52 protein-coding genes, 3 tRNA genes and 2 pseudogenes (1 of these 57 running past the window's edge) are annotated in these 57671 nt (G+C 39.0%); 17 read left to right on the top strand and 40 right to left on the bottom strand.

Features of this window, described 5'->3' with window-relative positions:
• The first annotated feature begins 101 nt into the window (after nucleotides 1-101).
• Nucleotides 102-1533: pseudogene (locus SVZ03_10655) on the top strand (IS5 family transposase).
• A 9-nt stretch (nucleotides 1534-1542) separates the two neighbouring features.
• On the opposite strand, the gene SVZ03_10660 reads toward SVZ03_10655, so the two are convergent.
• The gene (locus SVZ03_10660) at nucleotides 1543-2019 is read right to left on the bottom strand and encodes a sigma-70 family RNA polymerase sigma factor (protein MDY6934665.1); all 477 of its coding nucleotides are present in this window, start codon (nucleotides 2017-2019) and stop codon (nucleotides 1543-1545) included.
• A gap of 679 nt (nucleotides 2020-2698) precedes the next feature.
• Between SVZ03_10660 and trpE the strand changes: the two genes are divergently transcribed.
• Nucleotides 2699-4180 carry an anthranilate synthase component I gene (gene trpE, locus SVZ03_10665; protein MDY6934666.1) on the top strand — a complete coding sequence of 494 codons (1482 nt, stop codon included), beginning with the start codon at nucleotides 2699-2701 and terminating at the stop codon, nucleotides 4178-4180.
• A gap of 1 nt (nucleotide 4181) precedes the next feature.
• On the top strand, nucleotides 4182-5789 hold the full coding sequence (locus tag SVZ03_10670; protein ID MDY6934667.1) for a bifunctional anthranilate synthase component II/anthranilate phosphoribosyltransferase: 1608 nt from the start codon (nucleotides 4182-4184) through the stop codon (nucleotides 5787-5789).
• Nucleotides 5790-5844: 55 nt separating this feature from the next.
• On the opposite strand, the gene SVZ03_10675 is transcribed toward SVZ03_10670, so the two are convergent.
• Both SVZ03_10675 and SVZ03_10680 read right to left on the bottom strand, forming a co-directional pair.
• Entirely contained in the window at nucleotides 5845-7008 is a 1164-nt protein-coding gene (locus tag SVZ03_10675; protein MDY6934668.1) for a CaiB/BaiF CoA-transferase family protein, read from the bottom strand.
• A gap of 339 nt (nucleotides 7009-7347) precedes the next feature.
• Entirely contained in the window at nucleotides 7348-8169 is an 822-nt protein-coding gene (locus SVZ03_10680) for a hypothetical protein (protein MDY6934669.1), read from the bottom strand.
• Nucleotides 8170-8541: 372 nt separating this feature from the next.
• On the opposite strand from SVZ03_10680, the gene purM reads away from it, so the two are divergent.
• A complete protein-coding gene (gene purM, locus SVZ03_10685) occupies nucleotides 8542-9576 on the top strand; it encodes a phosphoribosylformylglycinamidine cyclo-ligase (protein MDY6934670.1) in 1035 nt (344 codons plus the stop codon).
• 3 nt (nucleotides 9577-9579) lie between these two features.
• On the opposite strand, the gene SVZ03_10690 is transcribed toward purM, so the two are convergent.
• The 7 genes from SVZ03_10690 to SVZ03_10720 all read right to left on the bottom strand — a co-directional run bounded on the left by SVZ03_10690 (nucleotide 9580) and on the right by SVZ03_10720 (nucleotide 12392).
• The gene (locus tag SVZ03_10690) at nucleotides 9580-10077 is read right to left on the bottom strand and encodes a TlpA disulfide reductase family protein (protein MDY6934671.1); all 498 of its coding nucleotides are present in this window, start codon (nucleotides 10075-10077) and stop codon (nucleotides 9580-9582) included.
• Nucleotides 10074-10538 (bottom strand): tRNA adenosine(34) deaminase TadA, encoded by a 465-nt coding sequence (gene tadA, locus SVZ03_10695; GenBank protein ID MDY6934672.1) that lies wholly within the window; start codon nucleotides 10536-10538, stop codon nucleotides 10074-10076. The genes SVZ03_10690 and tadA overlap by 4 nt, the downstream gene beginning before the upstream one ends.
• Nucleotides 10539-10577: 39 nt before the next feature.
• Nucleotides 10578-10651 (bottom strand) — tRNA-Arg (locus tag SVZ03_10700).
• Between the two features lie 136 nt (nucleotides 10652-10787).
• A complete protein-coding gene (locus SVZ03_10705; protein MDY6934673.1) occupies nucleotides 10788-11171 on the bottom strand; it encodes a hypothetical protein in 384 nt (127 codons plus the stop codon).
• Between the two features lie 15 nt (nucleotides 11172-11186).
• Nucleotides 11187-11271: transfer RNA gene (locus tag SVZ03_10710), tRNA-Ser, on the bottom strand.
• 30 nt (nucleotides 11272-11301) lie between these two features.
• Nucleotides 11302-11384, bottom strand: a tRNA-Ser gene (locus tag SVZ03_10715).
• Nucleotides 11385-11540: 156 nt separating this feature from the next.
• Nucleotides 11541-12392 carry a MaoC/PaaZ C-terminal domain-containing protein gene (locus SVZ03_10720; GenBank protein MDY6934674.1) on the bottom strand — a complete coding sequence of 284 codons (852 nt, stop codon included), beginning with the start codon at nucleotides 12390-12392 and terminating at the stop codon, nucleotides 11541-11543.
• A gap of 412 nt (nucleotides 12393-12804) precedes the next feature.
• Here SVZ03_10720 and SVZ03_10725 point away from each other — a divergent pair, with 412 nt between their 5' ends.
• Nucleotides 12805-14184 carry a hypothetical protein gene (locus SVZ03_10725; protein MDY6934675.1) on the top strand — a complete coding sequence of 460 codons (1380 nt, stop codon included), beginning with the start codon at nucleotides 12805-12807 and terminating at the stop codon, nucleotides 14182-14184.
• A 158-nt stretch (nucleotides 14185-14342) separates the two neighbouring features.
• Here SVZ03_10725 and SVZ03_10730 read toward each other — a convergent pair whose 3' ends face one another.
• The gene (locus SVZ03_10730) at nucleotides 14343-15647 is read right to left on the bottom strand and encodes a serpin family protein (protein ID MDY6934676.1); all 1305 of its coding nucleotides are present in this window, start codon (nucleotides 15645-15647) and stop codon (nucleotides 14343-14345) included.
• 510 nt (nucleotides 15648-16157) lie between these two features.
• Here SVZ03_10730 and purN point away from each other — a divergent pair.
• On the top strand, nucleotides 16158-16772 hold the full coding sequence (gene purN / locus SVZ03_10735) for a phosphoribosylglycinamide formyltransferase (GenBank protein MDY6934677.1): 615 nt from the start codon (nucleotides 16158-16160) through the stop codon (nucleotides 16770-16772).
• 93 nt (nucleotides 16773-16865) lie between these two features.
• Here purN and typA read toward each other — a convergent pair whose 3' ends face one another.
• The 13 genes and pseudogenes from typA to SVZ03_10800 form a co-directional block, all read right to left on the bottom strand.
• Complete coding sequence (gene typA, locus SVZ03_10740) at nucleotides 16866-18680, bottom strand: translational GTPase TypA (protein MDY6934678.1); 1815 nt, start codon at nucleotides 18678-18680, stop codon at nucleotides 16866-16868.
• A 359-nt stretch (nucleotides 18681-19039) separates the two neighbouring features.
• Complete coding sequence (locus SVZ03_10745; GenBank protein MDY6934679.1) at nucleotides 19040-19192, bottom strand: hypothetical protein; 153 nt, start codon at nucleotides 19190-19192, stop codon at nucleotides 19040-19042.
• 525 nt (nucleotides 19193-19717) lie between these two features.
• The gene (locus SVZ03_10750) at nucleotides 19718-20047 is read right to left on the bottom strand and encodes a nucleotidyltransferase domain-containing protein (protein MDY6934680.1); all 330 of its coding nucleotides are present in this window, start codon (nucleotides 20045-20047) and stop codon (nucleotides 19718-19720) included.
• Nucleotides 20048-20060: 13 nt separating this feature from the next.
• Nucleotides 20061-20258, bottom strand: a pseudogene (locus SVZ03_10755) (HEPN domain-containing protein).
• 94 nt (nucleotides 20259-20352) lie between these two features.
• Nucleotides 20353-20520, bottom strand: a complete 168-nt coding sequence (locus SVZ03_10760; protein MDY6934681.1) for a hypothetical protein — start codon at nucleotides 20518-20520, stop codon at nucleotides 20353-20355.
• Nucleotides 20510-20968: a PIN domain protein gene (locus SVZ03_10765; GenBank protein ID MDY6934682.1), complete on the bottom strand. Its 459-nt coding sequence runs from the start codon at nucleotides 20966-20968 to the stop codon at nucleotides 20510-20512. The genes SVZ03_10760 and SVZ03_10765 overlap by 11 nt, the downstream gene beginning before the upstream one ends.
• Before the next feature lie 537 nt (nucleotides 20969-21505).
• Nucleotides 21506-21709 (bottom strand): DUF2283 domain-containing protein, encoded by a 204-nt coding sequence (locus tag SVZ03_10770; protein ID MDY6934683.1) that lies wholly within the window; start codon nucleotides 21707-21709, stop codon nucleotides 21506-21508.
• An 83-nt stretch (nucleotides 21710-21792) separates the two neighbouring features.
• The gene (locus SVZ03_10775; GenBank protein MDY6934684.1) at nucleotides 21793-22077 is read right to left on the bottom strand and encodes a HEPN domain-containing protein; all 285 of its coding nucleotides are present in this window, start codon (nucleotides 22075-22077) and stop codon (nucleotides 21793-21795) included.
• Nucleotides 22078-22288: 211 nt separating this feature from the next.
• Entirely contained in the window at nucleotides 22289-22588 is a 300-nt protein-coding gene (locus SVZ03_10780; GenBank protein MDY6934685.1) for a type II toxin-antitoxin system RelE/ParE family toxin, read from the bottom strand.
• Entirely contained in the window at nucleotides 22585-22803 is a 219-nt protein-coding gene (locus tag SVZ03_10785; protein ID MDY6934686.1) for an addiction module protein, read from the bottom strand. Before SVZ03_10785 ends, SVZ03_10780 begins: the two co-directional genes overlap by 4 nt.
• 321 nt (nucleotides 22804-23124) lie before the next feature.
• On the bottom strand, nucleotides 23125-24450 hold the full coding sequence (locus tag SVZ03_10790) for a LamG-like jellyroll fold domain-containing protein (GenBank protein ID MDY6934687.1): 1326 nt from the start codon (nucleotides 24448-24450) through the stop codon (nucleotides 23125-23127).
• A 20-nt stretch (nucleotides 24451-24470) separates the two neighbouring features.
• On the bottom strand, nucleotides 24471-25460 hold the full coding sequence (locus SVZ03_10795) for a CsgG/HfaB family protein (GenBank protein ID MDY6934688.1): 990 nt from the start codon (nucleotides 25458-25460) through the stop codon (nucleotides 24471-24473).
• An 821-nt stretch (nucleotides 25461-26281) separates the two neighbouring features.
• A complete protein-coding gene (locus SVZ03_10800; GenBank protein ID MDY6934689.1) occupies nucleotides 26282-26686 on the bottom strand; it encodes a hypothetical protein in 405 nt (134 codons plus the stop codon).
• Nucleotides 26687-26896: 210 nt separating this feature from the next.
• Here SVZ03_10800 and ilvD point away from each other — a divergent pair, with 210 nt between their 5' ends.
• The 4 genes from ilvD to mtnP all read left to right on the top strand — a co-directional run bounded on the left by ilvD (nucleotide 26897) and on the right by mtnP (nucleotide 31749).
• A complete protein-coding gene (gene ilvD / locus SVZ03_10805; protein MDY6934690.1) occupies nucleotides 26897-28558 on the top strand; it encodes a dihydroxy-acid dehydratase in 1662 nt (553 codons plus the stop codon).
• A gap of 85 nt (nucleotides 28559-28643) precedes the next feature.
• Complete coding sequence (gene yihA, locus SVZ03_10810; protein ID MDY6934691.1) at nucleotides 28644-29240, top strand: ribosome biogenesis GTP-binding protein YihA/YsxC; 597 nt, start codon at nucleotides 28644-28646, stop codon at nucleotides 29238-29240.
• Nucleotides 29241-29311: 71 nt separating this feature from the next.
• On the top strand, nucleotides 29312-30706 hold the full coding sequence (locus SVZ03_10815) for an FAD-binding oxidoreductase (protein MDY6934692.1): 1395 nt from the start codon (nucleotides 29312-29314) through the stop codon (nucleotides 30704-30706).
• A 182-nt stretch (nucleotides 30707-30888) separates the two neighbouring features.
• The gene (mtnP, locus tag SVZ03_10820; GenBank protein MDY6934693.1) at nucleotides 30889-31749 is read left to right on the top strand and encodes an S-methyl-5'-thioadenosine phosphorylase; all 861 of its coding nucleotides are present in this window, start codon (nucleotides 30889-30891) and stop codon (nucleotides 31747-31749) included.
• 78 nt (nucleotides 31750-31827) lie between these two features.
• On the opposite strand, the gene rpmE is transcribed toward mtnP, so the two are convergent.
• The 15 genes from rpmE to SVZ03_10895 form a co-directional block, all read right to left on the bottom strand.
• Nucleotides 31828-32028 carry a 50S ribosomal protein L31 gene (gene rpmE / locus SVZ03_10825; GenBank protein MDY6934694.1) on the bottom strand — a complete coding sequence of 67 codons (201 nt, stop codon included), beginning with the start codon at nucleotides 32026-32028 and terminating at the stop codon, nucleotides 31828-31830.
• Between the two features lie 17 nt (nucleotides 32029-32045).
• Entirely contained in the window at nucleotides 32046-33449 is a 1404-nt protein-coding gene (rho, locus tag SVZ03_10830) for a transcription termination factor Rho (GenBank protein ID MDY6934695.1), read from the bottom strand.
• Between the two features lie 1181 nt (nucleotides 33450-34630).
• Nucleotides 34631-35596: a hypothetical protein gene (locus SVZ03_10835; GenBank protein MDY6934696.1), complete on the bottom strand. Its 966-nt coding sequence runs from the start codon at nucleotides 35594-35596 to the stop codon at nucleotides 34631-34633.
• Nucleotides 35597-36394, bottom strand: a complete 798-nt coding sequence (gene dapB / locus SVZ03_10840; GenBank protein MDY6934697.1) for a 4-hydroxy-tetrahydrodipicolinate reductase — start codon at nucleotides 36392-36394, stop codon at nucleotides 35597-35599.
• Nucleotides 36382-37269 (bottom strand): 4-hydroxy-tetrahydrodipicolinate synthase, encoded by an 888-nt coding sequence (gene dapA / locus SVZ03_10845; GenBank protein ID MDY6934698.1) that lies wholly within the window; start codon nucleotides 37267-37269, stop codon nucleotides 36382-36384. The genes dapB and dapA overlap by 13 nt, the downstream gene beginning before the upstream one ends.
• Before the next feature lie 106 nt (nucleotides 37270-37375).
• Nucleotides 37376-37837, bottom strand: coding sequence for a hypothetical protein (locus SVZ03_10850; GenBank protein MDY6934699.1), 462 nt, complete (start codon nucleotides 37835-37837; stop codon nucleotides 37376-37378).
• A gap of 79 nt (nucleotides 37838-37916) precedes the next feature.
• Nucleotides 37917-38414 (bottom strand): molybdopterin adenylyltransferase, encoded by a 498-nt coding sequence (mog, locus tag SVZ03_10855; protein MDY6934700.1) that lies wholly within the window; start codon nucleotides 38412-38414, stop codon nucleotides 37917-37919.
• A gap of 19 nt (nucleotides 38415-38433) precedes the next feature.
• Nucleotides 38434-38781, bottom strand: a complete 348-nt coding sequence (gene hypA, locus SVZ03_10860; protein MDY6934701.1) for a hydrogenase maturation nickel metallochaperone HypA — start codon at nucleotides 38779-38781, stop codon at nucleotides 38434-38436.
• Nucleotides 38782-38829: 48 nt separating this feature from the next.
• Entirely contained in the window at nucleotides 38830-39390 is a 561-nt protein-coding gene (locus SVZ03_10865) for a hypothetical protein (protein MDY6934702.1), read from the bottom strand.
• Nucleotides 39368-40096 (bottom strand): 16S rRNA (guanine(527)-N(7))-methyltransferase RsmG, encoded by a 729-nt coding sequence (rsmG, locus tag SVZ03_10870; protein ID MDY6934703.1) that lies wholly within the window; start codon nucleotides 40094-40096, stop codon nucleotides 39368-39370. The genes SVZ03_10865 and rsmG overlap by 23 nt, the downstream gene beginning before the upstream one ends.
• A complete protein-coding gene (mnmG, locus tag SVZ03_10875; GenBank protein MDY6934704.1) occupies nucleotides 40077-41966 on the bottom strand; it encodes a tRNA uridine-5-carboxymethylaminomethyl(34) synthesis enzyme MnmG in 1890 nt (629 codons plus the stop codon). The genes rsmG and mnmG overlap by 20 nt, the downstream gene beginning before the upstream one ends.
• A gap of 169 nt (nucleotides 41967-42135) precedes the next feature.
• Complete coding sequence (locus SVZ03_10880) at nucleotides 42136-42948, bottom strand: VWA domain-containing protein (GenBank protein MDY6934705.1); 813 nt, start codon at nucleotides 42946-42948, stop codon at nucleotides 42136-42138.
• Between the two features lie 44 nt (nucleotides 42949-42992).
• The gene (locus tag SVZ03_10885; protein ID MDY6934706.1) at nucleotides 42993-44093 is read right to left on the bottom strand and encodes an ATP-binding protein; all 1101 of its coding nucleotides are present in this window, start codon (nucleotides 44091-44093) and stop codon (nucleotides 42993-42995) included.
• 270 nt (nucleotides 44094-44363) lie between these two features.
• Complete coding sequence (locus tag SVZ03_10890) at nucleotides 44364-45095, bottom strand: SDR family oxidoreductase (GenBank protein ID MDY6934707.1); 732 nt, start codon at nucleotides 45093-45095, stop codon at nucleotides 44364-44366.
• Between the two features lie 2 nt (nucleotides 45096-45097).
• Nucleotides 45098-46426, bottom strand: a complete 1329-nt coding sequence (locus SVZ03_10895) for an FAD-binding oxidoreductase (protein MDY6934708.1) — start codon at nucleotides 46424-46426, stop codon at nucleotides 45098-45100.
• 417 nt (nucleotides 46427-46843) lie between these two features.
• Here SVZ03_10895 and SVZ03_10900 point away from each other — a divergent pair, with 417 nt between their 5' ends.
• The 7 genes from SVZ03_10900 (at nucleotide 46844) to SVZ03_10930 (ending at nucleotide 57501) form a co-directional block, all read left to right on the top strand.
• Nucleotides 46844-47743: an ADP-ribosylglycohydrolase family protein gene (locus SVZ03_10900; protein MDY6934709.1), complete on the top strand. Its 900-nt coding sequence runs from the start codon at nucleotides 46844-46846 to the stop codon at nucleotides 47741-47743.
• 32 nt (nucleotides 47744-47775) lie between these two features.
• Nucleotides 47776-49017, top strand: a complete 1242-nt coding sequence (locus SVZ03_10905; GenBank protein MDY6934710.1) for a diaminopimelate decarboxylase — start codon at nucleotides 47776-47778, stop codon at nucleotides 49015-49017.
• Nucleotides 49018-49186: 169 nt separating this feature from the next.
• Nucleotides 49187-50011, top strand: a complete 825-nt coding sequence (locus SVZ03_10910; GenBank protein ID MDY6934711.1) for a protein-glutamate O-methyltransferase CheR — start codon at nucleotides 49187-49189, stop codon at nucleotides 50009-50011.
• Between the two features lie 265 nt (nucleotides 50012-50276).
• The gene (locus SVZ03_10915) at nucleotides 50277-50687 is read left to right on the top strand and encodes a hypothetical protein (GenBank protein MDY6934712.1); all 411 of its coding nucleotides are present in this window, start codon (nucleotides 50277-50279) and stop codon (nucleotides 50685-50687) included.
• 156 nt (nucleotides 50688-50843) lie between these two features.
• The gene (locus tag SVZ03_10920; protein ID MDY6934713.1) at nucleotides 50844-51863 is read left to right on the top strand and encodes a response regulator; all 1020 of its coding nucleotides are present in this window, start codon (nucleotides 50844-50846) and stop codon (nucleotides 51861-51863) included.
• Nucleotides 51864-52072: 209 nt separating this feature from the next.
• Nucleotides 52073-56518, top strand: a complete 4446-nt coding sequence (locus SVZ03_10925) for a response regulator (GenBank protein MDY6934714.1) — start codon at nucleotides 52073-52075, stop codon at nucleotides 56516-56518.
• Nucleotides 56519-56535: 17 nt separating this feature from the next.
• Nucleotides 56536-57501: a diguanylate cyclase gene (locus SVZ03_10930; GenBank protein MDY6934715.1), complete on the top strand. Its 966-nt coding sequence runs from the start codon at nucleotides 56536-56538 to the stop codon at nucleotides 57499-57501.
• Nucleotides 57502-57540: 39 nt separating this feature from the next.
• Here the strand turns inward: SVZ03_10930 and SVZ03_10935 are convergent, their stop codons facing one another.
• Nucleotides 57541-57671, bottom strand: partial view of a sigma 54-interacting transcriptional regulator gene (locus SVZ03_10935; GenBank protein ID MDY6934716.1) — the 3' portion only. It continues 1195 nt past the right edge of the window; only the last 131 of its 1326 coding nucleotides appear in the window; its start codon lies beyond the right edge, outside the window; it ends in the stop codon at nucleotides 57541-57543.

Genomic DNA, 57671 nt, shown 5'->3' on the forward strand with positions numbered 1-57671 from the left:
CGAAAGTACTGAAAATTTGAGTGTTTTGGTGACATAATGCTTGCATTAAGTGCAAGGAAAATGTAAGGATAAGCTAAAAACCCTTGCACATGGAGTAAAATATGTACCGAAAGAAATCATTGGACCAGCTTGAATTCGCAGACTTTTATCTTCCCTTTGGAGGCAAACTGAGAAGTGACAATAGATGGATAAAGCTTTAAAAACTGATTCCATGGGATGAGATAGAAAAGTTATATTCATATAGATTTTCAAAACAGATGGGAGCGCCAGCCAAACCATTAAGAATGGCCCTCGGAGCATTGATAATAAAAGAGCGTTGTGGATTTACAGACGAGGAGACAGTAGAGCAAATACGGGAGAATCCATATTTACAATATTTCATTGGATTAAGTGAGTATAGAGATGCCACACCTTTCGATCCGTCGATGATGGTACACTTCAGAAAGCGTTTAAGCAGTGATATACTGAATGGTATAAACGAATTAACAATAGGCAATGATAGAAGGATGGTGATCTACAAGATACTACTTTAGGTGTTGATAATGATAAGAGTGAGGATTTTGAAGATAAGAATGAAGGTAAATTGATACTTGATGCCACATGTGCGCCATCAGATATAAGGTATCCTACGGATTTATCCCTATTGAACGAGTCCAGAGATGAACTTGAGATAATAATAGATGCATTACATAATCCGCTTAAGGGTAAGGAGAAGAAACCTCGGACATATAGGGAGAATGCAAGGAAAGATTACTTAAAGATAGCGAAGAAGTGCCGGAAGACATATATAGAGATAAAGAAATCGAAGGGGAAACAGTTACGCTATATATCTCGTGATTTAAGGCATATAGACGAGCTTTCATCAAAGAGTTCCTTATCATTAAACAATACAGGGATTTGCTCGTAATAAATGAATTATACAGGCAGCAGAAAGAGATGTATGATAAAAGAGTAAATAGTATCCAGGGTAGACTAGTAAGCATATCACAGCCGCATGTTCGTCCGATAATAAGGGGCAAGACCTCATCGCCGACAGAGTTTGGAGCGAAGATATCACTATCGTTGGTTGAAGGTTATACGAGGCTTGAAGAATTGAGTTGGGATAACTATAATGAATCATTAACATTGATAGATCATCTAGAAAGATACAGAGAACGTTACGGTTGTTATCCTGAAACAGTACAGGTGGATAGTATATTTCGGACCAGGGAAAACAGAGCATTTTGTAAAGAACATGGGATACGGATTTCTGGACCTCCTCTTGGTCGTCCCCCTAAAGTTGCCAAGTCGAATGATAATCTAAAACAGGAAAAACAGGATCTAAGAGAACGTGTAGCCATTGAGGGTAAGATTGGAGAAGCTAAGAGACGTTATGGATTATCCAGAATAATGGCAAAGTTGCCTGAGACAAATGAATCTGTTATAGGCATTATCCTTCTGGTGATGAATCTTGAAAGGAAGCTAAGGCTTCTTTTTGCCCAAATTTTACTGCGTCACACGAGAAGCTGTGAATGTGGAGTGTTCCCTGTATAGTCTAAATATCTACTTTTTCAGGAAGCCTTGCTTATATCCCACCTGTCGTTTCGAGAGTCCCATAATGCGACCAGTAGTGCTATAGCTGTAATTATAGAATGCAATGTATTCGAGAATAATTCTCTCTTCTTCAGATATATCAATGTTCTCAATGGCATCATTTATAATAATTCTGGTATCACGAAAACCGTTTGTAAAAGTGTGGTTTACATCCGCAAACATCTTATCAATATTATCAATATCGATATCAGAGTGAGCTTTTTTCTCATAAAATCGATAAATTACATTTCTCATAGTGCCCAGCAACCATTTCCTTGCATTATCGATCTCCTCAAATTTATCATAGAAGATGAGAAATACATCCTGGCATATATCACTTGTATCATCTCTATTCCCAACCTTTGTATACACGGCATTAAATACTAAAGGGTAATATTCGATGTATATTCTCGAAAAATTTTCTCGCTTTGAACTTTTCTTTCTCACCTATTTTCCCTCAAGAAAAAACTCTACAATCATATATATAGTCAATAAATGAGATGATTCGGTACATACTTTTTTTATATAAATTACAAAATTTTATAATTTCTCAGCTCAAATATATTGTATTTATCAGGATTCAACGAATAGCATTCCCCTAATCTACTAACCGCCATCTTTTTAATCTAAGATATCTTTTTGATCTGCTCTTATAAAATAAATATTTAAAGCGATTTTCTGAATAGGAATCGATCCAAACAGATGTGAAGTGTGTGGTACTAATTGAGGGAGGGGAATAAAGAAGTAGGTTTTCCAAAAGTTGAGACTCTTGAGAGCCCAAGTATTTAAAGATCATCAATAATTAATCTTTATATACTTGATAGCATCAATCTATACTATCAGTTTCAGTCACTTCTTAGAATTTCTATTACATACTATTCAATACCTTGGATACATCTTTGTAATAATAAAAAACATATAGGTGTATGTTTTTCATGTTAAGTATAAGATACAGAGAGAATAGGAAGATTTATACAATAGCTATTTTTTTAAAAATTATTGTTGAAAATTGCTTTTAATTTCCAATGATATTGTTTCAAATCCTAAGTGCATTTTTTCTCGAGGATGGTCTGAGACATAAAACGATGTAACCCTATACGATTGCAAACAACAAGGAGATATCAAAGTGCTAAAGATATATCCCGATAAATCTAAATTTATTCAATTAGCATCTGAATATAATCTCATTCCCGTTTATACAGAACTACACGGAGATATGTATACAACGATCTCATTATTCATGAGGCTCAAGAAGGAGAGATATCAGTTCCTACTTGAAAGCGCTGTGAGTGGGGAATTCTTTGGCAGATATTCCTTTATGGGCACTTCCCAAAAGGCTATAGTTTGTAGGGATGGAAATGTTTCACTGATTGAAGACACCAATACTATTGACGGCGGAGTCTATAAGAATCCTCTTGATTTCGTTAGAGAATACACAAAGAATATTATTCCCTATACAAATCCAAAGCTTCCCCCCTTTGTTAATGGTCTTGTCGGTTATCTTGGTTATGACATGATAAAGTATTTTGAAAATATACCCCTTCCTGAGAAGGATGAGTTGAATGTTCCAGACTTTGAGCTTATACTGGCAGACAGGATGTTGATCTACGATCATCTTGTTCACAAATTATATCTTGTACGTTCCCCTTTTATCTCCAGTGAAGATGATGCGGCAACGGTTTTCATGAATGCGGTTAATGAGATTGAAAGAATTGCTGAGGAGATCGAGAGACCAAATATAGAGAGAGTCCCATTTAGGGTTAAGACCCAGAATGGAAAATTGACCTTTAAGTCAAACTTTTCAAAGGTTAGTTTTGAAAACTCAGTTGAGTCTGTAAAAAAGCACATTTATGATGGGGATATCTTTCAATTGGTGCTGTCTCAACGACTTAAGATACCTGTGGAGGGTGATGCCTTTAATCTTTACCGGAGTCTCAGGGTTGTGAATCCCTCTCCATATATGTTCTATTTGAAATGCGATGATATTGAAATAATTGGTTCCTCTCCTGAAGTATTTGTTCAGCTTAAGGATGGTTGGGCAGCGGTAAGGCCTATTGCCGGCACACGGCCGCGGGGCAAGAATCCTGAAGAGGATATGCTTCTAAAAAATGAACTTCTATCAGATGAGAAGGAGTTGGCTGAGCACATAATGCTGGTTGACCTTGGAAGAAATGATATTGGCAGGGTATGTCATGGCGGAACCGTAAAGGTTGATCAATTGATGATCGTTGAATACTATTCTCATGTGATGCATATCGTATCCAATGTGATTGGAAAGATGTCAAGGGATAATGATGTCTTTAGCTTGATAAAGGCGACCTTTCCAGCAGGTACTCTCTCCGGAGCCCCAAAGATTAGAGCAATGGAGATAATAAGCGATTTTGAGCCAACAAAGCGTGGGATCTACGGGGGAATGGTAGCTCACATGACTTTCGACCAGCGCCTTGATAGCTGCATTACTATCAGGACAGCAATAGTGAAGGATAACATTGCTTATCTGCAAGCTGGAGGCGGTATTGTGGCTGATTCAAATCCGGAGCGGGAATATTACGAGACTGTGCATAAAATGAAGGCTCTATCAAAGGCCATAGAACTCGTGGAGAATTAATATGATCCTGTTAATAGACAATTATGACTCCTTTACCTATAATTTAAAGCAATATCTTATGGAACTCAATCAAAAGATTGAGGTTTTCAGAAATGACGCAATAAGTCTTGATGAGATAGAAAGATTCAGTCCATCCCATATTGTAATATCCCCGGGTCCGGGCAGACCTGAGAATGCTGGAATTAGCGTTGATGTTGTAAAGAGATTTTCCGGAAAGATACCAATACTTGGTGTTTGCTTGGGGCATCAATCAATAGCTTATGCCTTTGGCGCACAGATAGTATATGCCAAAAAGCTGATGCATGGAAAAGTAAGTAAGATCGGTCACGATAATAAAGGAATATTTGAGGATATTCCAAATAACTTTGAAGCAACTCGCTATCACTCTTTGGCAGTTGACAGAGAAACACTGCCCGATGTATTAGAGATCTCCGCAGAGAGTGAAGATGAAGACATTATGGGAGTGAGGCACAGATATGATTTAACAGAGGGGATTCAGGTTCATCCTGAGTCTATTCTCACTCAGGAAGGGAAAAAGATTCTAAAAAACTTTCTGGAGTTTAAATATATGAAACAAGCGGAAGGGTCTCTAATTAAAGAGGCCATTAAAACTGTTATTGCCAAGGGTGATTTGAGTGAGGATGTGGCTGTTCCTGTTATAAACGAGATAATGGAAGGGAATGCAACAGAGGCTCAGATAGCCTCCTTTATCACTGCATTAAGATTGAAGGGAGAGACAATAGAAGAGATCACAGCTTTTGCGAAGGTTATGAGGGAAAAATCTATTAAAATAGAGTCAGCATCACAGGATTTTGTTGACACCTGCGGTACAGGCGGCGATGAATCCGGAAGTTTTAATATATCTACAGCCGCCGCTTTTGTCGCAGCAGGATCAGGGGTGAGGGTTGCAAAGCATGGCAATAGAAGCGTATCCAGCAAGGCTGGAAGCGCTGATCTACTTGAGGAGGGCTTTAACATAAAAATCGACTTGTCTCCTCATGATATAGCAAAATGCATAGACGAGGTGGGTATTGGTTTTCTCTTTGCCCCAAAGCTTCATCCAGCGATGAAGTATGCCATAGGGCCAAGAAGAGAGATAGGGATTAGGACTGTTTTTAACATTCTAGGACCATTAACAAACCCAGCCAGGGCATCCTATCAGATGATGGGTGTTTATAGCCAGGATCTCGTGGAGAAGCTTGCCAGTGTATTAAAGAATCTTGGACTAAAAAGGGGTTTTGTTGTATCATCCGATGATGGACTGGATGAGGTTTCAATCTCCTCTCCTACATTGGTTGCTCACATAGATGAGAATGGAGTTGATATGAATAGATTTTCACCTGAGGATGTTGGATATACTTTTGACGACATAGGTTCCATTAAGGGTGGAAATGCCCTTGATAATGCAAATATTATACGAAAAATCCTAAAGGGAGAAAGGGATTCCCGTCGTAATATTGTATGCCTCAACGCTGGTTTTGCAATTGCTGCATGCAAGAACATCCCAATTCCGGAAGGAGTTAAGATGGCTGAGGAGGCAATAGATTCAGGCAGTGCCTTGAAAAAATTAGAGGAGCTTGTTGAGTTTACAAATAGCCTGAACCTGTAGCGGCATTCACAATATTAATTTGTACTAGCCTTATGTATCCATCAAAAAACTCACATCAAAGGATAATCTTTTTATCTCTCAACTGCTTAACTGCATCTTCTGTATAACCGAGTTCAGTAAGGATTTCTTCAGTGTGCTCTCCAATACGGGGAGATGGACGCGCCACCCTTCCGGGTGTTTCAGAAAGTCGAACTGCCATCCCTGGAACCTTAATCCTTCCCTTCTCTGTATCCATATCTATTAAGTTTTCTCGCGACTTTATATGAGGATCTTCTGCGACTTCACTAATGGTGTTAACCGGAGCATAAGGCACTCCATAGGGATCAAGCTTCTGTATCATCTCCTCCCTTGTGAATTGCTTCACCCTTTCCTGAACAATCTGTGTTAACTCATCCCTGTTCACTAATCTGCTAAAAATATTATTGAATTTTGGGTCCTCCAGTATTTCATCCAATCCCACTTCTTTGCAAAATTCAATAAATGCTTTATCACTGGCAACGCCTATGAAAAGAGGTTTGTCTTTTGTTTGAAAGACCTGATATGGCGTTGCAAACTCATGACCAGAACCAAGCCTGGGTGGATTCTTCCCAGTCAAGGCATAGTGTGCAAACCAATAATTCATCCAGGTTACACCAGTATCGAAGAGTGATACATCAATCTGCTGACCCTTACCCGTCTCATCACGCACCCTTAGGGCAAGCAGCATTCCTATGAGTGCAAACATGCCAGTGCCATAATCTATGGCTGATGTGCCTATTCTCACAAAACCACCCTCTGGCTCTCCTGTAGCAGCCATAATACCGCACTCCGCCTGGCTGCAAACATCATAACCAGCTCTGGAACTATAGGGACCACTCTGTCCATAACCGGACAGAGAACAGTAGATTATCCTCTTATTGATGGCGCTCACAACGTCATAGCCTAAACCTAATTTGGCAATCGTTCCAGGTGTAAAGGCCTCCAGAAATATATCTGCTTCCTTTGCAAGTTTTAGGGCTATCTCCTTCCCTTCATCTGTCTTCAGGTTTAGAGCCAGACTCCGCTTATTTCGATTGAGTATCATTGACCATGCCCCGCCCAGAATAGGTCGAAAGGCATCACCTATTAACGGCTCAACCTTTATCACCTCAGCTCCCATATCACCAAGGATCATAGTACAGAAGGGCCCAGCAGCAGATTGTGATAAATCGAGAACCTTTATGTTTTCCAAAGGTAACATCTTCTCCCCTCCTAAGGTATAATTATTTATAAAGAATAGTTTTATTCAATAACCCTTGAAGTCAATAAGATTATTAAATTGACCCTAACTACTGATCAAATGTTTGAATTACTCCAATTTCAGGATTACTTAAGTGCGGGATGGCATATACATCGCTATAGATTTACAGCTATACGGTCCTGTCTACATCTTGATCATATTTCAAACCAAAGGTATGAAAGAGTATTGTAGGTTTATAATTAATGATTGGGTTGTTGATGTTCAGGCGCTCACACCTACAACATTGGGGGGATTCTTTTAATATGATGTGTTTAAGATATCACAATAAGAATTAACACCTTATCTCATTCTATTATAGGCACTTGATCCCTTCTTTTTGAATGCGCCTAATCGAAAATCATTGATAATCTGTAGGGCTATATCCTTCATCATTAGCATAGCGCCGTATCCTGTTAGGCCCGAAAAATTATTGATAATGATTCTTTTATTATCTCCCTCAATAAATAACTTCTCAAAGGTTAAGGGATTCTCCCATTCTGAATCTCGGTTCGCTAGAAGTTGTTCCAATAATTGAACTACCTGATGAAGAAGAAAAGCGGATTCTTTTAGATATTCATTCCTATCCTTTTCAACCTCTATCTCAGGCACATTTTTCCTTATTAACACAAGTATGTGATCATCTATTCTCTTAGATGGTTTTGACCCCCTGGGAACAGCCAAATAACGAAAGGTTTCCTCAAGCTGATGTAACCTTTCTCTCAAATCACCCTTAACCAGCAACCATAACACTGGGAAATAACAGACAGCGAATTGAGATATCGCCCCATAAAAACGAGATATTTCATATCCGGCAAGCGGATGGAATCTGATCTCTGGATATTTATTGATCCTTTCAACATTTTCCTCAATTTTTTTATCCACCAATTGAGTAAATGAATTCTCCTCCTTTTGGCTTCCAAATTTTTCTTTAATCTTTTCCAAATTAGCAATTTCAGCAAGGATAAATCCTTCAAGATTCATCTTGTTCCTTTTAGCCAGTTCAAGTCTCTCCTCAAAATCTTTAATATTGAACCACTTAGAGCTATACTCCTTTGCATAATCATTGAACTTATTCCGTAGCTTAAGTAGGAGAAGCTCTGTTTCCTTTTTCGATATTCCCATTGTGAAAGTCCGAATAATAATGGATTTATAAATATCTGCCAGCGCTACTTCTCAAGCAACTGATATCATTGCTATAAGTTTTAAATCTCTCTAAGCATATTCTTCTGTAGTCTTTACTGAAAACCTGGAAAAGGAGTCACTTGGTAGTTTGTTTACAATCCTTTATAGTATTATATTTATACAAAATCAAGAAAATTATATAAAATTTGTTTACAATTACGCTCACATCATATTATTTATTTCCAATCAATAACTATACTAGTTTAGGGCATTAAACTCGTTTTCAAACGTCTGGTATGCGCCTAAGGGAATCTGCAAAAGAATAATCCTTAGTATTTGGCTATAAAGACTATTTCAATACAGGCAAGAAGCATGGGACTAACGTATAAAGATTCAGGTGTTGATATTAACAGGGGTAAATCCTTTGTTGATAAGATCAAACCCCTCCTAAGGTCGACCTTCAGCAACAGGGTAATAACCGATATTGGCGGATTTAGCTCCCTCTTTTCTGCCTCTTTTGACCAGATGAAGGAGCCAGTCCTTGTATCCGGAACCGACGGCGTTGGCACAAAGCTGAAGATTGCTCAAATGATGAACATCCATAACACAATCGGAATTGATGCAGTCGCTATGTGTGTTAATGACATTATAACCTCTGGGGCAAGACCCCTCTTCTTTTTGGATTATATATCCTGCGGAAGGTTGAACGAGTCACTGCTTGTGGAGGTTGTTAATGGAATTGCAGAGGGCTGCAAAATAGCTGACTGCAGCCTTATAGGCGGGGAGACTGCTGAGCACCCAGATGTAATGGATCCCAATGAATATGATATTGCTGGATTTTCCGTTGGAGTTGTTGACAGAGTAAATATAATAAACGGGGCTGAGATAAAAAAGGGAGACATTATTGTTGGATTAAAATCATCGGGCATACATTCAAATGGTTACTCCCTTTTAAGAAAATTATTTTTTGAAATAAAACAATTTGATGTAGACACATTCTTTCCGGATTTATCCGGGACGCTTGGTGAGGCCTTATTGATCCCCACTAGAATCTACAGCAAGGGGATTCTCAATTGTATTGATCATAAGGTCAGGCTTAAGGGAATTATTCACATTACAGGCGGTGGTTTCTATGAAAATATTCCAAGGATTCTCCCTGAAGGCCTTTCAGCAAAGATCGACAGATCCTATCTTGAAATCCCTGCAATCTTTAACCTGGTACAGAGGGAAGGAGAGATTGAAGATAGGGAGATGTATTCCACTTTTAATATGGGAATCGGCATGATGCTTGTTGTAGATAGGGATGATGAAGGCAAGACAATTGAACTCCTTCAAGAATCTGAAGAGTCGGCCATTGTTATAGGTGAGATTGTGAAAGACAAGGATGAACAGGTTATTATAGCTTGATCCCTAGTTCAATCTGACTATAGCCCTTTCGAGCCCATTTAGCACCTCTTTGCTCTCCCCAATTGCCTGAAAGGTGATTCTCCCTTTTCTATCGATAAGGAAAACCGCTGGCACCTTTAATGTGGGAGAATATTTTTTTATGGTCATTTGGTATATGTCCAGAAGACATTCATTTTTAATCTTTAGCTTTTTCAATATTTGAGATGCCTTTTTCTTCCCTTCCTTATCAATATTGATCAGGACCAACCTAACATTCTTTTTTCTCTTATACCTCTTCTCCATTTCAATCAATTGAGGCATCTCCCTTATGCAGGGTTTACAATAACTGGCCCAGAAATCTAAAATTATTGGCCCCTTGGCAAGAAGAGACGACAATCTGATTAGTTTCCCATCCATATTGAAAAGAGCGAATCCCGGAGCTGTCTTATCTTTTGAGTATACCTCATTCCCAACTGGGACAAATATGGCGATCATAATCAGAATAATAATCAACCTTTTCATATTTGCGCTCCCTCTCTAAGATTTTTAAAAAAAGCTGTTAATAAGGACAATGCCTCTTCTCTAAGGATACCGATTTCTATCTCTGGAATATGATTTAATTTATTATTCCCACATACAGATAAAACCGAACCGCAGGCTCCGTATTTTTGATCCTCCACACCGATAATAATCCTTCTTAATCTGGCGTGTATAATTGCGCCTGCACACATTGCACATGGTTCCTTTGTGACATATAGATCACAATCAACTAATCTCTCGTTTTTAAGAACTGCTGATGCTTGTTCGATTGAGATGATCTCAGCATGACTTACTGGATTATTCTTCGACCGATTCTCGTTATGTGCTGAAGAAATCACAACCCCATCATTTACGATTACTGCTCCAACGGGAATCTCTCCCTTATTAAAGGCTCTTTTTGCCTCCTCTAATGCTATCTGCATGAATGCATTTTTCTCTAACATATACCAATAAAAAGCCCTCCCAAAGGATAAGAGGGCCTTTGCGTCCAAGAGGATTCGAACCTCTGACCTACGGATTCGTAGTCCGTCGCTCTATCCAGCTGAGCTATGGACGCAATATTATTATTTAGATGTGCTACTACAACATCATATAAATTTAAATACAAGGGCATGAATAACCAATCGTTCCGGATCAATCCGCAAGCGACCCTCTATTCATCGAATAGCAACCATTACTAATATTATGCTAAATCACAAATCCAATTGCTGAAGTAATTTCTTAATTATTGATATATTAAAATTATTTCCCTTTAGAGCAAATATCATGCCCCATAGGCAGATAATAAAATATGCTGCATACATGAGATATATCAATATTACTAGGATTAAGCGAAAATATCTCCATTCAGATGGTGTAAATAAATTGATAATGGATAATAGTAATATAATAGAAATCTGGCATACTGCAAGAATAAAACCCTGTTTAGCATGTTTCAGATTGTATGTATCCCTTTTGTTATTATATAAAGGAATAATCCACCCGACAAAGGGGATATAAGAGACTAAGGCAAGGCGGGGAATATCATTCTGACCATATTGATCTGTCTCATTTTCATGCGATCCGATTAGTTCCACAATTCTTCCCAGATTCGGAGAGAGTGGGATTCGAACCCACGGTAGCGTACACTACAACGGTTTAGCAAACCGTCCCCTTCGGCCTCTCGGGCATCTCTCCTGGTAACAATATATCCTAATAATATTGAGTCGGAGAGTGAGGGATTCGAACCCCCGGAGCGTAAACCCAACGGTTTTCAAGACCGCCTCCATAGACCACTCGGACAACTCTCCGAAAATCATAATAGAATATTTAATCTCTATCTGTCAAATAAAATACTCCCTCCATGAACTATTTTGGCGCTCCTTGAAAACCTTAATTTACGAAATAATCTCGCCTTCCAGCCAAAGGCGGGTATACATGGATTGTTTTTGATCTGATATAATCACCTATTTAATAATACAATATGAACTACGAAGAACATGTTTGCCTTCATTGTTTTGGGCAATGATACCATATTTTTTCCCGCTGTCCTCATCTCCAATCTCATACCCCTGATAGGTGATAGTCTGACCAGGAAGCACAGGACGCGAAAATTGTACCTTTAGCTTTCTTACCTTTAATGGATCCCTCTCCGGACCTGTAAGATTGTCTACCACAGTCTTATGCGCAAAGGCCATGGTACAGAGTCCTTGAAGAATGATTCCTGGAAGGCCAACCTGTTTAGCAACATTGTCATCAATATGAATAATATTATGATCTCCTGATGGCTCTGCATAAATATAGGTTTGCCCATTTCGCACCTTCATATCCTGTGTCCAGAGTATTTTTCCAGGCTCTGGATCCATTACCCTTTCATCAGGTTTTCCTGACCCTGCGCTCCTATCGAAAAACTCAGCCTTTGCTTTTGTTACAGTCTCTCCATTTTGATTTACTCCACTAATTTCACAACCAAGGATGCTTCCCTTCTCCCTGACATCAATATGAGTTATCTTGGCTGATGATTTAATCTTATCACCCGGTTTTACGGGAATAAACCATTCAAACTCCTGAGAATAATGAACCATAGCCCCAAAATTCATTCCTGTATCCGGATCCATTAGGACCTGGCCCATACCACCCCCAGTATAATTAACCGCATACATAGGAGGTGTGATTATCCCTCCCTCCCTCCTATTATCGAAATAGGCATCATTATCCTCATTATAAGCAAGAGCATAATATATGCTCTCATGAGCTGTTATCTCTACAGCATCATCTGAAGAATATTCCCTTCCTATTACCTCTTCATTTAATGGCATACCCTATCCTCCCTCAATATTGATTTGTGACGACTCTTTCATACTAATGGAATAGAATATCAATGAGTCAACCCTTATTGTTGATATTTCATCATATGAGGCAATAAAAATTATGAAATATTCAAGAATATCATTACTTATATCCCCATGACAGTAAAGAATAACCCACAAGGTAGTAAATTATTTGTTCTATGTGGACAATGACTGTTCTGTCGGAGCAATATTTACTTATTTCCTCTTAACAATGATATTATTGGGATAATAGATTCTAAAAAAAATCATAAAATATCAGAAATTTATATAGCTCCCGCCCAACATACCTAAGAAACAATAGCATTTTAATTTTGGCACAGATGTTGCTTTATTATAGCATTGCCGGGTTTTATTAAAATAAGTTTAAAGGAGGGCAAAGATGAAAATATTTCCAGGACCTTTAATAATTTTGTCTGTTGTAGCAAGTCTGATATTTACGCAAATTGCTTGTAATGAGGTTGCGGAGGATATAATAAACAATATTCAGCAGGATCAGGTAACAGATACCGACAGTGATGGCATATTCGATATATCTGATAACTGTGATGATAACTTTAATCCGGATCAGGTTGATTGGGATGGAGATGGCATAGGAGATGCCTGTGATCCAAGTTTAACACCTTGCGGTGATCCTGATGATCCCAGAGCAGGGAGATGCTATAATGAGTGCGATCCCTCTATTACAGATACCAGTGATAGCGCTTATTGCGATGTAGATGGCGATGATAGCGCGGATGATATTGATGGTGATGGAAATGCTGATTATGTCTGTCATGGGCGGATTACACTTGATAGCGGCAAAAAGATTCGCTATTATCGAAACTATCCCCTGTATCTAAGCACCTATGAACATCAGACAGTGGCTATTAAGGATGATCCAGATGCCATTCTTCGTTATGCCATAAACCGGGCAGTAATTGTGGTGCATGGCGTTGGTCAGACTGCATTCAGTTATTATGATAGCGCAAGACAAGGCGCTATAAATGCAGGAACCTTTAAGAATACTATCATAATAGCGCCGCATTTTATAAGCGACAAGCACAATCCTCAGTCTGATGAACTCCACTGGAACAATTATGCTCCAAGCTGGACAGGGGGCGCTGATTCAAATAATTCTCCCAATACAAGCTCTTACACTGTTATGGATGAAATAATTGTAAAGCTGTCTCATTTTCCCAATATTCAGGAGATCGTTGTTTTCGGACATTCCGCCGGTGGGCAGTATTCACAGCGATTTGCTGCTGGGACACAACAGGAGGACAGCATTAGCGTGCCGGTTCGCTATATTGTGGCTAATCCATCAAGCTATATGTATTTAAATAATAAACGTCCTGCTGGACAGATAAGCGGCACATACATTTTCGCTGTTCCCTTTACATGGTGTCCGTATAATGCTTACAGGTATGGAACGGATTTTATGCAACCCTATATGCCCAGTAAGGAAACCATACGAAGCCAATACCCTGGTCGGGATGTTACATATATGATAGGCACTGAGGAAGATGATTGTCAATGCGAGGAACAGAGTCCAGGCCAATGGGAGGGTGTTGGTAGTTGTGGTGTTGATCTTGACTGCGGTTGTGAGGCGCGCTGGCAGGGTGAAAACCGTTATGAACGCGCTATGGCCTTTAAGGATTTCATGGACACTTATTACACTAACAACCATTCTCTATTAGAAGTAGAAGGGGTAGGGCATACTGGATGGGGTATGCTAACTTCAGTTGAGGCTGCTGATTTGATATATGGAGTTGACATTTGATGTTAAATATCCCACCAAAGACCCTCTCTTTTTGCTTTTAAGTATATATGATTATCTATTTTATCCGGTTTATTTAGCCGGATAAAATAGATATCACTTCCTTACACTTTTGTTTTTACACTGCAGGCGTAATTATCTATGCACTCTGTAGTTATTCACTATTCTGCTGGATTCAATACCCGCCCAATAAAGAGGATTGTTCCGGTTTGGAAATCCCTTATCAAAAATATAAATGGCCTGTTAATATGGATTATCACAGGTTCAGAAGGCTGAGATGTAAACTCAAAAACAACGGCTGTAGCTGCCGCTGCCTCTGTACCAAATTCATCCACAGATACAAAGGCCTTATGAACTACATTGCCTATAAAAAGATCGAAAGATCCGTCAATACCTGAGAAGTCTGCCGTATCAGGTAAAAAAGCATCATTCATTCCCATATCTTTTAGAGTATCTTTAAAAGAAAACTCAGATTTGAATTCCCATTTAGGCATTTTGAGATCAATATTTCTAAGCTCCAGGTTGTTTGTAATATCAGACAATGTCTGAGTGTCAAGATTCTGCTCAAATGTTTCAAATGTACCAGCATCAGGCATAATGATAAGCATGCCTGCGTCTTTGCCCTCATAGGGAAGCTCAACAGCCTGATATCCCTCTCCATCAGCATATGAAAAATACTCCTCCTGTTTCATCATAGACACATTTACCTGTGATTCATCAAGAAGAGAAAAAATTTCTGTAGAGGTATTTTCTTCATCAAATTGATAAATCCATTTTCCATAAAAGTAAACAGCATTGGTCAACACTAAACGAGTAGACTTAGTGACAATACCAGGTTTCAGGAAATCTGTAATCTTTCCATTTGTCTGATCCTCAATCCATGTGTTTATTATCTGGCGAGATTCATCTGGATTATTGATAAAATCGAGCAGATACATGGCTGCGCCATAATTAAGGGCAAGTACATCTAAAAAACCCTCTAAGAATGAATACGTTTGCTCTCCCCAGAGAGAATTTGCGACAGATAAAATAAAGTCATTTTCAGTAGCACCCTCAGAATTAGCAAGTGTAAGGTCAAGTTTATTGAATGCAGTGTGTAATCTTGTTTGCGGGAGTGTAAAATTGAGAGTTTCTGCAATCTCCATCTCAGTATTTCCCCGCGCCCCTGCATAGGTCATTGCAAGAGCAATCGAAATGCTATATGGTGAATAGAATAAATTTCCTTCTTCGCTTTGGAGTTGAGCATATAGATCCAGGACAAATTGTGTGTTGCCATCGATAAGTTCGGAAAAATCACCCTCCGACACATCAGGTGAAAGATCACGGTTTAAACTTGAACGCTGAATCTGAAAAGGAGGAGATTCAATAATTGGCAAATCAGTGGATTTTGATTCATCTGAGCATCTTACACAAAAGAGAATGAATAATAACACAACAAGATTTAAATATTTGGACATTCTTCTCATAATAGCACCTCCATTCTTAAATAGATTGTTACATAATTCTAAATTCCTAGAACAATACCAATTATCTTAATATATAAGTCCTGATTAGAACAGAAATGGTACATACTTTTTTATTCAGTGTCTCAATCTATGTAATCGGTGAATGCTTTCATAGCGGAAAGCGGTCTACTGGTCATAAACCCATGAACTTCACATTTATCTACGCTGAATACAACAATGTTTTACATGGATAGAAAAAATTCTTTCTCCTTTTGACTTGACGTATTTGATCTCATGTGGTTTGTTTTTTTGAATTTATAGTTGGTATTCCATTAATTAATTTTTCAAAAAATAATCCAAGATTACCATTCTATAATTTAAACTGATATAAAAGCATGCGCTAAGAGATTAGTCAATTATTATTAGCGTTTTTTTAATACTAATAGCGATGTTGTGAAAAACTTATAGCATTTTTTCATCATATCTTGTATAATTTTATTATCTCTAAACTCAAGTAATTAAAGAAATGTAATGAAAAGAAAAAAGGTTGTATCCTTTCTGGCATCTGGAAGAGGATCAAATTTTATAGCTGTTAGAAATAAAATAGAGAAGGGCGAAATTAACGCTAAGCTTGGTATACTCATATCTGATAAAAGCGATGCTAAGGCGTTGAAAATAGCACAACAATTCAAGATGGATGCCTTTTTTGTTGATCCACTCTTCTTTTCAACCAGGGAGGAACACGATAAAGCTATTGTAAAACTCTTAAAGGAAAACAAAACAGATTTGGTTGTAGCAGCAGGATATATGAGAATTCTAACGCCATACTTTGTAAAAATGTATAGAAATAAAATTATTAACATACATCCAGCCCTCTTACCTGCTTTTCCCGGAATCCATGCTCAAAGGTTGGCACTTGAGAAGGGTGTAAAGATTACTGGCTGCACAACTCATTTTATTAATGAGGGAACAGACACTGGCCCAATTATAATGCAGAGAGCAGTACCGGTTCTCGATAACGATAATATTGAGACCCTATCAGCCAGGATCTTAAAGGAGGAACATCGTATTCTGCCGGACTCTGTAAAGCTCTTTTGTGATGACAAATTAAAGATAATACATGATAAGGTTATAATTAAAAATTAACTCGTCATTTCATTGTCAAATTTTTGAAATTTTCAAACTCATTCCTACATAGAGACACTACATACATTAATTATTTGTTATTATTTATATTTATCAGCTTACTAATTTTTTAGATGCCTTCTTCCTATCAATTATATTTAATATTTTTTTTCTTATTCTGACGGATTTTGGGGTTATTTCTAATAATTCATCATCTTCTATATATTCAAGTGACTGCTCAATATTTAACTGTTTTGGAGGCGATAGTCTAATATTATCATCAGATCCTGCCGCGCGCATGTTTGTAAGCTTTTTAGTCTTGCAAACATTTACCTCCAAATCTCCTTCTCTGTTATTTTCTCCCACAATCATTCCTTCATACACTGCGACCCCAGGACCAATAAATAGAACACCCCTATCCTGCAAACTATCAAGCGCATAAGCTACGGATGTACCGGCTTCACGAGCGATGAGCAATCCCCTATTCCTTTTGGGAATTTCTCCCTTATAGTATTCATACTCATAGAAATTATGATGAATAATTCCAGTTCCTCTTGTGGATGTTAAGAATTCATTTCTAATGCCTATGAGTCCTCTTGATGGCACTTTAAACTCAAGTCTTGAGTATCCGTCTTCTCCTGCCTGCATCTTTATCATTTCACCCTTTCTGATCCCTAACATTTCTATAACAACCCCCACATACTCATCAGCCACATCAATAACAACAAGTTCAATGGGTTCAGCCCTTTTGCCCTGAAGTTCTCTATATATTACTTCTGGTTTGGAAACCTGAAATTCATAACCCTCCCTTTTCATATTCTCTATAAGAATAGCAAGTTGAAGTTCACCCCTGCCCTTAACAATAAATGAATCCTGTGAGCGACTTCGCTCTATTTCAATGCTGACATTTGTCTGTACTTCCTTCTGAAGCCTATCCCATATTTTTGTTGAAGTAACATATTTCCCTTCATTTCCTACAAAAGGGGAATCATTTGCCATAAAGGTCATTGCCAGTGTGGGTTCGTCTATATCAATCAAGGGCAGTGGCATAGGATTATCCTTATCAGCTACACTATCTCCAACATCAATTTGTTCAATGCCAGAAATTGAAACTATATCCCCTGCAAAAGCTTCGCTTACCTCTCTTTTATTAAGGCCTTCAAATGCATATATCTTAGTAACCCTGAAAGGGAACCTGCTGCCATCCCTCTTTATAAGGATAACCTCATCCCCCTGTCGAACAATGCCATTATGTATTTTCCCTGTTCCAAATTTGCCTAGATAATTATCATAATCGGTCGCTGAAGTCAAAAATTGAAATGGAAGTTCAGCATGTCCTTCAGTATCCTTTACATATTCTATTATTGAATCGAATAATGGCTGAAGGTCATCTACATCATCCTCCAAATTGTATTTTGCTATTCCCTCCTTTGCAGAGGTATACACAACAGGAAAATCAAGTTGATGATCATCTGCCTTTAATTGAATAAAAAGATCGAATACCATATCCAGCACGTCATGAGGTCTGCTGTTTTTTATATCAATTTTATTAATAACCACAATTGGTATGTGATTCTGCTCGAGAGATTTTTTTAGCACATATTTTGTTTGAGGCATTGTTCCTTCAAAGGCATCAACAAGTAATAATACAGAATCTACCATCTTGAGTATTCTCTGCACTTCTCCTCCGAAATCAGCATGTCCGGGAGTGTCAACTATATTGATTTTATAATCTTTATAAAAAAGGGCCGCATTTTTTGAAAATATTGTAATACCCTTCTCCTTTTCAAGTTCATTGGAGTCCATAATCCTTTCATCAATTTTCTGATTTTCTCTAAATACACCAGCGAATTTCAGCATCGCATCAATGAGGGTAGTTTTGCCATGATCCACATGAGCAATGATAGCTATGTTCTTTATCTTATTCATCACTTCAGTTCGTCTCCTAAATAAAAGTTAGCAATGATGAGTTATGTTGAATTATTATACCAGCACTTTTTTATTATTGTATAACTTAGTATTTAAATCTATTTAATTCGTTTAGGGTAGAAATATTCTTCCAATCCTTCACCCTGCTTCTCCAAGACCTTCGACCCTCAAACATATCACCCATAGCAGAATCTAACAATCAATTTGCGGTCCAGCTATAACCGCTGTACATTTTTTGGATTTCGGCTTCAGTGAGGACGCGATTGTAGATGCGGATGTCGTCGAATGTTGCTGAGGTAATCGTTTGCAGTAATGATAAATATCTGCTAATTCACAAGCGAAGCTTGCTCTATACAAGTTCATAATGAACCGGCGTTAGCTTGTCTCTGGGCGTCCTTCCCTTTAATAAACCGATGATCTGATAAATCATGAGTATATTCAATCATAAAGGAACGCCATGTTGTTTCACTTCCTGAAAAAATAACGTATGGCAATGTTGATTTTTCTCCCACTCATTTTTATCCTGAAGTATTGGCGAAATATACAAATCATGATTAAGGGAATAGTCCGAAGCCAACCCACTCATCAGACGTTGCAGGTTCGGTGCATTGCGCTTTACAATGATTAAAATATCAATATCCGAATCAGGGGTTTGTGTATTAGTCGCATAAGAGCCAAATAAATATTCAGCTATTATATTATCCTTGAGTAATTGTTTGGTTTAATCGACAAATTGCGTAATAATTTTGCGCACTTGCGGAGAAATATGCGATATGGATAAAGTACTTTGAGATTTATCTTTCATAGAGGTACTCGACATCTTACTCCCAATATAACTCTTCTTCAATATATATGTGACAAAAGAAGGTCTATAAAAAAAAATCAAGCTGTTTTCAGCGAATTATGTTAACGCTCGCTTTCTTACATCCCAAAAATTGTTCACTATACAAGGAGTAATGAGTTAAAGTTCGATTGTTCTATCTGACTCGCTTAACCCAACCTACAAAACTTGTTCCTTTATCTGAAACCGCAGTGTCTTATTCAAGATTATCAAGAAAATCAGTGTCAATTCTTTGACCATGCTTCAATATTTCATGTACAATCGGATTTGACATATTGAAATTTTTCTCTCTGAAAGGATGCGGCTCTATCCTGCTATCAATGTTACGCCGCAGTCTCATTAGTTCCAATTGTATATCTATCGGATTTTCAAATTCCCTCAAAATTACAGCAATGTCAATATCGCTCTCTTCGTGATGAGTCTCCCCTGCGTATGAGCCGAAAAGAAATATCTGCTTACAATCATAATTCGCCTTTATTACTAAAGCATATTGTCGGGCAAGACTTGAGGCATCGTTTTTATCCATTCGCGCAACTCCTTTAAGCCATTTCTGTGTCAATAATACCTGTTTTAATAAATTCACGGTTAAAGAGTGAAGGAATGCCGGAATGTTTTGAGGATGCCAGTCCTTTTGTAATCAAAAGGGCGTTAACAGAATAATACATAGCATAATAAATTCGATTAACTACCGATTCTAAGGATGAATTATCCAGAAGTGATTTCGCATCTGCAATTGTATTACGAGCCTTTTAAAAGCCGATATTTAGCAAGAGCAACTAACTCATCATTCATACAACCACGCCCTCATTATTAATATTCCTGTTAGCTGGTTTATGATGCTCTTTGTGTGCGAGTTTTGATGCCATATTTTTTTCTAATTTTCTGTAAATCTCTTTCTTCCAAATCTGGGTTATCTGAATATTGTTTAGTTAATTTGTCTCTAATTTCTCTCATCATTTTAACTGCATCAAATTCTTTTTCTTTTATATTATTTTTCATCTATAATCTCCCTGGGTGATCTTATTTCTATAATAGGATAACCGTATTTTAAATTTGTTGCATTATAGAGATGAATTCTTCTTAAATTAACAATATGTTTAAAATGCCAACTAACTAACACATCCACACGATTTGCTGTTGCAATGGCAATATGTTGGGAGTCAATAGTATATTTTTTACTAATTGCTTTTTCTGCAATATATTTTTTTGCTAAATATTTTGATTCATCCTCTAAAGTTATATATTCCTTAAATTTGTCAGGAATTGTTGACATTATGTCCTGAACTTCTAATGGCGCATTTTCAATTTCTTTCAGTGTTAAATCAGAAACAACTAATAGTTTTATTCCCAGTGTAAATTCTTTTACTAATTGTTTTGAAGATTCCAAAAATTCATTATCAAAACAACCTCCAAATACAGAAGTATCAGCGTATACTCTTAATTTCATTCACAAATCCTTATCCATTAAGCTATCAAACTCGTTATGTAAAGGTTTCTTTGTATTCATAATTACATCAAAACAATCTATAATATCTATATTATTGCTTTAATTATAAATTCAATATCCATTTTTATTACTTCCATTTTCCATAAAAAACATAAACTGTAACTGTTACTATTATAGCATAATAATAGTATAAATTACTTCAATCCTTTTTTGTTCATAATACTTACAATAACGCTTCTTGCTGTACTCATGTGTTTTAGCTTTATCATGGTTTCCATTTTTTGCATAACAATGATTTCTGTGGTAATAACATCATTTCATCTTTATAAACGCTACGCTCTTGTGCTCTTTCTAATGTGTGGATCGATTTGTATTATCATTTATTTTATCAATTGCCTGACCAGCCGTTTTCTTGTAGATAGACTGAATTTCGTCTTCGGTGAGGGCGCGGTTGTAGATGCGGATGTAGTCGAATGTTGCTGAGGTTATCGTTTGAAGTAATGGTAAATAATTGCTAATTCACAAGCGAACCTTACTCTATACAAGTTCATAATGAACCGGCATTAACTTGTCTAAATCTATATACCTGGAGGCATCAAGGATCTCAATTCCTACTATTTTCTCATCCTCACTCATGTCGAGCACAATGTTCTCCGATATTCTTTTATTTACTACATCCTGTTTGTTATCTGCTAATCGAAGATATAAAAGGTCTGTCTTTTCATTATATTGAATATTCATCTTTATTATTCCCATTTCCCAAAAAAAACATAAACTTTTACTATTACTATAATATCATCCTCAATTGTATTGATGAAAGAATATCAAGTTGAAGGTAATGAGAGTTTCTCTTTGAAGAATAATTCCTGCTTCTTTTCAGTTACAGCAATAAATAGCACAGCATCGTCAAATTGCTTTTTAGCCTGTTCAGGAGTTGGCATTTGAAAATCTTGATAATCACTGATTTGACGGCTATCAAAAGCATTATGTGCAATCATACTAAATGATTTCTCAAACAGACCAGTCTTGACAAAATACTTATCGAAATAGGAAATCACACCTGTATGTTTACGGCTATCTATATCAACTAATGCCAATAACGAACGAATGGCATAAAAATTGCATAATACGAGCGGTTAACTCTCCCGTCATACTCCTTATTTTTCAAAATAATTCAGCTTGTCTCAGGGCGTCCTTCCCTTTATTGAATTATAAAGATAATACTCTCTAACTGTTAGAATTAGCTGTATAAAAACTGGGCAGGGCATTTGGGATTGGTATAAAATCACACTGGCTTTTGTGTCAGTTGAATCTTGTTGTTCACTCAGACTTCAATGACTGCCTTATCTTCTTAGGATCACGCCGCATGTTAAGAACTCTACACACTACAACCACCGATTCCTCTTCAAACTTGTAATAAATGGCATAAGGAAATCTCTTGGATAGCATTCGATGATAGCCGAAGAATTTTGGATGGATGCCACAATACAAAGTCAAAGAATCAATATCGGAAAACAGAGAATCTAAGAAATATTGTCCCAATCCTTCACCCTGTTTCTCATAAAACGATCGACCTTCAGACAAATCATCTAGAGCAAAAGAAAGCAGCTTGATTTTCATTCGAATCGTTTTCGGAGTTCTTTTTTTGCATCTTGCCAGTCCACAATCTTTTCCCGCCCTGTGCTAAATCGACGTTCTGTTTCCTGTAGAGCTATCTTGTGCCAATCTGGAGATTCAATCTGTTCCTCTTCATTTAACAGGTCTTCCCAAATGGCTTCCATTAACCTCAATTTTTCATCTCTGGAAAGGCACTTTAATTCGATTGTGTTTTGCATAATATAAAATCCTATCACAATTTTGTAAAATATATCATGTCGCAATGATGTTTGTCAAATATTAAGAGCATTTTTGTTAGTATCCCCTTGTCCTACTTATTACACCTTTCAAACCTTAAGGATATGCTGCAAAACCGTTAGAATACTTCTCTAACACAATTTTATGTTGTGTTATATAAGAAGACCTTCTCAATTTGTAAGATAATACATCAGAGGGTTATTACGTCCATGTAATTTGTTGATATTTCGTTGCAGTAAAGATACTATAAATCTACATGAAGAGTTAGTCAAGATTATATTGCATTCGCTTATATTTAACTGTCATTTGCCTGTCCAGCCTCCTTCATTGTACAGAGCTTGGATTTCGGATTCGGTTAGGGCGCGGTTGTAGATTCTTAAATTATCTACTTGTCCTGCAAATGATTGGTTTTGAGCAAAACCTCCTCCAAACGAGTCCTGTTCTTGTCCAATAATAAAACCTCCAGTATCGACAGCTAATTGTGTTCCACTAACGTTGATATCATCACCTCCCTGAGATCCATCTATATAAAATTTTGCGACTGAACCAATTCTTATGACAATGACATGATGCCAATCATGATCTTCAATTAAAGAATTTATGTTAAAATCATAATAGCTATTATTTATTCTCATCCTCCAAAATTTGTAAGTTGGTCTATAATATATCATAAAAGCATTATATTCAGATGCTCTAGCACAACTTATCCAACAATTCTCAGGATCTGTTCCGGTTGTATGTATTATATCAATTTTAAGCTCTGCTGAAAAAGTAAAGTCTCCTAATCCATTTACTATAGTATTTGGTAAAGATAATCTATCTGAAGCATTATCACCTATTACTAAAACATCATTTACAGTTGCACCACCAAGAACAGTCCCGTCATACCCATTCCCACTTTCATCATTCGCATTCCCATTTAAAGGATAATAAGCAACCAACCCCTCTTTAGGAAGATCCTTTACAGCAACAACATTAGTAACATCCCCCATAAGCCCATACTTATCCTTAACCGCTAACTTAGCAGTATAATCCCCCACAGTATCATAAACATGCGTTGCAGTCTTCTCAGCGCTCCATTCAGTATTAAAAGCGCCGTCATTTTCAAAATCCCACCTCACCTGAATCTTTGCGGCAGAAGAATCATCATCAGTAGAACCTGAAGCATCAAAGGTGACAACAGCGCCATAAACGGGCGAAGTTGGACTGAATGTAAAACTTGCTGTAGGCACATTGCTGTCAACAATTGAGATGACCTTTGTAATGTTATCAATCCTTTCTTCTTCATTTATAACTTCAAGCGTCACTGTTTCTGTGCCCAGAGTTGAATAATTTCTTGTTATTGTAGGAACTGATAACCAGTCAGTCCATGCGCCGTCATTGGCAAAGAGCCATCTATATTGTAATGCACTTCCTGATGGATTTGCAGTGGATTCTGCTGAAATCGTTACAGGTTGAGGTGCGTATATTGAGGTTGCTATTCCTCCATTGATGTAGAAATCAGCTACAGGATATAAACCATTTGCAGGATCGTTCGGATTATTCAGATCAACATCCGCGCATGTAAAGAGGCAAGAAATAGATATAGCAAGAATTACAATCTTTATAAAGCGTATTAATTTTTTCATGATAATACCCATGCTGAATTTTAAAATTTGTATATGTAACCAATCCGGAATGCATCTTCATCATCATTTAGCGCCGGATTTAAATGAGCAAAGAAACCTTCACCAACAGGCATAATGGATTGGCTGAACACAACCTTAGTATCAATCCTCCTGCCTGCAAAGAAGGCGTCCACAAAGTTAAGGGCATAGAAACTGATTGCTGCAATACGAAAGATGTTGTGCATGTCTTTAGCCTTTTCGGCATCATCCTTTTTATCGTTATATTGTGTTGGGGGTAAATTTGGAGCAAGGGAGTTATACTCATCCCTCTTGTCCTTCATGTCCTGATTACTGGTGTATGAAAAATAACCGAGAGCAGCGGTGCCCACGAAAAAGAAAATTCCTTCATACAGGGCAAAGTCATCGCCATAAACAACCTGCCCGAGGCCGGGAACAACTGAGAATAACATTGCCCTCATTCCGTTTCTGTTCCTTTCGCTATCCGTTAGCTTGACCACCCGCCTCTCTTTGAACTCCGCATCATCAACCTTTTTGCCTTCGATTCTTGCGATTAGCTTTCGTGTGATCCTTTCCACAGCCTGCTCCACCAGCTCTTCAGTTGAAGCCTTATCCCGGGCGCTGAATTCAGCCACACCCCTTTCAACATCAACAATACGGATATTCAATTTGATTTTGCCTAGGGAGCGGCTTACCTTGCCGATCATCATCTTCCTGGCGCTCAGCATTTTGCCGATCTCAACTGCGCAGGAGCTGTCTGTGCAGCCAGTCTGCTCAAACTCCAGTTCCTGCAAAATCTTCTCAATCTGACTCCTTTCAAGCACAATGAACCTGCCGCTATTTATAAATTCGTCTCTCACAAGATCGCTGACCTCTTTGGCCAGGCTCGCGTTTATGCCTTCAGCCTTAAAATCGAGAACAGCTATTGTCATTCTTTCAGCAGAATGAGACGGAATAACGGCAAAAAGATTCACTAAAATCAGGAATAACCACATTATACGAGTCTTTTTCATAGAGATTATCTCCAAATTGAGCGCTAATAAATAATATAAGCACAAATATTTACCAATGGGGAAATATTAGTGATTTATGGTCTGTCTGTAAAACGAAGCCAATTCTGATGCATATAGTTAGTAAGTCAATAGTAATTTCTCAAGCTGACCAATCTTGAATCGGGGACATCGGCTCGTCCGTTCTTCGACTTCGCTCAGCGCTCGTTCCTCTCCTTAATGAGCGACTCGCTTAACGGAAAAGGTCGATTTTGCTATTATTCATTGTGTTAGGCGAGTTTTATTCAGACGAAGAATACTCCAATGTTATCATTGGATCAATTTCATAATTTATGTAACTGGTCCATAAATGAGTGGTAAAAGCAGTTGCCTACACACTCTCTCCTGCGAATGCAGGAGTCTATATCAAATAAAATCATGATGAAATGCCATCATTCGGAGGAATCCTGTCAAAAGTATCCAATAGTCCATTGCTTCCCTATCTTAATAAGCAATTACACAATTCAAGATCATTCATGTACAGGATTGTTTTGCGGGGTAATCTAAATAATGCTTTATTTGATAATGTGAAGTTAAGCTACATTTTATGATTTTGGAAAAAAGAAAATTTTCTACTTTTAAAGACTTAACCCTGCAGAGCCGAAACCAAATATATGCTGAGCCTGCCGAAGTAAAGGAAAAGAATAAGACAGGATAACAGGATTAGATTATTTTTTTATCCCGTTATCCTGTAATCCTGATTATTTAAAAGTCTTGCCAAAAAAAGCAAAGACTTTATGGTTAAGGCATTATTAGACATTTTTATTCTTTCACAAATCTCATTCTCAATTATCTTTTTCTATACCCTCTGGCAGCTTGAGTAGAGCCACAGGTTCAAAGCTTATGAGATCGCCTATAATATTTCCAAAATCATCAACCTTCCTAACGATAAACTTGACGAAATAATTCATCCCCTCATGAATATTGAGAAGATATCTTTTGAATTCTTCATCTGTTTTAAGCTCGGTAATATCAAATATTATATCATAATTTTTTCTGTCATAAAATGTCAGTTTATCGAAAACATTGTCAATTCTCTTTAGTCTTAATTTTAGGGTTACAGACCTGCCCTTATAGGCACTGATGTTATTTGAAATATCTTTCAATAAAAATTTTTCCAATGGAATGAGAGGAAATTCTAATACCCTGATAAAATATAATATAATAAGAAAGACCTTGGTCCCTTTCATAAATGTATACCTCAAATTATTTCTATACTTATGTTTCATTATTGGCAATTAAAAAATTAATAGAAAAAATGGTTGTATTTATCGATAAATTTCAATATTGTCTCATCAAAAATATTAAGCTTCGCTATAGATGAAATATATGCTTGCTTTACGATGGGACCGTGTATATTCCATTTTTAAGTAAATTTTAAATTTGAGAGGACTTTAAAAATGAGAAGCGATTTGATGAAAAAGGGAATCCAGAAGGCGCCTCACAGGTCACTATTTAAGGCGGCTGGTCTTACAGATGAGGAACTAGCTCGACCCATTATCGGGATTGCCAACTCCGCTAATGAAATAATTCCAGGGCACATTCATCTGGACAGGATTGCTGACGCTGTTAAAAAGGGAATAATTGCTGCTGGCGGCACACCATTAGAGTTTTCCACAATCGGAGTTTGTGATGGAATAGCGATGAATCACATTGGGATGAAGTACTCCCTAGGATCAAGGGAATTAATCGCAGACTCAATAGAGATAATGGCGATAGCACATCCCTTTGACGGACTAGTAATGATTCCCAATTGCGATAAAATCATCCCGGGCATGCTAATCGCCGCAGTTCGTCTTGATATCCCAACCATAGTAATAAGCGGCGGCCCGATGCTTGCCGGGAATTATAAGGGAGAGAATGTGGCGGTTGATAATGTCTTTGAGGCTGTTGGAAAGGCAGCGACAAAATCGATAACAAAGGATGATTTATACAAACTTGAGTGCGTTGCCTGCCCTGGCATTGGCTCATGCGCTGGATTATATACTGCAAATTCTATGAATTGTTTAACCGAGGCTCTCGGTATTGCGCTTCCTTATAATGGAACAATTCCAGCGGTGATGGCTGACAGGATTAGAATCGCAAAGGAGAGTGGGAAAAGGGTATTGGACCTTGTTAAAAAACAGATTACACCCAAAAAAATCATCACAAAACATGCCATTGAGAATGCGCTGGCAGTGGACATGGCAATTGGTGGATCATCAAATACAGCGCTTCACATACCAGCCCTCGCTCATTATGCGGGAATAGAACTAAACCTGAAAGGCATAAACCCAATTTCTGAGAAGGTGCCACACCTGTGTACCCTCGCTCCGGCAGGTAATCATCACCTTCAGGATCTTCATAATGCCGGGGGCATACCAGCTATTATGAATGAACTCCTGAAACATGGCCTTATACATGGCAAGTGTAAAACTGTTACAGGTAAGAGTGTATCTAAAAATGTAAAGGATTATAGGATACTAGACAAAAGGATCATTAGAACCGTTGACAATCCTGTACACTCAGATGGTGGTTTGGCTGTATTAACAGGGAATATTGCGCCTGATGGATGTATAGTTAAGCAGTCCGCAGTTGATCCAACGATGCTGAAACATAGCGGCCCGGCTATGGTTTTTAAATCAGAGGAAACCGCGGTAAAGGCAATAATGTCAGGTAAAATCAGCAAGGGCGATGTTATTGTCATCATCTATGAAGGGCCAAAGGGGGGGCCTGGGATGAGAGAGATGCTTACTCCAACCTCTGTTGTCGCTGGCATGGGATTGGATAAGGATGTGGCCCTCATCACAGATGGCAGATTTTCCGGCGCCACAAGAGGCTCTTCAATTGGTCACATCTCGCCAGAGGCCGCTGCCGGAGGGCCCATTGCAATAGTGCAGGATGGGGATATTATTGAGATTGATATACCCAATAAAAGGATTAACCTGAAACTATCGGAGGATAAAATCCAGGAAAGGCTTGAAATACTGGAGCTACCAACCCCTAACATTACAACCGGTTATATGGCCAGATATTCAAATCTAGTTTCATCAGCAGACAAGGGAGCTGTCTTTGAATTTTGACATTAAGAATAATTAGGTTTAGATTTCATTAAAATTCTGATTCCACTCTTAATATAATTCTCCCAGGGGATAGACTACAGGTTATATGAAAATAAAAAGTGTTTATTATATAAAGAGTGCGTCTAATGTATCACATTTTCCTAACTATTCTTATCCTGAGTTTGCATTTATGGGCAGATCCAACGTTGGCAAATCATCCCTAATAAATATGATTGTTGGACAAAAGTCCCTGGTAAAGGTTGGATCAAAACCCGGGGTTACAAAATCAATCAATTTTTTTATGCTGAATGACAGGATATCCTTAGCGGACCTCCCAGGATACGGATATGCAAAATTACCACAAAACCTAAGAAAGACATTTCTACCCCTCATAAAAAGCTATGTTAAAGAGAGGTATAATCTTCGGCTTGCCTTCCTCCTTATTGATATTAGAAGAGAGCCATTGGAGTTTGAAAGAGACATCATCATTCACCTCACTGAGAAAGAAATCCCAATAGCAATTATTGCAACAAAATGTGATAAACTCTCAAAGATGAACACAATGAAGAATGCAAAAAAAATAGCTTCCAAATTAGAGATAGATACAGATTCAATCTACTTCTCATCATCGAAAACAGGGGAAAGCAGAAAGGGGATACTCAACCTAATTGAAGAATTTAGTCGTAAAGACGCAAAAATATAATAATACAAATATCGATTCAGTAAAACAACTTTATAATAATTTAGCCTAGTTGATTGTTGTTAATGAGGACAATGATGTTTGACCAGAATAATATGCCAAAATTAATACAGGATCTTGGAGATCGAATAGGCAGGGATCGAATTCTAACTGACAGTGATATACTCGATAAATACTCAAAGGATGAAACCTCTGATTTGGTTAGAGTCCCGGACATGGTTGTCAGAGCCAGAACACCTGAGGAGGTAAGCGACATCCTACGAATATGCAATCAATACAGAATACCAGTAACCCCGAGGGGGGGAGGCACGGGTGTTACCGGTGGAGCTGTGCCAGTTGATGGAGGCGTGGTAATATCGCTCGAATTGATGAATAGGATCATTGAGATTGACAGCAAAAACATGGTTGCGGTAATAGAGCCTGGGGTGATTACCCATGCTATACAGAAAGCCGCGCTTGAGCATGGTTTGATGTATCCCCCTGATCCTGCAAGCCTTGAATCATGCTCAATAGGCGGGAATGTTGCTGAAGGGGCTGGAGGTCCCAGGGCCGTTAAGTATGGGACAACAAAGGACTACGTTATTGGTCTGGAGTTTGTTCTTCCCGATGGCAGCATTATCACAACTGGTGGAAAATTTGTAAAGAATGCGACAGGATACAACCTAATTGGCATCCTATTAGGATCAGAGGGGACGCTTGCTGTAATCACAAAGATAATTCTGAGGCTTATACCTGCGCCTTCATCCACAATAGATTTGCTGATTCCTTTTCAGAGCATAGATGAGGCAGTTGAAACTGTGTGTAAAATAATTCATAAAAAAATTGTTCCATCAACCATAGAGTTTATGGAGAGGGATTCCATAAAACTCGTATCAAAATATCTAAACGAAGAGATGCCCTTCCCAAATTCAAATGCTCATCTTTTAGTGCAATTGGATGGAACCTCAGAAGACGATATACGAAATGATTTGGTGCGATTATCTCTCTGCATTGATAATGCTGATGATATTATTGTGGCGGAGACAAAGGCACAGAGGGAGCGAATCTGGAGAGCGAGACGGGCAATTCGAGAGGCAATACATAATGAAGATCCCATCTTTTTAGCAGAGGATACTGTTGTTCCCATATCGAGGATACCGGTTTTTCTCAAAGAGGTGAAGGACTATCTCAACTCGCGTAATCTGCGCTCAGTAATGTTTGGACATGCTGGAGATGGAAATGTTCATATTGACATATTGAAGGGAGATATGAAATATGAGGAATGGAAGAGATTGCTTCCTGAATTGAAAATTGCTATTTACAAAAGGGCATTAAAGAATGGCGGTACAATAACAGGAGAGCATGGAATCGGTTTCCTGAGAAAAAATTACCTGCCCCTTGCCTTAAGCCCTGAGGAGATTGGCTTGTTAAGGAGAATAAAGGCTGCCTTTGATCCAAATATGATTCTGAATCCCGGTAAATTATTCTAACCATTTCAATCCCTCCCTGTGGTGATAATTATACTGATGAATAAATTATAACAAAGCAGCAATAACAACCAAAATTCCGACCTATCCATTTTATAATATTTATACTGATTTCACCTTGACATTTTTTTAAATTTGAAGCAGCAATTTATTATTCAAAATTAAATGTATTTAAAGGTGTAACTATGAATAAAGCAAATGTAGGCATTATAGGCGGCACTGGTATTTATGAGATTGAGGGTGTAGAGGTACTCGAAGAACTCAACATGGACACTCCTTGGGGAAGGCCCTCCGATTCAATAATAATCGCCAGGGTGGGAGATGTTAACGCTGCCTTTGTTCCAAGACATGGTATAGGACACAAACATCCCCCTCATCAGGTTAACTCCCGTGCTAACATCGCCGCATTAAAGATGATTGGAGTTCGGGAAATTCTTGCATTTTCTGCTGTTGGAAGCCTAAAAGAGGAGATTAAGCCGCTCGATTTTGTATTGCCGAATCAGGTTATAGATAGGACAAAGGCACGTCCAAGCACTTTTTTTGAGAATGGCATAGTAGCTCATGTTGCCTTTGCTGATCCCTTTTGTCTCAGGTTGCATCAAATCATTATACCGATTGCAAAGGAGAAGGGCCTGAAGCTTCATACAAACGAAACAGTTATTTGCATGGATGGCCCAGCTTTTTCCACAAGGGCAGAAAGCAATCTGTACAGATCATGGGGAGCCGGAATAATAAATATGAGCACCCTGCCAGAAGCGAAATTGGCCAGAGAAGCCGAAATATGCTATGCCATCATATGCATGAGCACTGACTATGATTGCTGGAAGGAGGATGAGGAGCATGTTACTGCTGAGATGATAATCAGCAATCTCAACAAAAATGCTGACAGGGCGAAGGCATTACTAAAGGCATTACTGCCTCACATGAGAGAAGAGAGGACATGTTCATGCAAAGAGGCAATAAAATACTCCACTATAACCTCAAAGGAATATCAGAATTTAGAAGAGGCTGAAAAATTAGAAAAGATATTCCCGGACTATTTTTAGTGATACAGAGATTTAGCAATCGCTGGAGGGATTATATTACTATTGAATAATAATAGATTACAGGGATGTATACTAGGGTTATTTTATCTTATATTTTTTCTTGAATTTTTCTACCCTACCTGCGCTGTCCACAATCTTTTGCTTCTTTGTGTAAAAGGGATGACAATTTGAACATATCTCAACATGTATATCATTAACGGTTGATCTTGTCTTGATTTCATTTCCACAGGCGCATTTGATCACAGTATCTTCATATTTTGGATGTATGCCAGATTTCATCTATATTCTCCTTAACATTAGGAATTCATAGCCATAAAGAAGGCCTTATTATTCTTAGTCAGCCTCATCTTATCGATAAGAAGCTCCATTGCCTCTGTTACACTCATGCCAGAAATGACCTTTCTTAAAACCCATATTTTACTCAGTTCCTCTTCGCCAACCAATAGCTCTTCCTTCCTGGTTCCAGATTTGTTGATATCGATGGCAGGGAAGACTCTTTTGTCAACTAATTTTCTTTCCAGATGGAGTTCAGAATTTCCTGTGCCCTTAAACTCTTCAAAGATGACCTCATCCATTCTGCTGCCTGTATCAATAAGAGCTGTGGCAAGGACTGTTAAACTTCCACCATCCTCGATGTTTCTCGCCGCGCCAAAGAATCTCTTCGGTTTATGCAATGCATTTGAATCAACCCCACCAGAAAGCACCTTTCCGCTTGTAGGCACTATCTGATTGTAGGCTCTGGCCAATCTCGTGATTGAGTCGAGCAGGATAACAACATCATTTTTATGCTCAACTAATCTCTTTGCCTTTTCCATTACCATCTCAGCAACCTGTACATGTCTAAATGCCGGTTCGTCAAAGGTGGAAGATATTACTTCTCCGTTTACTGAACGCTGCATATCAGTGACCTCTTCAGGCCTTTCATCAATAAGCAATACTATCAGATAAACCTCTGGATGATTCGTTGTAATTGAATTGGCAATTTTTTGTAATAGTATTGTCTTGCCTGTTCGCGGGGGAGCAACGATTAGGCCTCTCTGTCCTTTGCCAATTGGGGTAACGATATTAACTATTCTCATGTCAATATTTTTTGATTCCGTTTCAAGACATATTCTCTCAGATGGATAAAGAGGGGTTAGGTTGTCGAAGAGCGGTCTCTTTTGAAGATTATCAGGATTCTCAAAATTAACAGCCTCAATTCTTAAGAGAGCAAAGAATCTCTCATTGTCCTTTGGAGGTCTTATCTGTCCGGTTACGGTATCCCCAGTTCTAAGACCAAAGAGCCTTATTTGGGATGGCGATACATAAATATCATCCTGTCCTGGTAGATAATTATAGGTTGTTGACCTTAGAAATCCATATCCTTCATTAAGGATCTCAAGAACCCCGCTGGAAAAGATAAGACCACTCCTCTCTGTTTGCGCTTTTAATATCTCAAAGATTAGTTCCTGTTTTCTTAAACCAGATACGCCTTCGATTTCCATATCCCTTGTCAGGGCTTGCAATTCGTTTATGGTCTTTGACTTTAATTCAGCCAGATCAAGACGATTCTCAATATTAGTTGTATTCCTGCTTCCATTACCATTCCCATTACTTATCTTAGATCCATTAGATGAATTTTTATAGGAACCCTTTTTAGCAGCTCTGTTGTTATTCTTTTCCCTGTTTTCTAACTTCGTTGTTCCATTTATACGTCCCATATTACACCTTTTTTTATTTAATTGTTTATTTGTATCTTCTTAATAAGTTATATAAAGAGGGATAGGATCATGCCGCAAACACCGGTAAATCGAGGAGGGGCATTCTGAACACAACTTATTTAAGAAGATATTGTTTCTAAATATATATCAACAAACGCAAGTTTATGCTGATTCATAATCACCCATAGTATTACACTATGACTTATGTACAAACTATGCCATTATGGAAGAGTTATAAGAATCCTTGATATTATAATGTGATTTATTATATCCATATAAATAGGTAGGATATTATTAGGGTGCTATGAATACAATATTAATGTATTCCTTTGCCCTGTTTACATTATAACACTTTGGGGTTTTCAATTACAATAAACCATCCCTGGATTATCGCGGCGTTGAACAGGGTTTATTTCGAAAAGTGACATCCTTGTCTTTCTCGAAATTCCAATGCGTAAAATACCATCCATGTCTTCTGGTTTACATTACCATATTGGGTTATTTCAATGAATTACTTTCATATAATTCTCTATTTTTCAAACCCTATGACTGTAATGATGTCAGCTATGATAAAGCGAATACTATAAAAATTACAGTCCAATGAATAATATAATCAGTAAATCAGCATTCAATTGTTTACATTTTAAATGAAACCATTCTTAAAAAAACAAATAACACATATAAAACATGGAAAAAAATTATTAAAACAATCTTTCCGCAGCATCCTTCTTGTCATTGGGATAGAATTTTGACATATATATGTGATATTAATTACATCCATGTAATTGTAATAATGACTCCTCTATTAGATTCTCATGATTATATTATGCCAAACTCCTTGTGCATCCCCTTAGAAGATACTCGAACAAAAAAAATTTTCTTTTAAATAATTTGAAAGGATTACTTTTCTCTTTGTTTGAAATTATACGGGCTTCTTTTTTTTTATATCGACGAGGTAAGTTATATATCTAAAGGTTTTTTTATTACATTACAAATATAATACCACATGCCTATTATAGTCAAGTAAATATTCACAGTTTAATTACAGAAAAAATATTCAAGTGAAGATGAAGTCAGTACATTATTAAAAATAAGTAGGGCTAATTTGCCTATTTTTCAACATTTTTAGCCGCAAGAGAATCCTAAAGAACAAACTAAAATGAAGGATGCCTATTGCTATTTTATTTTTCCACTCCCCTTTTTATATCGATTCCATATTTCTCTATTCTCTTATGAAGAAACTGTTCAGTTACCCTTAAATTTTTAGCAACCTCTTTTAAATTATAACTATTTCCCCTAATTGCTTCAACTATTAGTAATCTCTCAATTGATTCAAGCATTTTTTTTAGGGACATCCCTTCCATATCTATTCCTGGCAACATAACACTCGAATCCTCACTAAGGCTTTTGTCATAATAAATCAAAAATCCAACTATTTCCCCCTTACTTACCAGTGGCACCTTCTCATAATAGAATTTCATATCCTTATTATAAAAATAGACCTCCTTGCTGCCCCTCTTTTTTGAGTACAGTTCATTTTTATTTGAATTGCTGAGCGATTCCTCAACTAACTTGATATCAACATCCCTTTTAAGCTGATTTTCAAATATCTCCTCAAAATAGCTGTTATAAAAGATCGTCTTACCCTTATTATTCAATGCATATAGCGGTCGAGGTATATGTTCTAAAATGAGATAAATCATCCATTCAAGTATCTGCTCCTCCTGCTGTTTTTCAATCTCCTCATTCAAATAATCCCCCTTCTTGCCCTGCTCGCAAGCAGCAAAGAGCTTAAGCCTCGACCAGTTGCCATGAATCTCACCAAAAAGATTTATTACAACAAATTCCTTCTGTCTCCCAACGACGGCAAGAAGCTCGTCAAGCGACATCTTCTTTGCAAGTTTTTTAATGAATTGGTCAATCTTCTGTTTATTAACCCTTTCGATATCGCTGAGTTCTGATATCACCTCATCCTTTCTTAAAATGCCTAGAAGCATGCCCCTTTTGGAGACAACAGGAACAATTGAGACATTATTAATATAAAAAATTCTTACAATCTCCTCAGGCCTTTTGCTTTCAGGATTATAGGGATTCTCATTGAATTCCTTTACTATTCCGTTATTTTCATTTCTATCTTTATCCCCCATTTATATCCCCAACACCTCAAACATGTTATATGAACCAGGCTCCTTGTTCACAAGGTACTCAATCCCAAGCACCGCGCCCCTAGCAAAGGCCTCCCTGTTGAACATTCTGTGGGTTAACTCTATCCTCTCCCCCATTCCAATAAAATAGACTGTATGCTCCCCCACTATGTCGCCTCCCCTCATTGCCATTACCCCCACCTCACCGTCTTCCCTCTGTTGGACTCTGCTGCTTCTATCATATATCTCTGAAATACCATTGAGTTCTGTATCTGATTCTTTTACAATCTCGAACAACCTCCTAGCAGTTCCCGAAGGGGCATCCTTTTTGAATCGATGATGAGCTTCGAATATTTCAATATCATAACTAGTTTTTAAAACCTTTGATACCATCTCTGTGAGTCTAAATAGGAGATTAACGCCTAGAGATGTATTTGGAGAGAAGATGAGGGGTATTTCATTTGATGCTTCCTCTATCTGCCTCCTCTCATCATCAGAAAATCCTGTTGTGCAAATAACGATAGGCTTTTTTAAGTCCTTTGCAATCGCCAACAGCCTTAAGCTAGCCTCGGGTGCAGAAAAATCAATTATTCCGTCAACCTCGCTTACATCCCTCTCGTTTATTGCGTTAATCTGTATATTAAGTCTATCCTGGCCAATCAGGCAACCCGCATCCCTGCCAATTTCTGAAGAACCCTCAATCTCAAAGGCCGCCCCAAGGGTATGCCCCCCCTCTATAAGGATTCTCAGGGTAGTTCTACCCATTCTCCCTGATATACCGCAGATTCCTATTTTAGGCATAATTCTACTCCATAATCTATTAGACTTCCCTTCAATCTCTCTCTCTTCTCATCAGTAAGCGGCATAAGGGGAAGCCTTACGCTTGAAGAACAATATCCCAACATTTCCATTGCAGCCTTTACTGGTATGGGATTGGTCTCCAAAAACATTGCTCTTGATAGAGGAAGAAGTTTATAGAAAGCCTTTCTGGCTTCATCAATTTTTCCTTTTTTGAATAGGGTGATGATATTCATCACATCAGAGGGCAGAAAATTGGAGAGTACCGATATTACACCCTTCCCACCGATCGAAAGCACTGGCAATAAAAGGTTATCATCCCCGGAAAGTAGTGTTAATCTCTCTCCGCATAGCTCAATTACCCTCATCATTTGAGTGACATCCCCGGATGCCTCTTTTATTGCAGTGATATTGCTGGTCTTCTCAAGCAATTCTCTTATACTCTCGGGTTCAAAATTTATTGCGGTTCTACCTGGAATGTTGTAAATAATAAGCGGGATAGAAACCGATTTCGCAATGCTCTCAAAATGCGCGACAAGGCCCCTCTGAGGCGGTTTATTGTAATAGGGATTCACCAACAAGGCCCCATCCACACCATCCTCCTCCGCAGCCCTTGTAAGGCATATAGCCTCCTCTGTTGAGTTCGCTCCGGTGCCTGCCACCACTCTTGCCCTCTTGTTGACTATCCTGACAACCCTCTTTATGAACTCCTTATGTTCCTCAAAGGAAACTGTTGGCGACTCCCCTGTCGTACCCATAGGCACCACGCCATCAACACCAGCCTGAATTTGCATCTCCAGAATTTTGCCCAAGGCGTCATAATCAATCTTGTCATCCCTGAAGGGCGTAATTAAGGCTGTGAATACTCCGCTAAACATAATTGTAACCTCATTTGATAAAGATACATCATCGATATGTAAAAATAATAAATAATGCTATTTGTTCCAGTTTATATAATATAAACTCAAGATTATTCCTGATCCCTTATTTTCCCTTCGCTTCCTTCTGTTCTAGTATTTCCCAAAGCCTCTTGTTGAAGTAATCAATATTAAAGGCCTTGTTCTCAAAGTCATCCTCAAACAGATATAGCAATAATGTTCTGCTAGATTTTAAAAAATCTACATTTGAGGGATATGCATACACCTTTATGGAATCACCACCAACCAATATATATAGACTGATCCTCTCTCCCTTTTTTAAGACGCGATCCTCCTCCCCAATAGTGTCCTTTAGGGTGTATATCCCCATCTCATATTCCTTAAGATGCATCGCCTCTTTCTCATTAACAAAAGTAGCGCAGGATGATAACAAAAAGCAGACAATAAACACTATAAACCATCTATCGGCTATTCTATTTATCATGGAAATCAATCCACAAAAAGCGAATCCCAGCACTTCTTGCCAACCTTGATGGGGAAAAACCACACACCTTTCTCTCTCTTTCATCCACATCCTCTTGTTTAATAGAATATCACTAATCAACGATTTTTCTGTAGCCCTTTAGTGTCCATAAGGCAACCATTTTTTATCCATTAGTATGATTGAGACAGTCGCCTACATGCCCCTTTAATATCTCAACTGCATGAGGGATGGCCTCCTCAATAAACAGCAGGTTTTCCCTTACAGCCTTTGGGCTACCCGGCAGATTAATTATGAGGCTTTGCTTTCTGATTCCTGCCACAGCTCGCGACAGCATGGCATGAGGTGTTATTGTCAGAGATCTCTGACGCATGGTCTCAGCAAATCCGGGAGCCTCCCTTTCAATTACACCGAGCGTGGCTTCTGGTGTAACATCCCTCTGAGCAAACCCTGTTCCACCAGTGGTAAGGATTAGCTCAATATTTAAATCTGTAAACTCTATCATTATCTTCCTGATCTCTTCAATCTCATCGGGCACAACCGATTCAGCTTCAATCATGTAGCCCTTTCCCTCAGCCCATTTTCTGATCTCTGGCCCGGACAAATCCCTTCTCTCTCCCCTTGAGGACCTATCGCTAACCGTTATTATAGCAATCTTAATCATTGTATACCGCGTCTCCCCTCTATTCAACCTCAATGCTCTTGACTGTGAATTCCCTTCCGGATAACATCTGAACATCCGTTGATTCGCATTTGGGGCAAAAAAATTGCCAATCATCCCCTGAAAGACGAAACTCAGCGCCGCAGTCAACACACCTGATGAAAGCCGGAATTTTGTCAATAACGAGCTTCGCATTCTCTGCTATTGTGCCATTGCTGATTATGTCAAAGTATTGCTGCATCCAGTGAGGAATGATATCCGACAGCTCGCCTATCTCAAGGTTTATGCTCAAAATCCTATTTGCGTTATTCCTGTTGGCGTAATCGGTAACAATATCGAGTATGCTGCTCATTATCGATAGCTCATGCATCGCTTTCCCTGAACAAGGATTTTCCCCCAACCATCTTATTCATAGTAGCTATCTCTCTCTTCTTGTTCCCGCTTCCCTCTGTTCAGGAAAGACTATATACATATCAACAATATCATCGCATTTGTCATCCGCAACAGCAATACCGAGTTTGGGGTATAGATATAACCTGTTATCACCATTCACTAATACATTCAAGTCTTTATTGCCATAGCTGAATAAAAAATAATCAGCCCCCTTGGCGAGACTAACCGAATCATTGGTGACTCTATTATTGTTCAATCCCGCTATGGCAACAACAACCCCCTTTTCGATAAAGACAATCAGGCCTTTGGTTTCAAAATAGTATATCCTGTCGTAGCATATTCTTATATCAGACACAAGACGGAAGATATCCTTTAAAAGATCCTTGATGCCGCCAATCTCTACCACCCTGTCGGGGTGCCCCTTAACGAAGAGAACTTCATCAACCCCGTCCCCCAGGAGGATGCTCTCAGCCCCTTTGCCCGGAACCACAAGGATGTTGTTTGCCCTTATTCTATCCACTGGGCTGCTATTTATAGCAACCCAGAGCAAGGATAATGCCGCCCTAAGCATGATCGCTGCGGACATTCAACCTCCTTGAATCTCGCTTTATGGTTGCGAATCTCCTTGGAAAAGCCTGGGGGGTCGGCTTAAATTTCCGCAGCAAGATTCCAGATGTAACCACGAGCCCTGCCTTTTCGGGCAGCAGAAGAGAAAGACCGAGATCCTTAGCATGAGACAGCGTTTCCGTATCAAGCGCCCTATCCCCTTCCTTTGAATAAAGATAAAAGCAGCCATTGACCCTTAAAAGCGAGGCCGCCACCTCAGTGGCTATGTAAGCGCTTCCGAATGCCCGCGAAAGGATCCAATCAAAGGCCTCCCTCCGCCCCTCATCCCTTGCCACGCCCTCCACCCTCTGGCAAACCACCTCGAGATTTGAAAGCCCAAGATCAGCAACGACAGAAGCGATGAAATCAGCCTTTTTTTGGTTGGACTCAACGAGCAGCCCCGAAGAACCCTCCACAAGTATGCTTATCGGCACGCCCGGGACGCCAGCCCCTGAGCCGATATCCACGAAGCTTGTTCCACGTAGAACACTTGTGCCAACAAAGGGATCGAGGCTTCCGATGACAAGAGTCTCCATGATGCCCCCCTTGTCCCTTATTCCGGTAATGTTGAACCTTTTATTCGTCTCATGCACCAATTCAACATATCCATAGAGCCTCTCTTTTGTAGAGGGGTCGAGACGCAAGCCTCTCCCCTCTGCCCATGTCTCAATCACTCCCTGTTCCACGTGGATCAACCCTCCTGGAAATGGATTCTACGTGAACCATCAGTATCGAAACGTCTGATGGATCAACACCTGATATCCGCAGCGCCTGACCAATCGTTGCCGGTCTTATTCGCATCAGCTTCTCTCGCGCCTCATTCTTCAAACCCCTAATGGCCATATAGTCAATATGCCCAGGAATGGCCTTCGTCTCCATCCTCTCCATTCTCCTTATCTTCTCCAAATCCTTTTTGATATATCCCTCGTACTTTATCTCCAACTCTGCAATAGCCAACAGCTCATCGCGAATCCCTTCATCGAGCGTTTCAAGAACCTCCTTTGCCCTTACGTGAGGGCGCTTAAGGATATCTTTAAGGCGGACTCTCTCCCCTAACTTGGAGCTATTCCCGGCTTTATGCAATATATTCTCCATCCTTTCGTCAATCACTAATGTCCTCTTTGATAGCTCTTCAATATATAATCTCACAGCGGTGTACTTCTCGATCATCCGGGTGTAGCTCTCCTTGTCAATAAGGCCATTCTCATATCCATATCTCATCAATCTCTGATCCGCATTATCCTGCCTCAATAGCAGCCTATGCTCCGCCCTTGAGGTGAACATCCTGTAGGGCTCCTCGGTTCCCTTGGTAACGAGATCATCAATCAAAACCCCAAGGTATCCCTCCGAACGCTTTAGGATAAGCGGGTCCTTGTCCATGAGCTTTCTGCAGGCGTTAATGCCGGCTACGATCCCCTGCGCTGCCGCCTCCTCATATCCTGATGTGCCGTTGATCTGGCCTGCATGATACAGCCCCTCTATTCTCTTTGTCTCCAGAGAGGGTTTGAGTTCAGTGGGCGGGACAAAATCATACTCCACCGCATATGCCGGCCTCATCACCTTCACATTCTCAAGTCCGGCAACAGTCCTAATCATTTCGAGCTGAACATCCTCCGGAAGGGAGCTTGAAAATCCGTTTACATAATACTCATTGGTCTTCCTTCCCTCAGGCTCGAGAAATAATTGATGCCTGGGCTTATCTGAAAACCTGACTACCTTATCCTCAATAGAGGGGCAGTATCTCGGACCTACGCCCTTTATCTTTCCAGCAAAGAGGGGAGATCTATCGATATTTTTTCTGATAATTTCGTGGGTTATTTCAGATGTGTATGTAATCCAGCAGGGGATTTGAGACTGTCCAATACTTTTTGTGGAATATGAAAATGGAGAGGGTACTTCGTCGGGCTCCTGGATTTGACATTTTGCAAAGTCTATTGTGCCCCCATCTACCCTCGGGGGCGTTCCTGTCTTGAGCCTTCCAACAGGAAAGCCGATCCCCCTCAGGGAATCAGCAAGCCCCTCTGAGGAGAAGTCTCCAAGCCTCCCGCATCTCTCGCTATAATCGCCTATATGAATCAATCCCTTTAGGAAGGTTCCTGTACACAGAATTACAGCCCTCGCGTGATGCTCCTGGCCTCTCTTGGTTAAGATCCCCTTGACAACACCCCCATCCACCAATATCCCCTCTACAATATCCTGAATAATGACAAGATTCATCTGCTTTTCCAGGATCATCTTCATCCGAATCTGATATTCCCTCTTATCCGCCTGCGCCCTTGGCGCCCATACTGCTGCGCCCTTGCTTCGATTTAACATCTTGAAGTGTATCCCTGTCTCATCGATGTTCCTGGCCATCTCCCCGCCAAGGGCATCCACCTCCCTGGCGAGATGCCCCTTCGCAAGGCCCCCTATCGCTGGATTGCAGCTCATCTGACATACTGTGTCCAGATTGCCCGTAATAATGAGCGTTGTGAATCCCATCTTAGCAGAGGCAAGCGCGGCTTCAACACCCGCATGTCCAGCGCCAACAACAATTATGTCATACTCCCTTATCATCTTTACAGAATCGCATTACTAAAGGTTTTGTCTATATGTCTATCCATACCCAGGGAATAATCAAGCTATATTTATGATAATTAGGCGTCTCATGAAAGTAAAGCGCTGAATTCTCAATAGCACCTCTACTGTTTTATTTAGAAGTACTTCGCTTATGTGATCCTATCAATCACCGAAATTTATTCTTATTAAGGCAGATCCCATTTACGATCCTGATAATCCTAGTTGATTTAACCTGACCAAGAGAAAAATACTGTCCATTCATATGCTTGCATAGCTTACGACCGATCCCTGGCTCATGCCAGTCCTCGTCTGTATCCAGAAAGGCTGATTCAATCTTTGAACGTGCAATCTTCCTGGCTATGCTCAATGCCTCATTTACCGGATCATTGTGAATTGACTGATTCGCCCTCCCATCTGAAAGCATTACCATCAAAAGCAATGCATCCTTATCCCTCTCCCTCTCTATTTTAAGGGTTTGCAATGCTAAGGAAAGGCCAGAACCTAATGGCGTCTTCCCACCGCAAGGGATATCATTCAGAAGATTTCTCGCCATCACTACGCTGCTAGTAGGGGACAATATAAGCTCCGCACCTATGCCCCGGAATGTTATTAGACCAACCCTATCCCTCTGTTTATAAGCCTCCATTAAAAGCCCAATGACAGCGGCCTTTGCCTCGCTTATCCTCTGCCTCGATCGCATGGAACCGCTCGCATCAACCACAAATAGGATTGTAGCCCCGGCTTTTCTATATTTAACCTTCTCCTGAAAGTCATCCCTTTGAACAGCCAGGGCCGTTTTAGCGCCCCTTATGTAATGATTTTGAGCGGCAGCCCTTCTGAGGGTGGCATCTATAGCGATGTTGCTTGTAATCTCCCTTGCATCTCTGCTATAGACATAGGCTCCTGACATTCCTTGACTGATAACACTTGGCCTGCGCCCCTTAGCGATAATAGCGTCTCTTTCACATTCAATTTCCATATCTACATGGAATGGCGATTCAGGGGAGAGTACCTTTAATTCATCTATGTTGCGATTTTCAGCGATTTTTTTTTTATTACAACAGGATGATTTTCACCCGACTCGCCTTCCCTATCCATTATGCGCACAATAGCCTTATCAATAACTTCACCAGCACGAACCTCTTCATCAAAAGGCAGCTTTTTGAGCCTATGAGGAAAGGTTAGTTTTACAGCGCTTAATAGATCATCCACTTCTACAGTATCTCGCCCTGCATGGGACGCGATTGCCTGCGCGGCCTTTACTGAGGCAATCTCTGTCCTATGCCCATCAACCCTTAACTCCTCTGCAAGCTGTCCTGATAGCCGGATAATCTCCTGAGGTATTTTGACTGTGGATAGATTTTTCATTGCAATGATTATTTTATCGGATAATGCCTCCTGTTCAGACTGCCATTGGCGATGAAAGGCATGGGCATCAGCCTCAAAGGCAAGCCTCCTGTTAACAATAGCCTCACGCTCATCAACACCATTCATCCCGGTAATGGTCACTGATAGGTCAAAGCGGTCGGTAAGCTGGGGCCTAATGTCCCCCTCCTCAGGATTCATCGTGCCCACGAGAATAAACCGGCTCAAATGAGAAAAGCTAATCCCTTCCCTCTCAACAATATTCCTTCCCATTGCGGCAACATCCAGCAACAGGTCTATTATGTGATCGCTTAATAGGTTTACCTCATCTATGTATAGTATTCCACGATGCACCTTTGCCAGTATGCCAGGCGCGAAATGCTGTTTGCCCTGCATAACAGCCTTCTCAAGATCAATTGAACCAGCCACACGATCCTCAGTAGCATTAATCGGTAGATTGACAACCTGCATCGCTCTGTTAATAGAAACAAGTTTTTCACCCTTTGAATGCTTTTCTGAACAGAATGCGCACAACTCATCTGTTCTAGCGGGATCGCAATTATATGGACACCCCTTCACTACTTCTATATCGGGCAACAACTCTGCCAATGCTCTTACTGCCGTGCTCTTTGCTGTGCCCCTCTCTCCCTGAACCAAAACACCCTTAAGCAAGGGGTTAATCACATTAATGATCAGGGCTAATTTCATCTCTTCCTGTCCAACAACTGCTGTAAAGGGATAATGGCTACACTTGCTCATCGGTCCTCCTATTAAGGTACAACTCTCTACAGGGAGAAATCCCCATCCATTTACGAAGAGTATAGTATTTTAAGGATATGAAAGGATCGAATCATACCCTCTATTATATACGCCATTTTGATTGGGTGATAATATACTGCAAGCCAATTTTTCTCTGGGGAAAAAGCGCCTTAAGTCAGATAAAGCAAAAAAGAAGGTTATATATCACACTAAAAAATTATTAGGAGTAATAAGGCGCTTTTTTAGATAAAGGCTGTAATGGAATAATACTCACAAAGACATTCTCTTAAAGATAGTCTCAGGAATGTATTTTATGATCAACATAATGTGTCTCCAGAACCATTTTGTATAGAGGGTCATTTTTCCTTTTTTCCAGCTTTTGTAAATGTCACGCGCAGTTTTTTCAGGGTGTGCTGTCAAGAGGGGGGGAAGCTCCATCCCCTCTGTCATCTGGGTTCTGACAAATCCGGGCTTTACTGTAAGCACGCTTATTCCTGATCTATGCAAGCGATTTCTAAGCCCTGAAAGATACGCAGTAAAGCCTGCCTTTGCGCTTCCATAGTAATAATTACTCTGCCTTCCACGATCTCCAGCTACAGAACTAATCCCGATTATAAATCCCTTTTTACGCTTTTCAAAATCATTCGCTATTATATTCAAAATAGACACACATCCAATATAATTCGTTTCCATTATTTTTCTGGCTTCATTAAAATCGCTTTTTGCTTCCTCATTATCACCAAGATAACCAAAGGCGCATACAACCCCCAAAGGCTTCTCTCCGATGTTTCTGTAAAATTTCTCATGAGATTTAAAATCAAGCGCGTCGAAATCCAATGTTTCCGCCTTAATGCCGTAACGAATCGCTAGGTCCTTAGTAAAATTATACATCCCTGAGGGATTTCGGCATGCAAGATAAATGTTGAAACCACTCTCAGCAAATTTGTAAATAACCGCTTTTGCAATATCCGACTTTGCGCCTAAAACAAGCAACCAGTCCATAATTATATCCCTAACCTCCTGGATTGTAATGTATGAAATTTATTATCCGCTTCAATATCCTGTCTAATTGCCACAAATTTTTTCCAATTGGGATAACCCATCCTGAACATCCTTGCGCTCATTCTAACATCCTTAGTTAAATAGAGCCGCCCTCCATATTCGAGCACCACATCATCCAGATCATTAAGAAAGGAAAAAAGCGATCTGTTTATTGGAAAATCGAGTGTTAATGTGTAGCCCTCTCGTGGAAAAGAGAGCAGGTTTCCATTGGCCTTGCCAAATATCTTTAACACCGCTAAGAAGGATCCCATCTTTTTGTCGCTTACCCTTTTTATTATTCTCTGAACCCCCTTTATGCCTGAACTCTTCGGAATTACCAGTTGATATTGGGTAAATCCCCTTTTGCCATATATTCGATTCCAATTATAGATGGAATCCAGCGGATAAAAGAAGGTATCATAATCAACGATGCAGTCGTGAACATCCTTAGGAAACTTAAAGTAATAAAGAGAATTGAAGCTCTCAATAGACATTTTATTTAAAACGAAATTCGGAAAGAATATTGGGACATTCAGCTTTTTGTGATCCTTTATTATATACGGATTCCCATTCAATTTTTCGCTGGCCAAATCGACCTTTTCCGCATGTTCACCGAGAAAGAGAACCCCTCTTCCAAGGCTGTTTCTTTTGGCCATGCAATCAATCCATGCCACTGTGTAGGTATAATTCTCATTCATCTCCAGCAACTCCACCATCTGACCAAGATTCTTGGCCTTAATGGTGCGTTGTCTAATATAGGCGGTTTCAATACGCTTCATTTGGAATGTGGCTCTAAGAATAATCCCGGTTAATCCATTGCCGCCGCATGTCGCTCTGAAAATTTTTGAATTAATCGTGGGCGAACAAATGATTATATCACCTGAGGGCAGGAGCAGTTCCAGTAACAAGAGGTGATCGCAGAATGTTCCCTCCCTATGGTGATTTTTGCCGTGTACATCCGATGCGATGGCGCCGCCCACAGTGATATACTTTGTGCCAGGTGTAACGGGTAAAAACCATCCCTTAGGCACAAAGGTATTTAATAGATCCTTGAGCGTTACCCCTGATTCACATGTGACTATGCCCTGCTCCCCATCAAAATCCAGGATATAATTAAACCTTCGGGTGATAATGATATTCTGACTCAGGGCTGAATCGCCATAGCTTCTGGCCATCCCCATAGAGATGATACTGTCATTTGTTTCAATCTCCTTTTGCGCCTGTTGTACCGAGCGTAAATGGATTACCTCAGACTCTATCTTGGGGTAGTTGCCCCATGCTGTCATTCTCATTCTGTTCCTACATTCTCCTTTGAATGAATAATCATAAATACAAAATCTAATTCAATTCACTACCGAAGGTATATGATTTATTGGTTGAATGACATTCTTCTGATATCTACAATTGGATAAATGAGAAGATTAGGATTTAATTGGATTTAAGTCAATTGAAAATTAAAAGGATGGGAAAAAGTTATTATGATACCTTTTTGCGAATCCTGGGATGCCTTTTTATGTAAATGATAGAGACACTGATAAATACAAACTTGTTACAATGCACCTTCAATAATTAGGTAAAATCTAACTTGACTAATTAACCGATATGATTCCAATTCAGATAACAGGAAATTAATAATATCATTACTTAATGAGAAGATACATCTTTATTGATGTACCCATCTGTTACTTGGATCAAGTTAGAAGGGATTTATGAAGCCAATTGAGAGGGCATTACTATCATTGAATGGCCTATCTGTGGGGGATTCTTTAGGTGAATGCTTTTTTGTATCCACTCAGACCGCCCTGAGCATGATTGAGGCTAAAGAACTCCCTGAATCCCCATGGAGATATACTGATGATACGGAGATGGCAATTTCTATTGTAGAGGTATTGCATAGATGTGACGGAATTGATCCGGATACCTTAGCAGACCTCTTTGCTTCACGATACAATCCATTGCGCGGCTATGGCAGCGGCGCTCATCGACTGCTCCAATCCTACAGGGAAGGCAAAGACTGGAGGATCGAGTCTAGAAAGCTTTTCGGTGGAAGCGGATCTTATGGCAATGGATCAGCAATGCGCATAGCGCCGCTAGGCGCCTATTTTGCGGAGAATCTGAATACCGTTAGGGATAATGCCATACTATCAGCAAGGCCCACTCACGCCCATCCTGAAGCAACAGCAGGAGCAATAGCCATTGCTATTGGCGCTGCGATCGCTTGGAGGGCTGGAGAGGGAAAGGTCTATGAACTTTCTGCAAAAGAGTATTTAGAGGCTGTTATAGAGCATGTGCCCAAGAGTAAGACGGGTGAAGGCATCATAAAAGCAATTGAGTTATTGGATGAAAAATCATCGAGCGCTGTTGCAAATATATTAGGATCTGGGCAAAGGGTTTCCTCTCAGGATACTGTTCCATTTGTCTTATGGTGTGCATCAAAGAATCTATACAACTTCGTTGATGCATTCTGGGATACCGTTAGAGGACTCGGTGATCGGGACACTACCTGCGCAATGGCTGGCGGCATTGTTTCATTATCTGATCGTTTAAATGGCATCCCGAAGGAATGGCTAAAGGCAAGGGAGCCACTGCCGCTGGTATTTCTTTTATGAATAATGCAGTCTTTTAATGTTAAGGAGATAGAATGACTACAAAGCCATTACCATTTACAAAATCTCAGATTGAAGATATCATTAGGGAATTTCCAACCCCGTTTCACATATATTATGAAAAGGGCATCCGGGATAATGCGAAAAAATTAAAATCTGCTTTTTCATGGGCTGATGGATTTAAGGAATATTTTGCGGTTAAGGCAACCCCTAATCCGCATATACTAAAGATTATGAAGGATGAGGGATTCGGAGCTGACTGCAGTTCGCTTCCAGAGCTTATAATGGCTGAGAGGGTTGGAATCACAGAAGAGAATATCATGTTTTCCTCCAACAATACCCCGGCAATAGAATATCAAAAGGCCTTAAAGATTGGGGCAATAATAAACCTTGATGATATCAATCACCTATCCTTCTTAGAAAAGCACGCTGGTCTGCCAGAACTCATCTGCTTTCGTTACAATCCCGGCCCCTTAAGAACAGGGAATAACATAATTGGCCTGCCTGAGGATTCAAAATACGGCGTAACCAAAGAACAAATTTTTGAGGGTCACAATATTGCTAAAGGCAGAGGAGTGAAAAGATTCGGGCTTCATACCATGATAGTATCCAATGAACTCAATCCCGATTATCTTATTGCAACTGCGAGAATGCTCTTTGAACTGGCTGTTGAAATACTAGAATACACTGGCATAAAGATTGAATTTGTGAATATAGGCGGCGGATTTGGCATACCCTACGAACCGGATGAAGATGCCTTGAACTATTATGAGATATCAAAGGGAATTGAACAACACTATAATGAGATCATTAAAAAGAATGATCTACATCCATTAAAATTATTTATGGAATGTGGCAGAGTAATGACCGGGCCCTATGGCTTTTTGGTCTCAAGGGTGCTGCATCTTAAGAGAACATATAAAAATTACGCTGGCATTGACGCCTGCATGTCCAATCTGATGAGACCGGCCATCTATGGAGAATATCATCACATCACAGTGCTTGGTAAGGAAGAGCTTCCTTTAGATGTGACTTATGATGTTACAGGATCCTTATGCGAAAACAATGATAAATTTGCAATAGATAGAAAGCTCCCAAAACTTGAAACAGGGGATATTGTGGTTATTCACGACACAGGGGCTCATGGGCATGCAATGGGCTTCAATTATAATGGAAAATTGCGCTCCTCTGAATTGCTATTAAAGCAGAATGGCGAAGTGGAGATGATAAGAAGGGCTGAAACACTAGATGATTATTTTATAACACTGAAGTTCTAATTCAAAATTGACCTTACAATTTATCCAGTCTTCCTCCTCATATAGGGATTCATTTAAATCCTTTTCAAATACTACTCAATTTTCACTAATTAACATCTTGACTTGTTCTCTCTTCTGATAAAATGTTTATTATCAGGATATATTATTTAGTTTAGCAACATAACTAATTATGAACAAAACAGAAATTGAAAATATTGAGATTCAGCTACTATTGGATGGTATCTATAAGCGTTACGGGTATGATTTTCGCAATTATAATCGCACATCACTCAAGAGGCGAATAAAAAGTTTTATTAGCAAAACGGAATGTACTAATATTTCAGATTTATTATCCAGATTGCTTTATGATAAAACTCTCTTAGAATCCATGATCTTCTATATTTCAATTACTGTGACAGAGATGTTTAGGGACCCTTTTGTCTATAAAGCAATCAGAGAAAAGGTTTTGCCATATCTTAAGACCTTCCCAATAATAAAAATATGGCATGCAGGTTGTGCCACAGGGGAGGAGGTCTACTCAATGGCTATCCTGCTTATAGAGGAAGGTATATATGACCGTTCACTGATATACGCAACAGACTTTAATGACACTGCTTTAGGGAGAGCTAAAGAAGGTATATACTCTATCGATCAAATTAAACAATATACCACGAATTATCAGAGATCAGGGGGCAAGATTTCATTATCAGATTATTATCACTCCGAATATGATACAGTGATCATGAACAGGAGATTGAAAAAGAGAATAACATTTGCAAACCACAACCTTGTTACTGATTCTGCATTCGGGGAAATGCATTTTATCATTTGTCGAAATGTGATGATCTATTTTAATAAGGATCTACAGAACCGTGTATTTAAACTCTTTTATGATAGTTTGATCTTTAATGGATTTCTATGCATTGGAGATAAGGAGAGTTTAGACTTTATTAATGTGAATGATAATTTTAATATAATTGCTACTAAGGAAAAAATTTATCAGAAAAAAAGGTAGAAGATATTGAAGATGGATTTTATTTTTACTGAAGATGTATTGATGACAAGAAAAAAAAATTGATAATCTCGATTTGTTGTGATATTATAAATATTGTGAAATTGGATTTATAAAAATACAGATCCAATAATTGTATTTCTTATTTTCTTCGTTCGTGTATATCACTCATAAACTGTTCAAACAAACACTAACGAAGCTACAAAGGTTAAGAGGAGCATTATATATAATAAATGATATAGAAATATAAAAATTCGGAGAAAGGACAATGGGAAAAGACATGGAGGTCAACATCCTTATAGAGTGGGGCTGTTTATTACACCCCACTTTTATGTTCGCTAGCAGGATTAGACCTCTCTTCATTTTGTTCCTCATTAATCGATTTCTGAATATTGAAAAGATTAAAACCACCTTTTATACTCTCACAAAAAAACCGATCCGTACAATTGATAAAGAAAGTTACCTATTATTAGGTGAACCAATCCAAGTTTTCTACAATAACTCAAACAATATTATTGCGAAAAAATTAACAACTTTCGTTAAGTCGATGATCGAAAATATAAGGCATATCCAGACACTGAACTGGATGCTCTGTATTCCCCACAACAATTGTATAGATAATGCAAATCAGAAAGGAGGTGAGTTATGTAATTTTCATATAATAGAAAAGAATTCATGAGATGAAGTTGTAAGAGTATCTGATCGAATAAATATAATGATGCCAGTTATGGATGATTATAGAGCCATTAGATGTATTTGAATCCAAGTGCAGGAACAATTTATGGATCTGCCCTTAATGGCATATACAGAATGAGTAAACTTTAATTAGAAGACTATGAATAACAAACCAAACATACTGATTGTTGATGATAAGGTCGAAAACCTCATTGCTCTTGAGAGTGTATTGTGTGATTTACACGTAAATTTGATTAGAGCGATCTCTGGGAATGAAGCGCTAATTAAAATTCTTGAACACGAGTTTGCCCTAGCACTTTTAGATATTCAAATGCCGGATATGGATGGATATGAAACCTTAGAGCTTATTCGTCAAAATAAAAAAACTGAATTATTGCCAGTCATCTTTGTCACTGCCATTTATTCCGATAAACACAGCCTTATCAAGGGTATTGAGAAAGGTGCGATTGATTTTATTGTAAAACCTATAATTCCTGAAATACTCATAGGAAAGGTCAATATATTTCTTAGCCTAGATAAACAGAGAAAAAAACTTGAGAAGGAGATTAAAAGAAGAAAATCGGCAGAAAAGAGGCTACAGAAGAGCTTCGAAATACTGCAAAGTACTATGAATGGGGTAATGAATGCAATGTCATTAGTTGTGGAGACCAAGGACCCTTATACAGCAGGACATCAAAATAAGGTTGCAGAGCTTTCCGGAGCTATTGCAGCTAAGTTGGGCCTTTCTAATGATCAAATCGATTGTGTTAGAATGGCTGCTTCAATTCATGACCTTGGGAAAGTTCATGTTCCTGCAGATATTTTGAGTAAACCAGGTAAGATCAACAATGATGAGTTTAATATTATAAAAACACATCCGGTAATCGGTTATGAAATTTTAAAGACTATAGAATTCCCGTATCCTATTGCAGAAATAATCTATCAGCATCATGAAAAAGTCGATGGCTCGGGCTATCCCAATGGGCTTTCTGGTAATGATATTCGGTTAGAATCGAAAATAATATGCGTAGCAGATGTCGTTGATGCCATGTCATCACATAGGCCATATAGGCCAGCGCTGGGTATTGAGGCTGCAAAGAAAGAAATTACCTGTAAAAAGGGGATACTCTATGATTCTGAAGTAGTGGATATATGTATTGATATTATTAACTCTGTTTAATCACTTACTTCAAGAATAATCCTAACGAATTTCATGGTGTGAGTAAACTCGGTGTAGTGAATCTATTAATGTCATTACTGGCAATTATAATCAAAGAGGGTGTCAGGATGAAGCACCCCGCTAGCTCTCCTTGACAGGGGAGAAGTGGGAAATACTCTCTCATGACAAGGACGGATGCACTTTAAGCTTAAACTTAAAGGAGTTGAGGCATGGAAGATGCTATAACATCCTTAACAAGGGGAAGAGATAATTCGAGAAAGATAATAATTAGATTTACTATATGCTATATCATTATTATTCTACTCTTCATTGCAATAGGACCACATATCTTCTCTTCAGACTGGATTAGTTCCAGCGATTTTCATGCATGCATTGAAATATCCAGTTCCATTATTGCTATAATCGCTGCCATTGCATGCCTCATCTATTTCTTCGGATTTGAAAACAGATACTTCCTCATAATCGGCCTGGGCTTCCTTATATGCGGAAGCGAAGACCTTATCCACGGCATATTCGGATTCCAACATCTCTTTGAGGACACAGGAATAGACTGGGCAACTAATATCAAAAAGTTCATCCCCGGCACCTATGTTGCAGGCAGATCAGTGCTGGCAATTAGTATTATTGCTGCTGCACTCCTGGAAGATAGACTGAAAAAAGTAGAGAATATAAGAGGAGAGGCCTTAAACATTTCAATAATCGCTATTATGATGGGCGGAGGCGCAACAGCGCTTGCGTTTGTTCTACCTCTGCCCGATTTTATATATCCTGAAAATATCATATCCAGGCCTGTTGATTTTATATCCTCCATTCTCTTCACTGCGGCTTTCTTCCTTATCTTAAAGAGATTCCTGTTCCACAGGGATATTTTTTCTGGAATGCTCACTGCCTGCATACTGCTTAATATCGGTGGACAGGTATACATGTCATTTTCTAAACAGCTCTTCGATGTATTCTTTGATACTGCCCATTGGGCAAATATCCTGAGCTATACAACGCCTGTGCTTGGGATAGTTATTGAGTCCCTGGATGAGATGAAAAAATTAAGGATAGAATCAAGGAAGCTGGAAGAAGCTGAACACACCCTCGCCAGAACACAAACTGAACTTGACCAAATATTCAACTCTGCCTCACCGTTATGCGCTATTGATAACAAGTATAATATAGTTCGCACAAATGATAACTTCTGTACACTATTTGGTGTAGAGAAAGAGGATGTATCTCACAAAAAATGCTATGACGTCATTCAAAGCCATCTCTGCCGTACTGCTGAATGCATGATGAAAAAAATTCAGGATAATAAGAAGGATACTAATAAAGAAATAGAAATAGATAATAGCAAAAAACGATATCTCAATATTTCTGCAAATCCCTTTTTTGAACCTGACGGCAGTCTTATTGGGATTGTGGAGAGTATAACTGATATCACAGAGCGAAAGAGGGTTGAGGAAGATTTAAAGGCATCTGAGAAAAAATATTCAAACCTGATAGAAGGGGCAAGCGTGTGTATCTTTATAGTTCAGGATGGCGTATTCAAATATGTAAATTCTAAAATGTCGAGTTTCACTAAATATAGTAAGGATGAGCTTACTGGTATGAGCTTTGAGATGATAATAAGACCGGATGATTTGCCAGAGATGAAAAATCGATACAGAAGAAGGATGACAGGTGAAGAGGTGCCAGATATTTATGAGTTAACCATCTTAGGAAAAGGTGGCATCGAGCTACCAGTACAGGTTAATGCAGTGTTGTCAGAATATGAGGGAAGGGCTGCGGATGTTGTTTTTCTTTCTGACATTTCTGAGCGAAAGCGGGCTGAGAAAGAACTTCAGCAAAGGACTAGAGAGATAGAAAAACAGAACTGGACCAAGACTGGATTCTCGAAGATGAGCAATAGTATGAGAGGGAATCAGGATATAGACACACTAGCGCGGAATATAATCTCCTGTATTGCAGAATACTTAGATCTTCCATTAGGTTTGATATATCTTGCTGATGAAGATGGGGTCTTGAGATTAGGTGGAAGCTATGCTCTTAGAGACGAGGAGAATATTCCGAGCTATTTTAGACCAGGAGAGGGGCTTATTGGACAGGCCGCTATAGATAAAAAGGATATCCTACTCACAAATGTCCCTAGCGATTATATTAAAATAAACTCAGGTCTTGGAGAAGCCGTACCTCAGAATATCTTTATAACGCCGGTTATATATAATGATATTGTTAAGGGAGTTATTGAACTGGGGACACTGGATGAGTTAAAAGAGATACAGTTTGAATTCGTTAAACAAGCAGAGGAAAATATAGCGATAGCCATTGATTCAGCTCAAGTTCGCTCCAAACAGCTATCACTACTCCATCAAACACAGATGCAGGCTGAGAAGCTGCAATTACAGCAGGAAGAACTCCAGACAACAAATGAAGAATTGGAAGAACAGACTCAGAAGCTGCGAGCATCAGAAGAGGAACTTAAGGCACAGTCTGAAGAATTAAGATCCACCAATGAAGAGCTTGAAGAAAAGACCCACTCTCTTGAAAAACAGAAGGTCAAGATCTCTCAGAGTAATATTGATCTTGAAAATACACGTAAAGACCTTGAAAAGAAAGCAAATGAGCTGGAAATAACAAGCAGGTATAAATCTGAATTCCTTGCGAACATGTCGCATGAATTACGAACACCTCTAAATAGCCTTCTTATTTTAGCTCAGGATATGGTTAATAACAAAAAGGGCAACCTCTCCAACGATCAGGTTCAATCCGCAGCGATCATACACAAGAGCGGCAATGATCTACTTATACTAATAAATGAGATCCTTGATCTCTCCAAGATAGAATCAGGTAAAATCACCCTAAATATCGAGTCAGTCACACCAGCTGAAATTGTAGAAAGCGTAAACTATATTTTCAGGCATGTTTTAGAAGACAAGGGATTAAAATTGGAAATAGACATAGCAAAGGATCTCCCAGAAACAATAATAACAGATAATCAAAAGCTGGAACAGATAATCAAGAACCTGATGTCAAATGCTGTTAAATTTACCCATAAGGGGTGCATTACATTCAGAATTAGTAAGCCTGATCCTGACACGGATCTCTCACGCAGCAGACTATATCCAGCCCAATCGATCGCAGTTTCTATAACTGATACTGGCATTGGCATTCCTGAGAATAAGCAATTCGAGATATTTGAAGCATTTCAGCAGGTTGATGGCAGCACTTCACGAGAATATGGCGGAACTGGTCTGGGTTTATCCATCTCCCGAGAGCTGGCAAAGCTTCTGGGCGGCGAAATCCAGTTAAAGAGCAAGTATGGAGAAGGCTCAACATTTACACTCTATATTCCCGAAAGGCTTGAACGAAGTGAAAGGCCAATGGATCGGAGAGAACCAAAAGACTCGGATACACAAGATGTCATACTGGGAGATATGGAATCCCCAAAAGCCACACCAATCATTGAAGACGACCGAGATAACCTCGATAGGGAGGACAGGATTATTCTGACCATTGAAGATGATATGAATTTTGTAAAAATTCTCTACAATCTCTGTCATGAAAAAAATTTTAAATTCCTGCACGCCTATGACGGCGAAAGCGGATTGGAGCTTGCTGAGAAGTATAAACCTGATGCTATCATTCTGGATATCAGGCTTCCGGGCATTGACGGCTGGAGAGTGCTTGAAGAGTTGAAAGATAATCTGAAAACCCGCCATATTCCGGTTCATATTATGTCTGTTAATGAAGAGACAATTGATGCTTACCAAAAAGGGGCTGTGGGATATCTAACCAAACCAGTGACGAGAGAACATCTTGATAAGGCTTTCGGTAAAATCGAAGGAATAATTTCTAAAAAGATCAAGGATATCCTAATTGTTGAAGATGATAAAAAACTTTTGAAAATCATAGCAAAGCTCCTGGGTAACGGGGATATAAATACGGATACAGCAAAATCAGGCAAAGAAGCACTGAAGAAACTGAAATCAAAAACCTATGACTGCATGATCCTGGATCTGGGACTTCCAGATATGTATGGTATTGATGTACTTAGAGAGATGGAAAGGAATGATGATATATCAAATCCTCCTGTTATTATATACACAGGAAAAGATCTCACACAGGAAGAAGAATATGAACTGCAAAAGTATGCCTCATCAATCATTGTAAAAGGGGCAAGATCGGAGGAGCGATTGCTCGACGAGATATCTCTCTTCCTGAATAGGGTGATAAATGATATGCCTGAGTGTAAAAAGAGGATGATATCTATGCTGCAAGATAAAGATGTTATTTTTAATGATAAGAAAATACTTTTGGTGGATGATGATATGCGTAATGTCTTTGCCATTTCCAAAATCCTGGAGGAAAGGGGAATGAAGGTTAATAAAGCCGCAAATGGAGAAAAGGCTCTTAAATCGCTGGAGAATGATCCCGATATTGACCTAGTATTAATGGATATAATGATGCCTGAAATGGATGGATATGAAGCCATGGAGCGCATTCGTGCATATGAGGAGTTCCGGAATCTGCCAATCCTTGCATTAACAGCAAAGGCAATGAAGGAAGACCGAAACAAATGCATTGAAGCTGGAGCTAATGACTACATAGCAAAGCCGATTGAGATTGAGAAGCTGCTCTCACTTATGAGGGTGTGGTTGTATAAGTAGTCAATGGCATTAGGCTATTGGTTATTGCAAAAGATTATACCGTCATTTCGCCTTATAGATATTGGCCAATACAGACAATGGTAAATAAATTCAAAATACTAATTGTTGATGATAAGGTTGAAAACCTGATTGCTCTGGAGAGACTACTAGCTGATCTTGATCTAGAATTTATCCGCGCATCTTCAGGAAATGAGGCTCTTGCAAAGACATTAGAATATGAATTCACCCTTGCATTGATTGATGTCCAGATGCCAGAAATGGATGGGTATGAAACTGTAGAACTTCTGCGCCAGGATGATAAATCAAAGCTCTTACCCATTATCTTTGTCTCTGCTATATATAAGAACGACTATTATCAAATTAAGGGGATTGAAACTGGAGCCGTTGATTTTATCACAAAGCCAATCATTCCTGAAATATTGTTGGGCAAGGTTCGTGTGTTTCTTGACCTCTATAGGCATAGAAAAGAACTTGAAGAAAAGAATAAACAATTAGAAATAGCGTCAAGGACTGACCCATTAACTGGTTTATCTAACAGGCGGGATGTAATCGACAAGATAAAATATGAGGCTGTCAGATGTCAGCGAAATAATAGAAAATTCTGCATCATTATGGGAGACATCGATAATTTTAAAAAGATAAATGATTCTTATGGCCATGCTTATGGGGATCAAGTTTTGATGAAAGTATCCGAGTTATTCAATAAAACCTTGCGAAATCAGGACATCATAAGCCGATGGGGAGGGGAGGAGTTTTTCTTTATTTTACCAGAAACCGATTTGGAGGATGGTAAATATGTAGCAGAAAAAGTTCGAAGGGAGGTTGAATCATTGGACTTTTATATAAATAGACATAACACAAAAGTAACGATGAGTTTTGGCGTAAGTATATATGATACTAAAATGTCCCTAAATGATTGTATACAGAAAGCGGATGAAAGGTTATATAAGGCAAAAGAACATGGAAGGAATAGAGTCCTGTAACTATTACAAATAAAATCCTCAACACCATCCAATATCGGATTACAGGTCAGTAATATTGTATTTTTTTAACTTTCTCCATAGGGTTGATTGATTTATGTCCAAATCAGAGGCTGTTTTAGACCTGTTGCCTGAATTTTTTTCAAGGTTTCTGATAATATGTATCCTTTCAA

The sequence above is a fragment of the Spirochaetota bacterium genome (assembly GCA_034190085.1).
GTDB lineage: Bacteria > Spirochaetota > UBA4802 > UBA4802 > JAFGDQ01 > JAXHTS01.

What these genes read in the sequence shown, in the direction of transcription:
- SVZ03_10780 (MDY6934685.1), bottom strand. Translation starts at nt 22,588, where the DNA reads ATGAAAATCAAGCTGCTTTCTTTTGCTCTAGATGATTTGTCTGAAGGT.
- SVZ03_10795 (MDY6934688.1), bottom strand. Translation starts at nt 25,460, where the DNA reads ATGAAAAAGACTCGTATAATGTGGTTATTCCTGATTTTAGTGAATCTT.
- SVZ03_10790 (MDY6934687.1), bottom strand. Translation starts at nt 24,450, where the DNA reads ATGAAAAAATTAATACGCTTTATAAAGATTGTAATTCTTGCTATATCT.
- purM (MDY6934670.1), top strand. Translation starts at nt 8,542, where the DNA reads ATGGGACTAACGTATAAAGATTCAGGTGTTGATATTAACAGGGGTAAA.
- dapA (MDY6934698.1), bottom strand. Translation starts at nt 37,269, where the DNA reads ATGTTTAGCGGAGTATTCACAGCCTTAATTACGCCCTTCAGGGATGAC.
- hypA (MDY6934701.1), bottom strand. Translation starts at nt 38,781, where the DNA reads ATGCATGAGCTATCGATAATGAGCAGCATACTCGATATTGTTACCGAT.
- SVZ03_10750 (MDY6934680.1), bottom strand. Translation starts at nt 20,047, where the DNA reads ATGGATAAAAACGATGCCTCAAGTCTTGCCCGACAATATGCTTTAGTA.
- mnmG (MDY6934704.1), bottom strand. Translation starts at nt 41,966, where the DNA reads ATGATAAGGGAGTATGACATAATTGTTGTTGGCGCTGGACATGCGGGT.
- SVZ03_10670 (MDY6934667.1), top strand. Translation starts at nt 4,182, where the DNA reads ATGATCCTGTTAATAGACAATTATGACTCCTTTACCTATAATTTAAAG.
- SVZ03_10835 (MDY6934696.1), bottom strand. Translation starts at nt 35,596, where the DNA reads ATGGGGGATAAAGATAGAAATGAAAATAACGGAATAGTAAAGGAATTC.
- SVZ03_10800 (MDY6934689.1), bottom strand. Translation starts at nt 26,686, where the DNA reads ATGAAAGGGACCAAGGTCTTTCTTATTATATTATATTTTATCAGGGTA.
- SVZ03_10725 (MDY6934675.1), top strand. Translation starts at nt 12,805, where the DNA reads ATGAAAATATTTCCAGGACCTTTAATAATTTTGTCTGTTGTAGCAAGT.
- SVZ03_10895 (MDY6934708.1), bottom strand. Translation starts at nt 46,426, where the DNA reads ATGAGAATGACAGCATGGGGCAACTACCCCAAGATAGAGTCTGAGGTA.
- yihA (MDY6934691.1), top strand. Translation starts at nt 28,644, where the DNA reads ATGAAAATAAAAAGTGTTTATTATATAAAGAGTGCGTCTAATGTATCA.
- SVZ03_10890 (MDY6934707.1), bottom strand. Translation starts at nt 45,095, where the DNA reads ATGGACTGGTTGCTTGTTTTAGGCGCAAAGTCGGATATTGCAAAAGCG.
- SVZ03_10675 (MDY6934668.1), bottom strand. Translation starts at nt 7,008, where the DNA reads ATGTTACCTTTGGAAAACATAAAGGTTCTCGATTTATCACAATCTGCT.
- SVZ03_10885 (MDY6934706.1), bottom strand. Translation starts at nt 44,093, where the DNA reads ATGAGCAAGTGTAGCCATTATCCCTTTACAGCAGTTGTTGGACAGGAA.
- tadA (MDY6934672.1), bottom strand. Translation starts at nt 10,538, where the DNA reads ATGTTAGAGAAAAATGCATTCATGCAGATAGCATTAGAGGAGGCAAAA.
- SVZ03_10905 (MDY6934710.1), top strand. Translation starts at nt 47,776, where the DNA reads ATGACTACAAAGCCATTACCATTTACAAAATCTCAGATTGAAGATATC.
- rpmE (MDY6934694.1), bottom strand. Translation starts at nt 32,028, where the DNA reads ATGAAATCTGGCATACATCCAAAATATGAAGATACTGTGATCAAATGC.
- SVZ03_10850 (MDY6934699.1), bottom strand. Translation starts at nt 37,837, where the DNA reads ATGAAAGAGAGAGAAAGGTGTGTGGTTTTTCCCCATCAAGGTTGGCAA.
- SVZ03_10760 (MDY6934681.1), bottom strand. Translation starts at nt 20,520, where the DNA reads ATGAAAAATAATATAAAAGAAAAAGAATTTGATGCAGTTAAAATGATG.
- purN (MDY6934677.1), top strand. Translation starts at nt 16,158, where the DNA reads ATGAAAAGAAAAAAGGTTGTATCCTTTCTGGCATCTGGAAGAGGATCA.
- SVZ03_10915 (MDY6934712.1), top strand. Translation starts at nt 50,277, where the DNA reads ATGGGAAAAGACATGGAGGTCAACATCCTTATAGAGTGGGGCTGTTTA.
- SVZ03_10880 (MDY6934705.1), bottom strand. Translation starts at nt 42,948, where the DNA reads ATGGAAATTGAATGTGAAAGAGACGCTATTATCGCTAAGGGGCGCAGG.
- SVZ03_10730 (MDY6934676.1), bottom strand. Translation starts at nt 15,647, where the DNA reads ATGAGAAGAATGTCCAAATATTTAAATCTTGTTGTGTTATTATTCATT.
- SVZ03_10770 (MDY6934683.1), bottom strand. Translation starts at nt 21,709, where the DNA reads ATGAATATTCAATATAATGAAAAGACAGACCTTTTATATCTTCGATTA.
- SVZ03_10865 (MDY6934702.1), bottom strand. Translation starts at nt 39,390, where the DNA reads ATGTCCGCAGCGATCATGCTTAGGGCGGCATTATCCTTGCTCTGGGTT.
- rho (MDY6934695.1), bottom strand. Translation starts at nt 33,449, where the DNA reads ATGGGACGTATAAATGGAACAACGAAGTTAGAAAACAGGGAAAAGAAT.
- SVZ03_10690 (MDY6934671.1), bottom strand. Translation starts at nt 10,077, where the DNA reads ATGAAAAGGTTGATTATTATTCTGATTATGATCGCCATATTTGTCCCA.
- dapB (MDY6934697.1), bottom strand. Translation starts at nt 36,394, where the DNA reads ATGCCTAAAATAGGAATCTGCGGTATATCAGGGAGAATGGGTAGAACT.
- SVZ03_10900 (MDY6934709.1), top strand. Translation starts at nt 46,844, where the DNA reads ATGAAGCCAATTGAGAGGGCATTACTATCATTGAATGGCCTATCTGTG.
- SVZ03_10925 (MDY6934714.1), top strand. Translation starts at nt 52,073, where the DNA reads ATGGAAGATGCTATAACATCCTTAACAAGGGGAAGAGATAATTCGAGA.
- SVZ03_10765 (MDY6934682.1), bottom strand. Translation starts at nt 20,968, where the DNA reads ATGAAATTAAGAGTATACGCTGATACTTCTGTATTTGGAGGTTGTTTT.
- SVZ03_10815 (MDY6934692.1), top strand. Translation starts at nt 29,312, where the DNA reads ATGATGTTTGACCAGAATAATATGCCAAAATTAATACAGGATCTTGGA.
- SVZ03_10720 (MDY6934674.1), bottom strand. Translation starts at nt 12,392, where the DNA reads ATGCCATTAAATGAAGAGGTAATAGGAAGGGAATATTCTTCAGATGAT.
- ilvD (MDY6934690.1), top strand. Translation starts at nt 26,897, where the DNA reads ATGAGAAGCGATTTGATGAAAAAGGGAATCCAGAAGGCGCCTCACAGG.
- mog (MDY6934700.1), bottom strand. Translation starts at nt 38,414, where the DNA reads ATGATTAAGATTGCTATAATAACGGTTAGCGATAGGTCCTCAAGGGGA.
- SVZ03_10910 (MDY6934711.1), top strand. Translation starts at nt 49,187, where the DNA reads ATGAACAAAACAGAAATTGAAAATATTGAGATTCAGCTACTATTGGAT.
- mtnP (MDY6934693.1), top strand. Translation starts at nt 30,889, where the DNA reads ATGAATAAAGCAAATGTAGGCATTATAGGCGGCACTGGTATTTATGAG.
- SVZ03_10785 (MDY6934686.1), bottom strand. Translation starts at nt 22,803, where the DNA reads ATGCAAAACACAATCGAATTAAAGTGCCTTTCCAGAGATGAAAAATTG.
- SVZ03_10680 (MDY6934669.1), bottom strand. Translation starts at nt 8,169, where the DNA reads ATGGGAATATCGAAAAAGGAAACAGAGCTTCTCCTACTTAAGCTACGG.
- typA (MDY6934678.1), bottom strand. Translation starts at nt 18,680, where the DNA reads ATGAATAAGATAAAGAACATAGCTATCATTGCTCATGTGGATCATGGC.
- SVZ03_10920 (MDY6934713.1), top strand. Translation starts at nt 50,844, where the DNA reads ATGAATAACAAACCAAACATACTGATTGTTGATGATAAGGTCGAAAAC.